This is a genomic window from Cupriavidus sp. 01L46, from assembly GCF_056399905.1.
Genome location: NZ_JBFTSF010000012.1, coordinates 1 through 53,301, shown reverse-complemented (window position 1 = coordinate 53,301; position 53,301 = coordinate 1). Strand labels below are relative to the sequence as shown.

Genomic DNA, 53,301 nt, shown 5'->3' with positions numbered 1-53,301 from the left:
TGCCGACCCCGCAACCCTTGCCCCGTCTGCTTTGCAGCGGTGTTTCGTGTTGCGAGGGGGCGAATCATATGCGCCTCCCCAGACCTTGGCAATCGTTTTGTCACATGAGTATGCGAGGCATGCCGAAGGCGCGGGAACAACCCATTGATCTATAAAGAAAATACAGCCCGCTTAACCCGCACCGGAAGGTGAATACCCGATGAAGTTGCTCGGGTATTCACCTATCAAGTTTTAGCGATGCTTGAAATCGGGCGCCCTCTTCTCCACAAAAGCAGCCATCCCTTCCTTCTGGTCTTCCGTCGCAAAGGTGGAGTGGAACAAACGGCGCTCCAGGTGCACGCCCTCGGAAAGGCTGGTTTCGTAAGCCGCATTGATCGACTCCTTGATCATCATCACCACCGGCAGCGAGAAACCGGCGATGGTCTCGGCAGCGGCCAGCGCATCGTCGAGCAGCTTGTCGGCGGCAACCACGCGCGACACGAGGCCGGCGCGTTCGGCTTCCGCCGCGTCCATCATGCGCGAAGTCAGGCACAGGTCCATGGCCTTGGCCTTGGAGACCGCGCGCGGCAGGCGTTGGGTGCCGCCGGCGCCTGGCATCGTGCCCAGCTTGACCTCGGGCTKGCCGAAACGGGCGGTATCGGCGGCGATGATGATGTCGCACATCATCGCCAGCTCGCAGCCGCCGCCGAGCGCGTAGCCGGCAACGGCCGCGATCACCGGCTTGCGGATGCGGCGGATCGTTTCCCAGTTGCGCGTGATGTAGTCGCCCTTGTACACATCCATGTAGGAGTACTTGGCCATCATGCCGATATCGGCGCCCGCGGCAAAAGCGCGTTCGCTGCCGGTGATCACGATGCTGCCGATGGCTTCATCGGCGTCGAATGCGAGCAGCGCCGCGCCCAGTTCATCCATCAGGGCGTCATTGAGCGCGTTCAGGGCCTTGGGGCGATTCAGCGTCACCAGGCCGACGCGCCCGCGCGTTTCCACCAGAATGTTCTCGTACGGCATGTGTTCTCCTCTTGGAATGGGAAGTCGGAAAGCGGCAAGTGGATCGATTCGTTACCCTGCGAGACGATACTCGCGTGCGCAAATTAGTGCTACCATTTGCCGACCGACTGGTCGGTTAATTTAAACGGCGATCCGGCCCCTCCTATATATAAGAGTGGCCGCGTGCCGCCAGACATTGCCTCCACTGACATGGCAGGAGACGAAAGATGCCAGATACGCCCCCACAGACCAGCCTGACTACCGGCCCGATACTGCTCGCCTGGCATGGCCAGGTTGCGGTCATCACGCTGAATCGCCCCGACAAGCTCAATAGTTTTACCCGCGAAATGCACGCCGTGCTGCAGCTGGCACTCGACCATGTGGAGGCCGGCGGCGCCCGCGCCCTGCTGTTGACGGGTGCCGGGCGCGGCTTCTGCGCGGGACAKGACCTGGCCGACCTGGATTTCACGCCCGGCGCCATGACCGACCTCGGCGAGTTGATCGACGTGTGGTTCAACCGGCTGGTCCGGCGCCTGCAAAAGCTGCCGCTGCCGGTGATTGCCGCCGTCAACGGCACGGCGGCCGGCGCGGGGGCCAACCTGGCGCTGGCTTGCGACATGGTGCTGGCGGCGCGCTCGGCCAGCTTTATCCAGGCCTTCGTCAAGATCGGGCTGGTGCCGGATTCGGGCGGCACCTGGCTGCTGCCCAAGCGCATCGGCATGGCCCGCGCCATGGGCCTGGCCATGACGGGCGACAAGCTCAGCGCCGACGAGGCCGAAAAGTGGGGGCTGATCTGGGAGGCGATGGACGATCCGCTGCTGCCCGTGCAGGCGTTGGCGCTGGCCACGCACCTGGCGGCCCAGCCGACGCGCGCCCTGGCCGCCATCAAGCAAGCCATGTACGCCGGCGCGAGCCAGGGGCTCGATGCCCAGCTTGACCTGGAACGCGACCTGCAGCGCGAGCTGGGCGCGTCGCCCGACTATGCCGAGGGCGTGAACGCCTTCCTGGAAAAACGCGCACCGCGCTTCACCGGGCGATAGGATCGCCAATGCCCCGGCACAGCCAACAGCCCGAACAGGAGACCAGCTTGACCCACGATCCCCAGGCCCTCGCGGAAGCGGCCGCCGCCAGCATGTACGAAGCCGACGCCTGCAGCCGCTGGCTGGGCATCATCGTCGAGGCCGTGCGGCCCGGCTACGCGCGCTTGTCCATGCCGGTGCGCCGGGAATTCCTCAACGGCCACGGCATCTGCCACGGCGGCCTGATGTTCACGCTGGCCGACTCGACCTTTGCCTTCGCCTGCAACAGCCACAATATCAACACGGTGGCGGCAGGCTGCAGCATCGAGTTCCTCAAACCCGTGCACGGCGGCGACGTGCTGACGGCAGAAGCCACGGAGCAGGTCCTGTCCGGCAAGTCCGCGCAGATCAAGGGGCATGTGGTCGCCCCGCCGGGCGCGGCGCAGTGATGCCTGGCCCAGACGAATATAAATACAAATACCAGCAAACATAAGCCCCGCGCAGGAGACACCATGACGCGCCTGACAGATCTGCCGCTCGAGCCGATCGAGACCGCCAGCCGCGACGCATTGCAGGCGTTGCAACTGGAACGCCTGCAATGGTCGCTCAACCACGCCTATCAGAACTCGCCGGTCTACCGCCACAAGTTCGATGCCGCCGGCGTCCACCCGAACCAGATCCGTACGCTGGCCGACCTCGCCCGCTTTCCGTTCACCACCAAGCAGGACTTGCGCGATAGCTACCCGTTCGGGATGTTCGCCGTGCCGCAGGACCGCGTGGCACGCATCCATGCATCGTCGGGCACAACCGGCAAGCCCACGGTGGTGGGCTACACCTTGAAGGACATCGACACCTGKGCCACGGTGGTGGCCCGCTCGATCCGCGCGGCCGGCGCGCGGCGCGGCGACAAGGTGCATATCAGCTACGGCTACGGGCTCTTTACCGGCGGACTCGGCGCGCACTATGGCGTGGAAAAGGCAGGGCTCACGGCGATCCCGTTCGGTGGCGGCCAGACCGAGCGGCAGGTGCAGCTGATCCAGGACTTCAAGCCGGAAGTGATCATGGTCACGCCCAGCTACATGCTGGCCATCGCCGACGAGTTCGAGCGCCAGGGCATCGACCCGACCTCCAGTTCCCTCAAAGTCGGTATCTTCGGCGCGGAGCCGTGGACGCCTGAGATGCGCCTGGTCATCGAGAAGCGCATGGGCATCTCGGCAGTGGATATCTACGGGCTGTCGGAAGTCATGGGGCCGGGCGTGGCCAGCGAGTGCGCAGAGACCAAGGATGGCCCGACCATCTGGGAGGACCATTTCTACCCGGAGGTGATCGATCCCATCACCGGCGAGGTGCTGCCCGACGGTGAATTCGGCGAGCTGGTCTTTACGTCGCTGTCCAAGGAGGCCCTGCCGATTGTCCGTTACCGGACCCGGGATCTCACCCGGCTGCTGCCCGGCAGCGCCCGCGGCGCCTTCCGCCGCATGGAGAAGGTGACCGGCCGCACAGACGACATGATGATCATCCGCGGCGTCAACGTGTTCCCCTCGCAGATCGAGGAACTGATCCTCAAGCACGCCGAACTGGCGCCGCACTACCAGTGCGTGCTGACCAAGGATGGCCATCTCGATGTGCTGACCGTGCGCGTGGAATGCGCGCATGGCGTCGACCCGGCGGCCACGCAGCAGGCCAGCGCCCAGCTGACCTACGACATCAAGGCGTTTATCGGCGTGACCGTTGGCATCGAGATCCTGCCTAGCGGCGGCGTGGAGCGCTCGGTGGGCAAGGCGAGGCGCATCGTCGACCAGCGCCCGCGCTGAAGCGCCGAAGCGCTGAAGGTGGAGAGGTAATAACAAGGGCCGGCCAGGAATGGCCGGCCCTTGCTTTCATGCCCTAGCTGCGCGGCATCAGCACCCACATGCGCCCGCCCTGCTTCATCCGTCCAGCGGTCTCGCCAGCTGCATCGCCAGCCCCCCAGAAGAAGTCAGCCCGCACCCCGCCCTTGATGGCGGAGCCCGTATCCTGCGCGAACATCAGGCGCTGGATTGGCTCGGACGACAGCGGCCGCGTGGTCGAGAGGAAGACCGGCACGCCTAGCGGGATGGTCGCGGGATCGACCGCGATGGAGCGCTCGGCAGYCAGCGGCACGCCCAGCGCGCCGACCGGGCCATCGTTATTAGGCGGCAGCTCGCGGAAGAACACGAAGCGCGGGTTCACGTTGAGCATCTCATCCACGCGCCCCGGGTTGGCCCGCGCCCAGGCCTTGATGCCTTGCATGGTGGCCTGCGCCGGCGTGATCTCGCCGCGGTCGAGCAGCCACTTGCCGAAGGAACGGAACGGCTGGTCGTTGGTGCCGCCGAAGCCCACCCGCATGACGCTGCCGTCCTGCAGGCGGATCCGGCCGGAGCCCTGGATCTGCAGGAACGCCGCTTCCACGGGATCATCCACCCAGACCAGTTCCTGGCCGCGCAGGGCCGGGTTCTGCAGCAATTCGCCGCGCGCCGGCAGCGGCCGGCTGCCCCATTGGGGCGGCTTGCGATACAGCGGGACCTGGTACTGTCCCTGGCGCGTGCGTGCGCCGTGCAGGATCGGCTCGTAGTAGCCGGTGATCAGCCCGCTGTCGGTGCCATCGCCGTTGACCACGCGGAAGGGCTGGAAGTTGGACTCGAAGTAGGCGCGCATCGCACCCAGGTCGCCTGCGTCGACCATCAGGCCGAGCGCGCAGACGCGGTTCCACTCGGCGCGCTTCTTCAGGGCCTGGCAACTGGCCTGCAGCGCCGGCCAGGCGGCGCGCATGTCGTCCTGGCTCCAGCCGCCGATCTCGCCCCAGCTGGCGGCTTGCAGCACGCCCTTCTGGGTGGAACCGGTGGGCGGCGTCACGGGCCGGGTGCCCGGGCCTTCAATGCGGGGCGGCGGGCCGCTCATGCAGCCGGCCAGCAGCGTGGTGGCGGCGGCAAGCCCGAGCCAGCCAAGCCGGCGGCCGCTGGCAGCGGTACTTGCCTGTCCCGACGAGGCGCGGGAAGACGAAAAAGGAAAGCGGAAAAGGGAATGCAGGTGTGCCATCTTGATTGGGTGAAAACTCAGCGTATCGCGGCCGGACGCATCTGCCGATGGCCTACAATGCCCACCGTCGCCTCCACGTAGCCCTGTCATGAGCAAGTTCTTTGAAGCCCATCCCATGCTGCTCTTCGCCCTCGAGGCCGGACTGGCGCTCTTCCTGCTGATCTTCATCGTGGTCTGGACCATGGGCACGGCCAAGAAGAACCCGCGCCCCAGCCGCGCTCCGGACGATCATCCGTCGCGTGCGGGACATGGAGGAAATGCGGGACAAGGCACGGCGCGTACCCAACAGGATCAGGACAGCGCTTCGGGCCAATAGGTTCCGCCGCGTTCAGTACAACGTCTCAGTGCAGCATGCGCGGCAGGACCAGCGCAAACTCGGGGATCGGCACCTCGAAGCGATGGCCATCCTCGGCCACGCAGAAATACTCGCCCTTCATCGAACCCACCGGGGTCGAGATGGTGGCCCAGCTGGTGTACTCGAAATGCTCGCCCGGCTTGAGCAGGGGCTGGTGCCCGACCACGCCAAGGCCAGCCACTTCCTGGGTACCGTTGTCGCTATCGGTGATGACCCAGTGCCGGGAGATCAGCTGCGCAGCCACCTCGCCGGTATTGTGGATCGTGATGGTGTAGGCGAAGGCATGGCGCCCGCGCTCAGGGTCGGACTGGTCGGCCAGGTACTGGGTACGTACGGCCACGGAAAACGCGTATTCGCTCATTGTCGACACATCAGGGCGGGATCAGGGTAGCCGCATTGTGCGGCATGGCTCCGGGGGCGGCAAGCTAAGCCGCCGCAAGCTGCCTGTCGGACGGCAGCGGCGCCCCGCGCGGGGAGGGTAAAATACCGGCTTCCCCCTTGAAGCACCCTCCTTTCGAGCCCCGCCATGAGCACGCCCACCTACCGCATCGCCCCGTCCATCCTGTCCGCCGACTTTGCCCGCCTGGGCGAGGAAGTGCGGCGCGTGACCGCGGACGGCGCCGACTGGATCCATTTCGACGTGATGGACAACCACTACGTGCCGAACCTGACGGTGGGCCCGCTGGTGTGCGAGGCGATCCGCCCCCACGTGACCGCCCCGATCGACGTGCACCTGATGGTGCGCCCGGTGGACCGCATCATTCCGGACTTCGCCAAGGCAGGCGCCAATATCATCACCTTCCACCCGGAAGCCAGCGAGCATATCGACCGCTCCCTGGCGCTGATCCGCGAACACGGCTGCCAGGCCGGCCTGGTGTTCAACCCGGCCACGCCGCTGCACCACCTGGACCACGTGATGGACCGGATCGACGTGATCCTGCTGATGTCGGTCAACCCCGGCTTTGGCGGCCAGTCCTTCATTCCCGAGACGCTCAACAAGCTGCGTGCGGCGCGCAAGCGCATCGACGCGTATGCCGAGCGCACCGGACGCCGCATCCTGCTGGAAGTGGACGGTGGCGTGAAGATCGACAACATCGCCGAGATCGCCGCGGCCGGGGCCGACACCTTTGTCGCCGGTTCCGCCGTGTTCAGCAAGCCGGACGCCGACGGCGGCTACAAGGGCGTGCTGTCGGCCATGCGCAGCGAGCTGGCCAAGGTCGGCAAGGCAGGCCAATGAGCTCGGCGCAGATGAAGCGCACCGACTGGCGCGGCATCCGCGGTGTCATCGTGGACCTGGACGGCACCATGGTGGACACCGCCGGCGACTTCCACGCGGCGGTCAATGCCATGTTGAAGGCGCTGGTCCACCTGCATCCGCAGCTTGGCAACGCCGCGCCGATGAGCAAGGAAGAGATCGTCAGCTTCGTCGGCAAGGGCTCGGAGAACCTGATCCGGCGCGTGCTGGATGCGCGCTTCTCGCCGGCCCACGCCAACGGCATGTTTGCCGATGCGCTGGCGCTGTACGACCGCGAATACCTGCGCATCAACGGTCAGTTCTCGCAGGTCTACCCCGGCGTCGCCGAGGGCCTGGCGGCCCTGAAGGCAGCTGGCCTCCGGATGGCCTGCGTGACCAACAAGCCGCATAGCTTCACCGAGCCGCTGCTGGCCAAGACCGGCCTGGGCCGGTTCTTCGAGCTGGTCTACGGCGGCGACGCCTTCGCCCTGCGCAAGCCGGATCCCCTTCCGCTGCTCAAGGTAGCGGAGGTGTTCCACCTGGAGCCGGCCGAAATGGCCGCGGTCGGCGACTCGGAAAACGATGCGCAGGCGGCCCGCGCGGCGGGCATGGGAGTGCTGCTTGTGCCCTACGGCTACAACCACGGCAATCCTGTACAAGGCGTTGACGCCGATGGTATAGTCGATTCCATTGTTCGCGTTGCCGAGCTGTTGGCGGCACACCGGGCATGATCCCGGCGGCCGCAAGGCCGCCGAAGCCAAGGCACCACCCAACATCCAAACCATAAATCGCTGAACACGATTTCATGTTTCTGAACCGCAAACGCATCTCTTCTGGCAGTGATCGGCAGGCCTGGCCCTGGCGTCGCTGGCGCGCCTCCCAACAGGCGTAAAGTGCGTTCGCGAGTCTCCTGACCGCCCCTTTCCCGCATCCCCGCGATGCATCCGCACCAGGAACGGGCCGGCCAGACCGGCAGGTTGCCGGACCTTCTCTGATTTTCCAGCCGCCCGACATCCAGCCCTTGCGCCGGTGTCTTCCGAACGCGCTGCACGCCCACCCCGGCCGTGCGTGGACACTCGTCCGCGCCATGGTCTCTCCGGGGCGGGTCTGACGACCTTCCAGCCCCAAGTTGCCGACACCGCGGCGTGCGCCATACTGATACGCAGGCGCCGCAGCACAAGAGGATCGACATGACCGAACTGGAATTCAAATCGCTGGCCGAGCAGGGCTACAACCGTATCCCCCTGATCACCGAAGCCTTCGCCGACCTGGAAACGCCGCTGTCGCTGTACCTGAAGCTGGCGCAATCGCAAACGCGCGGGGTCAACACCTTCTTGCTGGAATCCGTGGTGGGCGGCGAGCGCTTTGGACGCTACTCGTTCATCGGCCTGCACGCCMGCACCCTGCTGCGCGCCTCGGGCATGCGCACCGAAGTGGTCACGGATGGCCGCGTGGTGGAAACCCATGAAGGCAACCCGCTCGACTTCATCGCCGACTTCGAGAAGCGCTTCAAGGTGGCGCTGCGCCCCGGCCTGCCGCGCTTTTGCGGTGGCCTGGCCGGCTACTTCGGCTACGACGCGGTGCGTTATATCGAGAAGAAGCTCGCCAACACGCAAAAGCCGGACGACCTGAACCTGCCCGACATCCAGCTGCTGCTGTGCGAAGAGCTGGCCGTGATCGACAACCTGTCCGGCAAGCTTTACCTGATCGTCTACGCTGACCCGACCACGCCGGAAGCCTACGCCCGCGCCCGCCAGCGCCTGCGCGAGCTGCGCATGAAGCTGCGCCAGCCGGTGGATGTGCCTATCACCAGCCCCTCGGTGCAAACCGACGTCTACCGCGAATTCGAGAAGGCCGACTACCTCGCCGCCGTGCACAAGGCCAAGGAATACATCATGGCTGGCGACATGATGCAGGTGCAGATCGGCCAGCGCCTGGTCAAGCCGTACCGCGACTCCCCGCTGACGCTGTACCGCGCGCTGCGCTCGCTGAACCCGTCGCCTTACATGTACTTCTACAACTTCGGCGACTTCCAGATCGTGGGCGCCTCGCCCGAGATCCTGGTGCGCCAGGAAACCCGCCGTGTGGGCAGCAACGGCGACCAGCGCGAGGATCACATCGTCACTATCCGCCCGCTGGCCGGCACCCGTCCGCGCGGCAACACACCAGAGAAGGACGCGCAACTGGCCACCGAGCTGCTCAACGATCCCAAGGAAATCGCCGAGCACGTGATGCTGATCGACCTGGCGCGCAACGACATCGGCCGCATCGCCGAGATCGGCTCGGTCAAGGTCACCGACCAGATGGTGATCGAAAAATACTCCCACGTGCAGCACATCGTCAGCTCGGTGGAAGGCACGCTCAAGCCCGGCATGAGCAACCTCGACGTGCTGCGCGCCACCTTCCCGGCCGGCACGCTGTCGGGTGCGCCCAAGGTACACGCGATGGAGATCATCGACGAGCTGGAGCCGCGCAAGCGCGGCATCTACGGCGGCGCGGTGGGCTACCTGTCCTTCGGCGGCGAGATGGACCTGGCCATTGCGATCCGTACCGGCATCGTCAAGGACGGCAATCTCTATGTGCAGGCGGCCGCCGGCATCGTTGCCGACTCGGACCCCGAAGCCGAATGGAGGGAAACCGAAGCCAAGGCGCGCGCCGTGATCCGCGCCGCTGAGCAGGTCCAGGACGGTCTGGACTCGGATATCTAAGGTAAAGGGAACAGGGGAACCGCCATGCTGCTGATGATCGACAACTACGATTCGTTTACCTACAACATCGTCCAATACTTCGGCGAACTCGGCGCCGACGTGCGCACCTATCGCAACGACGAAATCACGCTGGAAGACATCGAGGCGCTCAAGCCCGACCATATCTGCGTTTCGCCCGGCCCGTGCAGCCCGCGTGAAGCCGGCATTTCCGTGGCAGTGCTGCAGCACTTTGCCGGCCGCATCCCGATGCTGGGCGTGTGCCTGGGCCACCAGGCCATCGGCGAAGCCTTCGGCGGCAAGGTGATCCGCGCCAAGCAGGTCATGCACGGCAAGGTCAGCCGCATCGAGACCACGCAGGAAGGCGTGTTCGCCGGCCTGCCCAAGCACTTCGACGTGACGCGCTATCATTCCCTGGMGATCGAGCGCGAGACCTTGCCGGATTGCCTGGAAGTGACGGCCTGGACACCGGATGGCGARATCATGGGCGTGCGCCACAAGACGCTCGCCRTCGARGGSGTGCAGTTCCACCCSGAGTCCATCCTGTCCGAGCACGGCCATGCGCTGCTGGCCAACTTCGTCAAGGCGCCCCGATGAGACTGCTCGATACGCCAAGCGCGCCCGTCCCCGGCGCGGCCCACACCAACGCAAAGACCGAGACCGCCATGTCCATCACGCCCCAGGAAGCCCTCACCCGCTGCATCGAACACCGCGAGATCTTCCATGACGAGATGCTGCACCTGATGCGGCAGATCATGCAGGGCCAGATGTCGCCGGTGATGGCCGCGGCCATCCTGACCGGCCTGCGGGTCAAGAAGGAGACCATCGGCGAGATCTCGGCGGCGGCGCAGGTGATGCGCGAGTTCGCCAACAAGGTGCCAGTCAAGGACCGCGAGAACTTCGTCGACATCGTCGGCACCGGCGGCGACGGCTCGCATACGTTCAATATTTCCACCGCGTCGATGTTCGTGGCGTCCGCCGCCGGCGCGCGCATTGCCAAGCACGGCAACCGTGGCGTGAGCTCCAAGTCGGGCAGCGCCGATGTGCTGGAGGCGCTGGGCGTGAACATCATGCTGACGCCGGAGCAGGTCGGGCACTGCATCGAGCAGACCGGCATCGGCTTCATGTTCGCCCCTACCCATCACCCGGCCATGAAGAATGTCGCCCCGATCCGCAAGGAAATGGGCGTGCGCACCATCTTCAATATCCTGGGCCCGCTGACCAACCCGGCCGACGCGCCCAATATCCTGATGGGCGTGTTCCACCCCGACCTGGTCGGCATCCAGGTACGCGTGATGCAGCGCCTGGGCGCGCGCCATGCGCTGGTGGTCTACGGCAAGGACGGCATGGATGAGGTCTCGCTGGGCGCCGCCACGCTGGTGGGCGAACTCAAGGACGGCGAAGTGCGCGAGTACGAAGTCCACCCCGAGGATTTCGGCCTGCAGATGATCTCCAACCGCGGCCTGAAGGTGGCCGATGCCGCCGAGTCGAAGGAAATGCTGCTGGAAGCGCTCACCGATGTGCCCGGCACCCCGCGCGAGATCGTCACGCTCAACGCCGGCACGGCGCTGTATGCGGCCAATGTGGCCAGCTCGATCGAGGACGGCATCCAGCGCGCGCGCGAGGCCATCGCCAGCGGCGCGGCGCGCGAGAAGCTCGACCAGTTCGTGCGCGCCACGCAGCAGTTCAAGTAAGCCCGAGCCATCCAGCCCCGCGAGAGAATTACCGCATGTCCGATATCCTGCAGAAAATCCTGGCCGTGAAGGCCGACGAAGTGAACGCGGCGCGCAAGAAGCGCGGCCTGCCCAGCCTGCGCGCCGAGGCCGAGAGCCTGCGCGCCGAGCCGGGCCTGGCGCCGCGCGGCTTCGAACGCGCGTTGCGCGAGAAAATCGCCGCCGGCAACGCCGGGGTGATMGCCGAGGTGAAGAAGGCCTCGCCCTCCAAGGGTGTGCTGCGCGCGAACTTCGTGCCGGAGGCCATCGCCGAGAGCTACGCCACGCATGGCGCGGCCTGCCTTTCCGTCCTGACGGACGTGAACTTCTTCCAGGGCCACGCCGACTTCCTCAAACGCGCCCGCGGCGCCTGCCCGTTGCCGGCCTTGCGCAAGGACTTCATGATCGACCTGTACCAGGTCTATGAAGCGCGCTGCTGGGGCGCCGACGCCATCCTTCTGATCGTGTCCGCGCTGGACCCGGGCCTGATGGCCGAACTGGAAGCCTGCGCGCATGAGCTCAGCATGGACGTGCTCGTGGAAGTGCACGGCGGCGAAGAGCTCGACGCCGCGCTGCGCCTGAAGACGCCGCTGCTGGGCGTGAACAACCGCAACCTGCGGACCTTCGAGGTATCGCTCGATAACACGCTGGACCTGCTTGCGCGCATCCCCGACGACCGCCTGGTGGTGACCGAATCCGGCATCATCGGCCCGGACGACGTGCACCGCATGCGTGACGCCAACGTGCACGCCTTCCTGGTGGGCGAGGCCTTCATGCGCGCGCCCGACCCGGGTGTCGAGCTGGCCCGCTTGTTCGCCTGAACGGAAACATAAAACACAATGGCCCAGGAAATCGAACTCAAGCTGGCGGTGCCGGACGGTGCCATGCCGGCGCTGGCGGCCTGGCTGGATGGACAAGGACAGGCGCGCGGCGAGCACACGCTGCTCAACGTCTACCTTGACACGCCCGCGCGCGACCTCGCCAGCGCACGCGCCGCCCTGCGGCTGCGCCGCCGCGGCGAGCAATGGCTGCAGACGCTGAAGACCGCGGGCAAGAGCGAAGCCGGGCTGGCCGCCCGCCACGAGTGGGAAACCAGGGTGGCGGCCGAAGCCATCGAGCTGGACGCCTTCCCGCCCGAGGCGCGCGCCCTGCTGGCGCCACTGGCCGCCACCCTGGCACCGGTATTCCGCACCGATTTCGCGCGGCGCACCTGGCTGATCGAGCAGGATGGCGTAAGCATCGAGGCCGCGCTCGACGTCGGCACCATTTCAGCGCCCGCCAGCGCCGCGCAAGAGACGATCCAGGAACTGGAGCTTGAGTGGCTGCCCGGCGACACCAGACAGGCGGCGCCCACCCAAGCACAGGCCGAAGCCGCGCTGCGCGCGCTGGCACTGCGCCTGCAGCACGTTGCGCCCCTCAAGCCGTCCGACCAGAGCAAGGCCGCGCGCGGCTATCGGCTCGCCGCCGGTGCCGGCCACGCCTGAGCTGGCGCGCCCGCGCCCTCTCGCCCCTCCCCCCAAAAAAAACAGGTACTCCTCCAGCATGACCAAGCACAACAGCGCACAGGCCGACCTGTTCGCAGCCCCGGCCGTTGCCGCGGCCGAAACCGAGAACGCCGCCGTGCCTGCCCCGGCCGCCGCCAGCCTGTCGGAGCAAGCCGCCGCGCTACCTGCGGCCTGGCGCGCGTTGCTGGCCCCCTGCATGAACACCGCCGGCTGGCAGGAACTGGCCGCCTTCGTCGACGGCGAGCGCGCGAGCGGCAAGCCGGTCTTTCCGCATGACGTGTTCCACGCCTTGCACCTGACGCCGCCCGAGACCGTCAAGGTGGTCATCCTTGGCCAGGACCCGTATCACGGCACCGGCGTGGTCAACGGCAGCGAGGTTCCGCAGGCGCATGGCCTGGCCTTCTCGGTGCCGGACGGCGTGCGCGTGCCGCCCAGCCTGCGCAACATCTTCAAGGAAATCGCCGCGGAGTATGAAGGCGGCGCTGCACCGGCCTCCGGCAATCTCGAAGGCTGGGCGCGCCAGGGCGTGCTGCTGCTCAACACCGTGCTGACGGTGGAGCAAGGCCAGGCCGCCAGCCACGCCAAGCGCGGCTGGGAAGCCGTGACCGATTGCCTGATCCAGGCCTTGTCGGCCGCGCGCCCGCACCTGGTCTTCCTGCTGTGGGGCAGCCATGCACAGGCCAAGAAGCCCTTGCTGGCCGGCACGCACTGCGTGCTGGAAGCGCCGCATCCGTCACCGCTGTCGGCACACCGGGGTTTCCTGGGCTGCGGACACTTCCGGCTGGCCAACGATTGGCTGCAACAGCACGGCGCCGCGCCGGTGGACTGGCGCGCCACCTGAGCCGCCGCGCAGCCAGCCGCCCCCTTGCCGGGCACGCCTCAAGCGGTCGGCAGGCAGTCGAAATCCTCGAACTCACCCGCGCCGGGCAACGCCACTAGCGCGTTGACCTGCGCGTCCGGCGGCCCACGCCGCATCCAGTTGCAAAGGGCCTCCAGCCGATCCGGCGGCCCATAGGCCATGACCTCGACCGAGCCGTCGTGCCGGTTGCGCACCCAGCCGTTGATGCCGAGCGCCCCGGCCTGCCCCGCGCAGGCCACGCGGTAGCCCACGCCCTGCACCCTCCCCTTGACCACGATGTGCCATGTTTCCATCTGGCTTCCCCTTGCCGCGCGCGAGCGCTGAAACATCCGTTGAAACGGTTACGACACGCATAACAGGTAAACTAGACCGCCATGCAAAGCGTTACCAGTAAGGGCAGGCCAATACTGGTAACGTCCGCGGCACAACGACGCGCAAGGTGCGCCCTGTCGACAACCCGACAACCCGAAAGCCCTGTTCCTAACCTGAGCCAGCGCAGCGCAAGGCGCCCACGCCCTGGCTGGCACCACCGATCCGATCCATCCCGGCCCCCGGACCGCCCGGCCCCACCCGGCCCATACGGCAACCGCAGCCAACGTTTCCACTGCCAAGATAATGCAGCAAGCCGAACACGACCAGGCCAGCTCGGTCACTTCCCGTGGCTACGCCAGCCAGTTGCTGACCGCGCCGCCGAACCGCTTCGACCTGGCGCTGCTGCCCATCATCCTGGCGGTGATCGTGCTGGTGGCCTTTGCCGCCCGCCAGATGAATGTGCCCTACCAGCCCGGCGAACCGCTGGACGTGCACCTGGACATCGCCTACCTGCCCTACTACCTCATGCGCACCAGCATCCGCATGATGATTGCGCTGGGCGCCTCGCTGCTGTTCTCCTTCGCCTTCGCGGCGCTCGCCTCCAAGAACCGCACCGCCGAGAAAGTGATGGTACCGGCGCTGGACATCCTGCAGTCGATCCCGGTGCTGGGCTTCTTGTCGATCACCGTGACCGGCTTTATCGCGCTGTTCCCCGGGAGCCTGGTCGGGGTGGAATGCGCCGCCATCTTCGCCATCTTCACCTCGCAAGCCTGGAACATGGCGTTCAGCCTGTACCAGTCGATCCGCACCATCCCGACCGACCTGGTGGAAGCGGCAGCCATGTTCCGGCTCTCGCCGTGGCAGAAGTTCTGGCGCCTCGAAGTACCTTTCGCCATGCCGGGCCTGCTGTGGAACATGATGATGTCGATGTCCGGCGGCTGGTTCTTCGTGGTGGCGTCGGAAGCCATCTCGGTATCGGGCAACGACATCCGGCTGCCGGGTATCGGCTCCTACATCTCGCTGGCGATCCAGCAGCAGAACCTGGCGGCGATCGGCTGGGCCATCCTGGCCATGCTGATCGGCATCATCCTCTATGACCAGTTCCTGTTCCGGCCGTTGATTGCCTKGGCCGACCGCTTCCGCTTCGAGATCATGGCGCAGGAGACCGAGCCGCAATCGTGGCTGCTCAACCTGCTGCGCCGCTCGGAATGGGTACGCGTGCTGCTGGGCCGCACGGCGGCGCTGGCCGAGCGCACGCTGGCCTGGGGATCCGGGCGCAAGGCGGTGGCGCCGAAGGCCAACGATGGCCGGCGCACAATATGGATCGAGCGCGCCAGCAACGTCATCATCATCCTGATTGCCGTGATGGCGCTGTATCGCGTGATGCACTTCGTGCGCACCGAGGTGGGCTGGGCTGAAGTGGGCCATGTGCTGTGGCTGGGTACGCTGACCATGGTGCGGGTGATCGTGCTGATCGCGCTAGCCGCGGTGATCTGGGTACCGATTGGCATCCGCATCGGCCTGAACCCCAAGGTAGCGCGCGTCGCCCAGCCGGTGGCGCAGTTCCTGGCCGCCTTCCCGGCCAACCTGATGTTCCCGCTGGTGGTGATGCTGATCGTGCGCTTCGGGCTGAACCCGGAGGTCTGGCTCAGCCCGCTGATGATTTTCGGCACGCAGTGGTACATCCTGTTCAACGTGATCGCCGGTGCTTCCGGCATCCCCACCGAACTCAAGCTGGCCGCGCGCAACTTTGGCCTGCGCGGCTGGCTGTTGTGGAAACGCTTCCTGATCCCCGCCGTGTTTCCCAGCCTGCTGACCGGCCTGGTGACCGCGGCCGGCGGCTCTTGGAATGCGAGTATCGTGTCCGAGTACGTCACCTGGGGCGACCGCACGCTGGTCGCCACGGGTCTTGGCAGCTATATCGCGGAGATGACCTCCAAGGGCGACTTCCCCCGCATCGCGCTAGGCATCGGCGTGATGGCGGTGTTTGTGGTGGGCTTCAACCGCTTGCTGTGGAACCGCCTCTACCTGCTGGCGCAGGAACGCACGCGCCTTTGAACCGCCATACGCAGCCAATACACTGCCAATACGCCGCCCATTTGAAGCCCTGAATCTGAACGGAATTCCATCATGGCAAGCCCCACCGCAGACGCAGCCGAATCCGTAGTCGAACTGCGCGGCGTCTCAAAAATCTTCCGCACCGCGGACCGCTCCGACCGTGCCGTGCTCGAAGGCGTGGACCTGACCCTCAAGCGCGGCGAGATCGTCGCCATGCTGGGCAAGTCCGGCTCTGGCAAGTCCACCCTGCTGCGCATCATGGCCGGTCTGGTCGGCGCCGATCGCGGCGAGGTGTGCTTTCGCGGCGAGCCGCTGCGCGGCACCGCCGAAGGCATCGCCATGGTGTTCCAGTCGTTCGCGCTGTTTCCCTGGCTCACCGTGCAGCAAAACGTGGAGCTGGGGCTGGAAGCCCAGGGCGTGCACAAGGAAGAGCGCGCGCGCCGGGCCGAGGCGGCGATCGACATGATCGGGCTGTCGGGCTTCAACAGCGCGCTGCCGCGCGAGCTCTCCGGCGGCATGCGCCAGCGCGTGGGCATTGCCCGTGCGCTGGTKACCGAGCCCGACCTGCTGCTGATGGACGAGGCCTTCTCCGCGCTCGACGTGCTGACCGGCGAGACCCTGCGCGACGAAATGCTCGACCTGTGGGAAGACGGCCGCACCAACATCAAGTGCATCCTGATCGTCTCGCACAATATCGAAGAGGCGGTGATGATGGCCGACCGCATCGTGATCCTGTCGAGCGATCCGGGCCGTATCCGCGCCGAGGTGAAGATCCCGTTCCCGCGCCCGCGCAACCGCGACTCTGCCCAGGTACGCGGGCTGATCGACGAGGTCTACACACTGATGACGTCGCCCGCCGCGATGGGCCCGCGCGTCACCGCGCTGGCGGCCGCGCGCGATATCGGCTACCGCCTGCCGGATGCCGACATCAGCCAGATGGAGGCTATTCTCGACCTGCTGTGCGAAGCACCCTTTTTCGGCAGGGCCGACCTGCCGCACCTGGCCGAGGAAGCCGGGCTCACCGACGATGACCTGCTCCCGGCCTGCGAAGCGCTGCACCTGCTGCAACTGGCCACCATCGAGCGCGGCGACATCAGCGCCACCGGCCTGGGCCGCGCGTACTACGAGACGGAGCCACCCGAGCGCAAGGTGCTGTTCGGCAAGCAATTGCTGCAACACGTGGCACTGGCCGCGCAAATCCGCCGCGAGCTGGAGCAGTCCGAGGACGGCGAGATCCGCGAGGAACACGTGCTGCGCGAGCTCGAAGCCTTCCTCAAGCCAGACGAAGCCGAGCGCGTGCTGACCCTGGCAATCGAATGGGGCCGCTATGGCGAGGTGTACGAATACAGCTACAACAGCGGCATGCTGACGCTGCCCCGCGAGGAGCAGCCGGCGCCGGGCGCGGGCACGCAGGCCTGACTGGGCGCAGCCTGGGATTCTGGTTCTTCAGGTTCCTAGCGCTCGCGCATGGCCCGGCCGATCGCGCCGGTACGCAGGGCGATCTTGGCGGTGTCCTCGCGCAGCGCGCGCAGGCGGCGCTCCAGGATGGCATTGGCGGTGCGCCCGGTGGAGCTCGCCGTGCTGGCGGTGCCGCCGGCCTCGCCGGCAGCCCGGGTCAGCTCGCCCGAGGCCGCGGCCTGTACCAGCACATCGGCGCGGCGGCGGTCGGCGGAATCGGCCAGGCGGGCGCGACGCTCGCTGGCGTCTTCGGCCGCGGGAGGCGCGGCGAGCGCTTCCGTGCCGATGGCAGCATCGGCGGCGCGCACGGCCTGGGTATCGGACACCGCCACAACATCGGCACCATCGGCACCGTCATCGGCAACACCAACCGCGGCCGCCACGTTGGCACCAACGCTAGCGTGCACCAGCCCTGCTGTCTCCGTGGCTTTCACCGGCGCCTTCGCCTTCGCCGGGTCCTTCACCGCGCGGATGAAACCCGCGCCCCGCCCACCGGCACGATCGTCCTCGGCCAGCCGTTCGCTGGCCAGCTGCAGGCTGTTGGCTGCGGCATCGGTGGCCTGGCGGATGGCGGCTTCGGCGGCCGGCAAGTCCAGCTCGCCGTAGTGCTCGCGCACCTGGATGCGCGCCGCGGCCACGTGCGCCGCCACCAGGTAGTTCTGCACGATGAAGCGGTTCAGGTTGTCCACCGCGCGATGCCGGCTCTTAGGCTCGTCGAGCATGCGCTGGAACGACCCGATCAGCGCGGACAGGCTGTCCATGAACTGCTTGCGCTGCACCCGGTAGGCAAAATCGTCCTTGGCCACGCGCAGCAGCAGGTCGCGCGTGGCGGCAATGTAGCGGCGGTTGGCCTGCAGCACGTTTTCYACCAGCGCGGGCAGCGCGCGGTATTCCCAGCTGGGCAGCACAAAGCTGAACACCGTGGCGATCACGCCGCCGATCACGGTATCGATCAGCCGCTCGCCCGCTACCGTGGAACTGCCCGGCACCAGCAGGTTGATCTGGATCAGCACCTGCACGCAGGCGGCAACAGCCGTGTAGCGGTACTTGATCGTGGAGAACGCCGTGCTGGCCACCAGCGCCAGGAACAGCACGCCCAGCAGGATCAGCGGCTGGTGCACGACCTTGAGCACGCCCACCGCGATCACGCAGCCGATCAGCGTGCCGATCAGGCGGTCGTTGTAGCGCTGCTTGGTCATGCTGAAATTGGGCTTCAGGATGACGATGATGGTCAGCAGGATCCAGTAGCTGTGCGACACATACGGCAGGTGCTCGGCAATCCACAGCCCCGCGCCCACCGCCATGGTGATGCGCAGCGCGAAGCGGAACGCCGGCGATTTCCAGTTCAGGTTGTCGCGCAGCACCTTGAGCTCGTAGCGCTGGCGCGTCAGGAACGGCGTCATGTCCGGCCCGGGCAGCACCTTGCTGGGCTCCACCGGCGTGCGCGATGCTTCGTGCAGCTGCTCCACCAGCACGATGGCGCCCTTGATCATGTCGAGCGTTTCCACCGCCGCCGTCATCGCCGCCGGGTTGATGTGGTGGTACCGCAATTGCGCGATCTCGTGCGCGACGGCGCGCAGCTCGTCCCGGTAATCCACGGAAGCGTAGGAAGGCCGGCCGCGGGTGATGTCGTAGGCGATCCCCTCCACGTCCTTGCACATCAACTGCACCAGGCGGCGCAAGTGATCGAGTACCGGCGTGCTGCCAAAGGTCTGGCGCAGCAGCGGGTAATCGGTATTGGTGGAGAGAATGTACTCGTACAGGTCCAGCATGCGCATGTGGACCTGCACCAGCAGCCCGTCATGCGTAGTGCGGTTGCCGCGCAGCACCAGGTCGCGCGCGGCCTGCTGGCGCTCCGCCACCACGATCTGCTGGCGCACCAGCTGGTTGAACAGCGCCTCGTAGTCGTTGCCGGCATCGTAGAAGCCTGCCTTGATCTCGAGGTACCCGGCCATCTCGTACAGCGACTCGGCCAGCACCTGCTGCTTGGTACGCCGCTGCGTGGCCCAGCTCACCGCCATCGCGTACGCCATATAGGCCACCGCGCCGATGCCGAACAGCAAGGAATGCTCGAGCGCGCGCCGCACCACGAAGTCCTCGTTGATGGTGAGCGTCATGACGAACAAGGCCGAGAACTGCAATGGCAAGGTCTTGTTGCCATACACCGTCATCATGCCAGCCATGAAGGTCACCAGCACCAGCACCAGCGGCATCACGCGCGGGAACGGCGTGGCCATGGCCACCAGCAAGGTCACCGCCGTGCACAGCAGCACGCTGGCCAGCATCTCGTTGAACTTGTGGTTGAACGGGCTGGGCAGATCCATCAGGCTGGTGCACAGCGCGCCCATCGACACCACCATGGCGGTGGGCAGGTCCGCGAACTGCAAGGCGATCAGCGTGGCGCCGATCACCCCGGTCGCGGAGCGCAGCCCGCGATACACGTAATGYGAATAAACGAAGGTGCGGGCGTCGTGCGCGTATTGCATGTGGTGGCGATCGGCGGCGTTGGGGCTAATCGGCCTACAGGCCCAGCCAGCGCGCACGCATGGCCTGGCGGCCGCCTTCGGCCGTCACGGTGTACTGCGCCGCCGGCTCGCGCGCGAAGGTCAGCGGCAGGACATGCAGCTCATCGCGGCGGAACACATGGCACTCGGCGCTATCGCCGTCGCGGTAGCGCGCCAGCAGCTTGTCGAGCTGGCCAGGGGCTACACGCAGGCCGTCCACCGCGGCCAGCAGGTCGCCCGCCGAGATCCCGGCCGCCTGGGCCGCGCCGCCGTCAAGCACCTGGGTCACGCGCACCCAGCCATCCTCGGTCTTGGTCTTGATGCCAAGCGCGGCGTTGCGCTCTGGCTTGGTCGGCACCGCCTTGATGCCGAAGGGCTTGAGGAGCGCGGCGAGTTGCAGCTCGCCGGTGCCTTCGGTGAGCGAGCGCAGCAGCGCACCCAGGCGCAAGCCGCTGACCTCATCGAACAAGGCGTGCACCTCGGCCTCGGTCACGCCGCGCTGCTGCGCGCCTGGCGCGTAGAAGCCGCTGCCGTAGCGCTGCCACAGCGCGCGCATGATGTCGTCGAGCGAGCGGCGGTTGCGGGTCTTGGTGCGGATGGTGAGATCCAGCGCCAGGGCAACGAGCGAGCCCTTGGTGTAGTAGCTGACGATGGCGTTGGGCGCGTTTTCGTCCTGGCGGTAGTACTTGGTCCAGGCATCGAACGAGCTATCGGCCACGCTCTGCTTGGTGCGGCCGTTGCCGCGCAGCACGCCGTTCCAGGTCTTGGCCAGCAGCTCCACATACTGCTTCTCGGTGATGCGGCCGCTGCGCACCAGCATCAGGTCATCGTAATAGCTGGTGAAACCCTCGAACAGCCACAGCAGGGGCGTGTAGGTTTCCTCGCGCAGCCGGTAGGGCACGAACGCCGCGGGCTTGATGCGCTTGACGTTCCAGGTATGGAAATACTCGTGGCTGCACAAGCCGAGGAAGGTGCGGTAGCCTTCGGTGGCTTCTGGCTTGCCGCGCGCCGGCAGGTCAGCGCGCGCGCACATCAGCGCGGTGCTGGCGCGATGCTCCAGGCCGCCGTAGCCATCCGTCGTGACCATGGTCATGAACACGTAGCGGCGGTTGCTGTCGAGGAACGGCGCGGCCTCGGTCTCGGGCTCGAACAGCCGGATCTGCGCTTCGCAGATCTGCTTCAGGTCGCGGCAGACGCGCTCCAGGTCGAGCTGCGGCACGCGGCCCGTGAACACCACGTCGTGCTGGGCGCCGCAGGCGCGGAAGCTGCCCATGGTGAAGTTGCCCATCTCGACCGGGTGATCGACCAGTTCGTCATAGTCGGCCACCTGGTACCGGCCGAAGCCGTAGCGCTTGGCGCCACCGCGCCCGGGCGCCTCGCGCATGGCCGTGGCGACCCGCCACCCGGCATAAGCCTCGCCGGCGGGTGCATGGATATCAACTGTGCAGGGCTGGTCTTCCTGCCCTTCGGCGCAGAGGAAGACTGAGCTGCCGTTGAAGAAGCCGTGCGTGGCGTCCAGGTGCGCGGCGCGCACCGACAAGTCCCAGGCGTAGACCTCATAGCTGAGCGCAAGCGGCCCGCCCACCGGGGCCGCCTGYCAGCTCTGCTTGTCCAGCTTGGTCAGCGCCACCGGCTTGCCGCCGGCCTGCGCGCGGATGCGCACGATATTGCGCGCGAAGTCACGGATCATGTAGCTGCCGGGAATCCACGCCGGCAGGTAGAACTGCTGGCCGGCGGGATGGGGGGCGTCTACCGTGACGGTGACGGCGAACAGGTGCGCTTCCGGTTGAAGCGGGGCAATGGCGTAATGGATCGGCTTCATGAGCGTGATTGTAGCGCCATGCCCGCTCCGGACTACGCGCCGGCTCAGGCGTTGACGTTCACCACCACGCGGCCGCGCATGCCACCGTCGACGATCTTGCGCCCAGCCTYGATCGCCTCCGACAAGCCGATCTCGCGGGTGATCGCGCGCAGGCGATCCGGCTCCAGGTCCTGCGACAGCCGCTGCCAGGCCTGCTCGCGCAAGGCCATCGGGGCCATCACGCTATCGATGCCGTAGAGCGTGATGCCACGCAAGATGAAGGGCGCCACCGAAGCCGGGAAGTCCAGCCCTTGCGCCAGCCCGCACGCGGTGACCGCGYCGCCGTAGCGCACCTGCRCGCAGGCATTGACCAGTGTGTGCGAGCCAACCGAGTCCACCACCGCGGCCCAGCGCTCCTTCTGCATCGGCTTATTGGGCTTGCCCAGTTCCGTTCGGTCAATCACCTCGGCCGCGCCCAGCGCCTTGAGGAAATCCGCCTCGGCCGTCTTGCCGGTGGAGGCCACCACGCGATAGCCCAGCTTCGACAGGATGGCGATGGCCACCGAGCCCACGCCGCCAGAGGCGCCGGTCACCAGCACCTCGCCATCGCCCGGCTTGATGCCAGCGCGCTCCAGCGCCAGCACTGACAGCATGGCGGTATAACCGGCAGTGCCGATGGCCATGGCCTGCTGCGTGGTGAAGGCAGGCGGCAGCGCCACCAGCCAATCGCCCTTGAGGCGGGCGCGCTGCGCCAGGCAGYCCCAATGCGTCTCGCCCACGCCATAGCCATTGAGCACGACCTTGTCGCCGGCCTTCCAGCGCGCATGGGTGGATTCCAGCACCGTGCCGGCACCGTCGATGCCCGCCACCATCGGCCACTTGCGCACCACCGGCGAGCGGCCGGTAATGGCCAGCCCGTCCTTGAAATTGATGGTGGAGTAGTCGATGGCCACCAGCACGTCGCCCTCGGCGGGCAGGCTGGATTCGTCGAGCGCGGTAACGGCGGCCTGGGTCGCGCCGTCGGCCTGGATCAGCAGCAATGCCTGGAACGTCATGGAGTCTCCATCCGGTTTTTGATTGTTAACCAAAGACGACCGGCCGGCTCCGGCACGGCAGCGCCGGGAAGGCCGCCGGCGCGACGTGCTTACTTCTTGAGGCTGGCGAGCTTGCGCTCGAGCGTGGCGGCATCGGCGGCGCCGGGAATGCGGGTGCCGTCCATGAAGAACACGGCCGGGGTGCCGGTGATGTTCAGGCTCTGGCCGAGCGCCAGGTTGTCATCCAYCGGCGTCTTGCAGCTGCCGTTGCCGGTCAGCGCCACGTGGCTGATCATCCAGTCGCGCCAGGCCTTGGTGCGGTCGGCCGCGCACCAGACCTGCTTGGCTTTTACTGACGAATCCGGCGACAGCACCGGGTACAGGAAGGTGTAGACGGTGATGTTGTCCATCTGCTGGAACGTCTGCTCGATGCGCTTGCAGTAACCGCAGTTGGGGTCGGAGAACACCGCCACCTGGCGGCTGCCATCGCCCTTGCTCCACTTGATCGCGCGCGCCAGCGGCAGGTCCGACCACTTGATGCGGTTGATGTCGGCCAGCCGCTCCTCGGTCAGGTTGGTGCCGGTCTTGGAGTCCACCATCTCGCCGTTGATGATGTAGCGGCCGGTGGCATCGGTGTAGACCACCTGGCCACCGATGTTGACCTCGAACAGGCCGGGCACGGGAGTCTTGGCCACGCTCTTCACTTCAGCGCGCCCGCCCAGCATCTTTTGCACCGATTCCTTGATGCGGTCGGTGCCGGGCTCGCCCGCCGCCATGGCGTGCAGCGCGAAGCCGGCAGCCGCAATGCCGCCAACGATGGTGGCGGACAGGGCGGGACGGCGGCGCAGGAAATGCAACATGATGACTCCAGTAATTCGATGATTCGGTTCGCGCGAGCGAGCTCGGGATTCAAGGTTCAAGGGTTGAGCGCTCAGCCAAGCGCGCGGCCGATAAGAAAACGCTTGAGCAGCGACTGGCCGCCCACGACCCGCATGCCGGCATTGCGCACCGTGCGCGCCACGCCGCCAGGCAGGGAAAACAGCCGATGCAGGCCATCGGTAGCCGCGGTCAGCGACAACAAATCGGTGGCGCGCGCGCGCTCGTAGCGGCGCAGCAAGCGCAAGTCACCTTCTGCGCGGAAAGACTCTTTGGCGGCCATCACGCGGCCAAGTTCCGCCACATCGCGCAAACCCAGGTTCATGCCCTGCCCCGCCAATGGGTGCACCACGTGGGCGGCGTCGCCCACCAGCGCCACATGCGGCTGCACAAACTGATCGGCGCGCTGCAGCACCAAGGGGAAGCCCTGCGCCGGCGTCACGCAACGCAGCGCGCCAAACTGGCGCCCCACGGCGCCGCTGGCGGCCTGCATCACGGTATCGGCCAGCGCCTCGGGCGACAGCGCCAGCAGTTCGCTCGCATGGGCATCGTCGGCCGACCACACCATCGACACACGCCGGCCCGGCAACGGCAGCAACGCCAGGATCTCGCCGTTGACCGGCTCCTCGTCCGCCATCAGCTTGGGCGGCGTGCCCAGGAACCACTGCCAGGCCGTGTCCTGGTGCGGCAGCTCGCATTCAAAATTCGCCACGACGCCAAGCTGGCGATAGTGCCGCTTGGTGACCGGAATGTGGCATTGCTCGCGCACCCACGAGCGCGCGCCGTCGGCGCCCACCACGCAAGCCGCGCGCACCTTGTCGCCGCCGGCCAGGGTCAGCGTCACGCCATCATGGTCGCGCGCGAACGCCGCAGCGGTATCGTCGAGCCAGTGCACCTGGTGCTGGAAGCGCAGCGCGGTATCGAGCACGCGCTCCACATGGCCGGATTCGATGATCCACGCCAGTTGCGCAACGGTGGCCGCGTAGGCCGAGAAATGGAGATCGCCGGCAGCCGAGGCATTGGCCTGCGCCGCACTCGCATCGCCGAACACGCGCATGTCGCACACCGGCTGCATCCGCGCCGGGTCCAGCGCCTCCCACACGCGCAACTGCTCCAGCAAGGCTTGCGAGCTCGCCGAGAAGGCGTAGATGCGGCTGTCCCACTGGCCAGGATCCGCCGTAGCGGCAGAAGCGGCAGAAGCGGCAGAAGCGGCAGAAGCGGCAGAAGCGGCAGAGCGCGGCGCAACCAGCGCCACCTGCATGCCCTGCTGGGCCAGCAGCAACGCACAAKCCTTGCCGACGATGCCGCCGCCAACCACGGCAACCTGGAAACGGGAGGGAGATGGACGAGTCATGCGTGGATTATAGCCACCCCGGCACGATGGCTTTGGTGCGCCGTCGCGCGCATGAAGCGGCGCCCAGGCGCCTGCGGCAAAGGGGCGCACGCCCTCGATGCGCACAAATTGAGCAGGCGGCAGGCGCGGCCAGCCGGTTCAGCGCAACGTCCGGCGAGGTTACAATAGCCATCTTTCTGATGGCACCCCAGCACAAAACCGGTGAGCAACGCCCCGCTTTGGCTGTGTTGTCTCGTGCTGAACCCTCCCMTCTGCGTCCCCATCGCTGCGCCATTCCAGTGCGCCGGACGCACCCAGGGTGAACCGCAACCCATTGATTTTTAAAGGTTTACCATGAGCCTCAAATGCGGCATCGTCGGCCTGCCCAACGTCGGCAAGTCCACGCTGTTCAACGCCCTGACCAAGGCCGGCATCGCCGCCGAGAACTATCCGTTCTGCACCATCGAGCCCAATGTGGGCGTGGTGGAAGTGCCGGATACGAGGCTCGCCAAGCTGGCCGAGATCGTCAAGCCCGAGCGCATCCTGCCGGCCGTGGTCGAATTCGTCGACATCGCCGGCCTGGTAGCGGGCGCGTCCAARGGTGAAGGCCTGGGCAACCAGTTCCTGGCCAACATCCGCGAAACCGACGCCATCACCCACGTGGTGCGCTGCTTCGAAGACGAGAACGTGATCCACGTCGCCGGCCGGGTCGACCCGCTGTCCGACATCGAGGTGATCAACACCGAACTGGCGCTGGCCGACCTCTCCACCGTCGAAAAAGCCCACGCCCGGTACATCAAGCCCGCCCGCGCCGGCGACAAGGAAGCGCTGCGCCTGGTGGCCGTGCTGGAAAAAGCCCAGGCCGTGCTCAACGAAGCCAAGGCCGTGCGCACGCTCGACCTGTCCGATGAAGAATGGGCCGCCATCAAGCCGCTGTGCCTGATCACCGCCAAGCCCACCATGTACGTAGCCAACGTGCGTGAAGACGGCTTCGAGAACAACCCCCACCTGGACGCCGTGCGCGCCCACGCCGCCAAGACCAAGTCGCCGGTCGTGGCCGTCTGCGCCGCCATCGAAGCCGAAATCGCCGACCTCGACGACGAAGACAAGGCCGTGTTCCTGGCCGACCTCGGCATGGAAGAACCCGGCCTGGACCGCGTGATCCGCGCCGGCTTCACCCTGCTCGGCCTGCAGACCTACTTCACCGCCGGCGTGAAGGAAGTCCGCGCCTGGACCATCCACGTGGGCGACACCGCCCCGCAGGCGGCCGGCGTGATCCACACCGACTTCGAACGCGGCTTCATCCGCGCCCAGACCATCGCCTATGAGGACTTCATTACCTTCAAGGGTGAGCAAGGCGCGAAGGAAGCCGGCAAGATGCGCGCGGAAGGGAAAGAGTATGTGGTGAAGGATGGCGACGTGATGAATTTCTTGTTTAACGTCTAAGCCGTAAGCAGGGGTTCACGAGCCCCAGCCGACTTCACGATTGCCCTGCAGCCCGCTTCCCAGCGGGCTTTTTTGTTTCTTGAGGCGTCAGCAGGATTTCCTTCAGAATTTATGACGGATACCGACGACCGCGCCAAACTGATTGTCCGACCCATTTACCGTGCCAAAGCCGGTGCTTTGGATCGCGCCGGTACCGCCTGAGGTCAGGCCCAGGTTCGAACCATCCTTGTTCTTGGTGTAACCAAGGTTCACGTAGGCATCGGTACGCTTGGATAGCGTGTAGTCAACCGATGCCACGAAACTCCACGGATCAGCCTTGGTACCGCGAAAATCTTGATAGTAGGCAGAGCCGGTCAGCGACAGCGCAGGTATCACCTGATAGGCAATGCCCAGCCAGTACAGGTTGGAGGCATTGTTAGCCCCGAGGTTGCCCGGCAGCGTGGCGCCGTCGAGCGCCATGGCCCAGCGATATCCAGCGTACATCTTGGCCGGGCCGAAGACGTAGGAGCCAGCCACGGTGGCGCGACGGATCTTGGCGCCAGTCAGGGCACCGGTCGAGGCCAGGCCAAGGTTGGTTTCGTCGTATACAGCCCCGGCGGCAAACGGACCGACGGCATAGGTCAGGCCAGCGCTGAACTCCTGGCCAATCTTGGGGCTACCCGGGACTTCACCAAAAGAGCCCCCACCGGTGTTTGCGCCGAAGCTATACAGGGCCCTGGCAGTCAGGCCGCCAAAGGTGCCGGCGTACTTGACCGAGTTGTCGGCACGGCTGGTAAACCCCGCATCCTGGCCGATGATCGAGTAGTTCGTGGCAATTGCCATTGGGTCGAACTGCAGACCGAAATCATAGAGCGGGGTCTGTTGACGGCCCAGGGTCATGTTGCCCCACTGGCTTTGCAGGCCGACGTAAGCGTTCCGACCGAACAGACGGCCACCTTGGGCCGAGGTGCCCGTGTCAAGGTTGAAACCGCTTTCCAGCACGAAGACGCCCTTCAGCCCCCCGCCCAGATCTTCCGCGCCACGCAGGCCCCAACGGCTGCCGGACAGGTTGCCCGAGGTCAGGCGGGTCACGCTGTGGCCGCCCCCGGGCTGGTTATTTTGATACTCGATGCCAGCGTCGAGGAGCCCGTACAGCGTCACGCTCGACTGCGCGTACGCGCCGCCAGCGGCCAATGCAGCGACGGCAGCAATCCATTTCATCTTCATAACACTCTCCCTGTTAGCTGATGATTGGAAACGCTGGACTATCCCGATGGCTTGCCGACGCGACCCGTCCATGTCGATCTTGTACTATGTACCAGCTGTCGGTTAACGATACTCACGAACAGTGGGCTAGCGAACCATCGAAAGCGCCTTGTTGTGATGCGGCAACAACGAGCGAACGCAGAGCAATCAAGATCGCTCCGCTTGGAGTAACGAGCACTGGGATTTTTGGGTGGCCCTCGCCCGCGGCCTCCAATTCATAGAACGGGTTAGGCACTCGCGGGATTTTGGGGTCCATCGGAGATGGACAGATCACAGGCTAGGGCCAGGCGATGCGAAGCGCCAGATACGCCACTCTACCTGTGTTGAACGAGGAAGATACAAAAGGGCGCGGGCTTGCAACCAGCGCGCGCATTGCGTCGGGCCTCCGGCATCTGCGAGCGCCATCAAGCAGGCCGTCACACAACACAGCAATGTGAATCGGCTCTGATGTTCCAGCCAATCCAATCATGGTTGGCGCACAGCGGCATGCCGACGGCAACCGCCCCCACTCACAACGCCCCCAAATCCTCCCCCCGCAGCCCCACCAGCAGCGCCTGCCCATCCGGCCCGACGCGGAACTCGCCATAGCGCGCCTTCTCGAACCGCGCCCCCTGCCCTTCCTGGAAGAAGTACGCATCGGTGGACACCTGCGCCTGCACGCCGCCCCAGCGGGCCGGCACGTTCTGGAAGCGCAGCAGYTGCTCGCCGCCGGCCAGTGCCTCGCCCGTGTACAGGCGCACGAAGGCGGCTTCGCCGCGTGCGTCGCGGCGGATCACGGCAACTTGCTCGCGGGCGGGCTCGATGCCTTGCAGCTTGCCTGCCTGGCGGATGGACTCGGCGATGGCGAAGTTCAGCGCCATGTAATCGCCTTGCATGAGCGAGCGCGGATCGACTGGCGCCAGGCGCAGGTAGATGGTGTCGCCATGCGCCAGCAGCCGTTCCTTGCCGGTGATGGCGAAGGCAGCCAGCCCGAGCGTGAGCACCCATGCCAACAGTATCCAGCGTTTCATGCTTATCTCCTTGCGCCGTCACGACGCAGCGCCATGCGCAGCAGCAGCACGGCGATGCCGGCACCGGCGAGCGTGGCGGACTTGATCAGCAGCGTCCAATGCAGCGCGCTGTAGTACCAGATGAAGCCGCTGCCGAGCGCGGCGACGGCCAGGCCCAGCCAGGGCAGCGAGCCGCGGCGCAGCGCCAGGCCGAGCGCGAGGGCGGCGGCGGCGACCGCCGGCGCACCGGCGAGCAAGGCGCTGAACAGCACCGCGCCGACAAGCGCGGTGCCCCGCACCGCCGGGCTTAGCCGCAGCCGGCCTGCTTCGGCAAGGACAAACGCGGCGAGCACCACGCCAAACAGCGCGCCGGCCATCCAGTAGTTGCCGGCGTGGCGCCCGGTGTCGGCGTCGAACAGCAGTGCCTGAGGCTGGCTGAGGCCGGTCACCACCAGGGCCGCGCCCAGTGCGAACAGCAGCGTGGCATCCGCGGCCGGCTCGATCCAGCTGTGCAGCCCGGCGGCGCAGAGCCGCCCTTCCGCCAGCACGAAGCCGGYGAGCAGTGTCATGGCGAACGGCGCGAGCCAGCCTAGCGAGAAGCTCATGGCTTGCCAGACGTGGCGCAGGCCAGGCGTCATGGCCAGGTGGAGCGCCAGTGCCACGCAGGTCCATAGGCCCAGCGCGGCCAGGAAGCGATGGAGCCGGTTGCTGACCAGCACATAGAGCACGGCCTCCAGCAGCGCGAGCGCGCCCCAGAAGGCGGCCGATTCGAGCAGGCGGCTGCCGCCGTAGGCCTGGCTCGCGCCGTACACGAGCAGACCCTGGCCGCTAAGGCTGACAGCCAGCGCGAATTGCTCGAGCGCGGTGGCACCCGCGCGGCGCCGGTACAGCACCGCCGCCAGCGCGATCATGGCGGCGCCGCAGAGCGCCATTGCCGTGGCGTTGTCGCGCGCGGCCACAAAGACCGAGCCGAGCAGGAAGGCGAGGAAGAACACGGCGCCGAGCCAGCCCGCGAGGCCCATCAGCAGCCTGACGGCCCATGGCGTGCGCCCTTGTGCGGCTAGCGGCTGCCCTTGCACCAAGCCGCGCGCGGCCAGGTCCTGCCACAACCTTTGTACTATGTGAACGTGACGGTCGCTGGTCATGCCGGCTCTCCGTTGGGCGCGCCGCTTTGGGCTTGCCCGTGGTGTCGATAGGCGCGCAGCAGCCAAGCCGCCGCCGCCGCGGACAGGCCGATGGTCAGCAGCCCGAGGATGAGGAAGGCGCCGAACGCGTCCCGGTTGCCCTCCAGCAGTAGCCGGGCAACCCCGGTCACCAGCAGCACGATGACCGAGAAGCTGGCCAGGCTGAGCGCCACCACATCGAACGCCCGCAGCCGGAACCACGCAAGCAGCCCGCCCAGCGTGAGCATGGCCACGCCGAACATGGCGAGATCGAAGTGGTTGTGCAGGAGGCTGGCAAGGCCGAGCCAGCCGGCGTAGGCGCACGCMAGCGTGGCAAGGATGCGTGCGCCGGCCAGCCCGCGAAAGCCGTAGGCCGGCGCCGCAGCGCGCAGCGCGAACCACAGCACCAGTTGCAACAGCGTGGCCGCCAGCAGCGAGAGCGTGGTGGCCCGCTCGCCAGCCGCGCCAAACAGCAGGTCGAACATGCCGCCCACGCCAAGGCGCACGCTGAAATACCGCAGCAGCGCTACATTGGCCAGCACGATTACCACCCACCAGTGCGGCGCCGCGCGCGCGGCCAGCGCCCATGGGATCGCCAGCAGTGCCCACAGGGCGAACAGCTGCCACGCGTCGGCGCCGGTCTGGTAGACCTGCCCGATCACGGCCAGCAGCACGCCGGCCACCACCTGGGCGCCGCAGAGCGCCGCCAGCCCCGCCATGTCGGTGGCCGGGCGCAGCCAGGCGAATCCCGCCAGCAGGGTCAGCGCCCCGGCCAGCAGGCCAAACTTGGCGAACTTGTGCAGGTCCTGCCAGTTGAAGGCGAAGAACACGATCACGCCGGCGCACAGCAGCGCGGCGCCCAGCATGAGCAATGTGCGATCGAGCCAGGTCCGCCACTGCGCCGCGTCGGGCTCGGTCCCTGGCCAGCTGGCGGCCACGCCGTCGGCGCCGAGCACGCCCTGCTCGCGCCAGTCTGCCAGCGCCTGGCGCGCTGCCCGYCGGTCTTGAAAGCCCTGCGTTGTGGTTGCCTGCATCTATGCTCCATGTGATGGATACGCCAGCGCACTGTAGCAAAGGCGCCGCCATCTGCGCAGCTTTCCTTGCGTGAGCGGGAGCATGCAACAGCGCTGCTTTGCCGCCTTGCCCCGGCCCGGTATGCTGTGCGTTTCTCCCATCCAGCCACACCCCGCCATGACCCTTGGTATCCTCGCCGCCATCCACGATGAAGTCGACGGCCTGATCGCCGCCATGCGCCACGATGATGCCCGCGCCACCGTGCAGACAATCGGCATGCGCGACTATCACGTTGGCCATCTCTACGGCCAGCGCTGCGTGCTGGTGCTAGCGCGCATGGGCAAGGTGGCGGCGGCGGCTACCACGGTCACCCTGGTGCGCGAGTTCGGCGTGGATGAGATCGTCTTCACCGGCCTGGCCGGCGGCATCGGGGCCGAGACGCGGGTCGGGGATGTGGTGGTGGCAGACCGCACTCTGCAGCACGACCTGGACGCGCGGCCGTTTTTTGCCCGGCACGAGGTGCCGCTGCTGGAGCGCGCTGAATTCCCCACCGATCCGACGCTTACCGCCGCGCTGCGCGAGGCCGTGGCAGGCTACCTGCGTGATGACCTKCCGACCTCCGTCCCGGCCAGCGTGCTTGCGCGCTTCGGGGTCAGCGCGCCCAGGCTGCATATGGGGATGATCGCCAGCGGCGACCAGTTCATCGGCTCCCCCGCCGCCGCGGCCGATTTGCGCGAGCGCTTGCCTGGCGTGCTGGCGGTGGAAATGGAAGGCGCCGCGGTAGCACAGGTTTGCCATGAGTATGGCGTGCGGCATGCGGTGATGCGCACGCTATCGGATCGGGCCGACGATACCGCGCACGTGGATTTTGCGGCGTTTCTGACCGACGTGGCCAGCCATTATTCGAGCGGCGTTTTGAGACGGTTCCTGGAGCAGCGCGGGTAACCAGACCAAAGCGGCGTTGGCGTTAATTCGGGTTCGAGATTGTGAGGCATGCATTCAATCTCACCGCCCCCTGGCCACGCCCCCGACCCCAACCAGCACGGCCGCGCCCAGGATGGCCGCGAACCAGCCCGCCATCTGCCCGTCGACAAACCAGTGCAGCCCACGGCCGCCGTAAAACGCGGCTAGCGCGCCCAGTGCACCGAACACCACTGCGGCCAGCAGGCTAACCCGGCCCACGGGATGCAGCCACCGCGCCGCCAGTCCAACCAGCACCCCTACCACCAGCATACCCAACATCACATTCTCCCGATTATCTGAATCTGGCGCGCTGCCTGGGAAGGCCCGCCAGGCACCGCGCGTGGCTGTAGCAATATGGTAAACCCGACCGCGCTCCGGCAAGATCCGCGCCGGGCGGTATAATGTAGCCCGGTTCGGCGGCGCTTTGCGCCGGAATCCGCGCTTGAATTCATGCCCGGATTGCACCTGACTCCCGCGCTGCGGCCAGCAAAGCCGCCGCCCGGAGCCCGGCCAGAGAGACATGCTCCCCACCATGCAACTGCTCGCGATCGGTATCAATCACACCACGGCGCCCGTCTCGCTGCGCGAGCGAGTGGCGTTTCCGCTTGAGCAGATCAAACCCGCCCTGGGCGCCTTGCGCACCCACCTGGCCGGCAAGAATGGCACCGAAGCCGCCATCCTTTCCACTTGCAACCGCACCGAGATCTATTGCGCCACCGATGTGCTGTTGTCGGGTTCGGACGGCTTCGAGCACACGCTGCGCTGGCTGGCGCAGCACCATAACGTGCCGGCCGGCGAACTCGCTCCCCACCTGTACTCGTTGCCGCAGTCCGAAGCCGTGCGCCATGCCTTCCGCGTGGCCAGCGGGCTGGACTCGATGGTGCTGGGCGAAACCCAGATCCTGGGCCAGTTGAAGGATGCAGTGCGCACCGCCGGTGAAGCCGGCGCGCTGGGCACCTACCTGAACCAATTGTTCCAGCGCACGTTCGCGGTGGCCAAGGAAGTCCGCGGCCAGACCGAGATCGGCGCGCATTCGGTATCCATGGCTGCCGCCGCGGTGCGSCTSGCCCAGCGGATTTTTGAAAGCGTCTCGACCCAGCGCGTGCTGTTCATCGGCGCGGGCGAGATGATCGAGCTGTGCGCCACGCACTTCGCGGCGCAAACGCCGCGCCAGATCGTGGTGGCCAACCGCACCGTGGAGCGTGGCGAGCGGCTGGCCGAGCAGCTCGCCGGCCAGGGCCTGACCACCGAGGCCATCCGCCTGTCGGACCTGGGCGCGCGCCTGCATGAGTTCGACATCGTGGTGTCATGCACCGCCAGCTCCCTGCCCATCATCGGGCTGGGCGCGGTGGAACGCGCCGTCAAGCTGCGCCGCCACCGCCCCATCATGATGGTGGACCTGGCCGTGCCGCGCGACGTGGAGCCCGAAGTCGCGCGTCTGGACGACGTCTTCCTGTACACCGTGGACGACCTCGGCGCCATCGTGCGCGAGGGCAATGCCATGCGCCAGGCCGCCGTGGCCCAGGCGGAAGCCATCATCKAAAGCCGCGTGCAGAATTTCATGCATTGGCTGGAAACCCGCAGCGTGGTGCCTGTCATCCGCGAACTGCAGGTGCAGGGCGAGGCCATGCGCCAGGCTGAGCTGGAGCGCGCGCGCCGCATGCTGGCGCGCGGCGACGACCCGCAAGCCGTGCTCGAAGCCCTGTCCGGCGCGCTCACCCGCAAATTCCTGCACGGCCCGACCCACGCCCTGAACCACACCCAGGGCGACGACCGCGAGACCTTGCTGCGGCTGGTGCCGGGCTTGTTCCGCCACAGCAGCCACTCCGAGCGCTAGCCGCGCTCGCCTCGGCCGTGCGTGTCCTGCGCGCGGCCAGCTTTGCGTTGCCAGCGGCCATTGCCCCGCACGCATCCCAGCAGCAACATCCGCCTCCACCCGTTTCACCGCGCCCCTTCGGACCCCCATGAAAGCCAGCATGCTTGCCAAGCTCGACCAATTGTCCGAGCGACTCGACGAAGTCAACGCCCTGCTTGCGCGCGRAGATGCCACCGCCAAGATCGACCAGTACCGCAAGCTCACGCGCGAACACGCCGAGCTGACGCCGGTGGCCGAACAATATGCGCAGTACTGCCAGGCACAGGAAGACCTGTCCACCGCGCAAGCGCTGCTGGACGATCCCGAGATGAAGGAGTTCGCGGCCGATGAGATCACCGCGGCCCGCGAGCGGCTGGAAACGCTGGAAGGCAGCCTGCAGACATTGCTGCTGCCCAAGGATCCCAACGACGACCGCAACCTGCTGCTGGAAATCCGCGCGGGTGCCGGCGGCGAGGAGAGCGCCCTGTTCGCCGCCAATTTGATGCGGATGTACACACGCTATGCCGAGCGCCAGCGCTGGCAGGTGGAGGTGATGAGCGAATCGGCGTCCGACCTGGGCGGCTACAAGGAAGTGATCATCCGGATCGCCGGGGATGCGGCCTTTTCCCGGCTGAAGTTCGAATCCGGCGGCCATCGCGTGCAGCGCGTGCCAGCCACCGAGGCCCAGGGGCGCATCCACACTTCGGCCTGCACGGTGGCAGTCATGCCCGAGGCCGACGAGGTGACCGAGGTGGAAATCAATCCGTCGGACCTGCGTGTGGATACCTTCCGCGCCTCCGGCGCCGGCGGCCAGCACGTCAACAAGACCGACTCGGCCGTGCGCCTGACCCACCTGCCCACCGGCATCGTGGTGGAGTGCCAGGACGACCGCAGCCAGCACCGCAACAAGGACAAGGCCATGAAGGTCCTGGCGGCCCGGCTGATGGACGCGAAGCTGCGCGCCGCCCAGGCGAAAGAAGCCAGCACCCGGCGCAACCTGATCGGCACCGGCGACAGAAGTGATCGTATCCGCACCTATAATTTCCCGCAGGGGCGCGTGACGGATCACCGTATCAACCTGACGCTCTACAAGATCGACATGATCATGGACGGCGATCTCGACGAGCTCCTGTCCGCCTTGTCCGCGGAACACCAGGCGGATCAACTGGCGGCACTGGGCGAAGGGCATTAATCGCTTGGCATTAGCAGGTTATTGCGACGAATTACCGGTCATTAAGGCAGATTTTTGGATCGCACTGCATAAATCGCGATTTCTGAACGAAAACCTTTGTATCTGTTGTAAATGCTTGCAACAGCACTGGCGTGCCATTTTCCGCTGTCTATAATCGATTCCGACCGAGCCACCATACAGAGGTCGGCGTGTCGCCACTCGAAAACGGACAAAAGGACGAAATCATGAAGAAATTGCTCGCGCTGTTGATGATCACCGCCGCCATGGCTGCCTGCAGCAAGAAGGAAGAAGCCCCCGCCACGCCGAGCGCCGAGAGCGCCATGCAAAGCGCYGCTGAATCCGCCAAGGCCGCCGCCAGCGACGCCGCATCCGCCGCCAGCAATGCCGCCGATGCCGCCAAGTCCGCTGCCAGCAGCGCGGCTGCCGACGTTTCCGCTGCCGCCGAAAAGGCCAAGGTCGATGCCGGCAATGCCATGGAAAAGGCGAAGGACGCCGCCAAGGATGCTGTCAACGCCAGCGCGGACAAAGCCAAGGACGCCGTCAACAAGTAATTCGCACGCCACGGCGGCAAGAAACTGGCGCATCGCGGCCAGGCACCGCCGCCCAGGCAAGCGCGTTACACTGCAAACCCCGTCAGGGCACCTCCCGGCGGGGTTTTGTTTTTTTGCCCGATCCATGCCCAGCACCACGTCCATCGCCACCTGCCCCAGCCCCAATGCCACCGCGCCGGTCTCACTGCCTGAGACGGCCACGGTACGCGACGCCCTGGCCGTGGCTGCGGCAGCCGGCTTGCCAGCGCTGGAGGCGCGCCTGCTGGTCAGCCACGTCACCGGGCTCACCCGCACCCAGCTGATCACGCGCGACGACGAAACGCTTGCCCCGGCCCAGCGCGACAGCGTGGCCGCCTTGCTCGGGCGCCGCCTGGGCGGCGAACCGGTAGCCTACTTGCTGGGGGAGCGGGAATTCTTCGGGCGCGCCTTCCGCGTGACCCCGGATGTGCTGATTCCGCGCCCGGACACCGAAATCGCCGTGGAAGCGGCCCTGAAGCTGCTGGCGCCGCTGGCTGCCCCCCGGGTGCTCGACATGGGCACCGGCTCAGGCGCGCTGGCCGTCACGCTGGCCTGCGAACGGCCCGACGCCGAGGTCTGGGCGACCGATATCTCGCCCGGCGCGCTGCAGGTGGCGCAAGACAACGCGCGCGCCCTGGGCGCCGGCAATGTGCGCTTTCTTGCCTCCGACTGGTACGCCGCGCTGCCCGCTGGCCTGCGCTTCGACCTGATCGTGAGCAATCCGCCCTATATTGCCGCCGCGGACCCGCACCTGGGCCAGGGCGACCTGCGCTTCGAGCCGATCGATGCGCTGACCGATCATGGCGATGGCTTGTCGGACCTGGGTGCGATCGTGGCCGGGGCCGCCGCGCGCCTGCATGCGGGCGGCTGGCTGCTGATGGAGCACGGCTACGACCAAGGCCAGGCTGCCCGCGACCTGCTGGCCGCCGCCGGCATGGCCGAGATCTTTACCGCGCGCGACCTGGCCGGCCACGAACGCTGCAGCGCGGCTCGCCTGCCAGCGCAGTCCGGGGCGGCCGCCTGAAGCCGGCAGCCGATTCCGGTAAAATCAAATACTTGATTGCAACAAGGCGCGCGCATCACGCTCGCCCTTTCCGATTTCCCGATAGCGGCGCCGGCCAGTGCCTGCACCGCGAGCAACTGAAAAGAGACATCATGAGTGACGTGCAGCAAAAGATCGACCAGATCGTCAAGGGCAGCCCGGTGGTCCTGTTCATGAAGGGCACCGCCCAGTTCCCGATGTGCGGCTTCTCCGGCCGTGCGATCCAGATCCTGAAGGCCTGCGGCGTCGACGCACCGACCACGGTCAATGTGCTGGAAGACGACGGCATCCGCCAAGGCATCAAGACTTACGCCAACTGGCCGACCATTCCGCAGCTTTACGTGAATGGCGAGTTCGTCGGCGGCTCGGACATCATGATGGAGATGTACCAGAACGGCGAGCTGCAATCGCTGCTCAAGGCCTGAGCGCGACATGACCGCAGCGGGTGCAGCGGATGCAGCGGGTGAAGGCAAGCCGCGGCGCATCGTCGTTGCGATCACCGGCGCCACCGGCGCGGTCTATGGGGTCCGCCTGGTACAGATACTGGGCGCCGCGCCTGGCGTGGAGGCCCATCTGCTGATCTCGGCGGCGGGCGTGATGAACCTGCAGCACGAACTCGACATCAGCAAGGCCGAGGTGGAAGCCTTTGCCCAGGTGGTCCACAACGTGCGCGATATCGGCGCCACCATTGCCAGCGGCTCCTTTGCCGCCCATGCGATGGTGGTGGCGCCCTGCTCCATGCGCACGCTCGCGGCCGTGGCGCATGGCCTGTCCGACAATCTCATCACCCGCGCCGCGGATGTCACGCTCAAGGAGCGCCGCAAGCTGGTGCTGATGGTGCGCGAAACGCCGTTGAACCTGGCGCACCTGCGCAACATGACCGCCGTCACCGAGATGGGCGGCATCATCTTTCCCCCGGTGCCCGGCTTCTACCAGAAGCCGCAAAGCGTGGCGGAACTGGTCGACCACACGGTTGGCCGCGTACTGGACCTGATCGACGTGCCGCAAACGCTGGCGCCGAGCTGGGCTGGACTCAACGGCCAGGCCTGACAAACGCGGTTAACCTCGCTCTGTCCCGTGTCAGCCCGTGTCAGCCCGTGTCAGCCCGTGTCAGCCCGTGTCAGCCCGTGCAACCGCTCTCGCTTCAACGCCAGTAGCGATAGCGGCGGCCGCCGCCATAGTAGCCGCCGCGATAGCCATAGTAGCCACCGTAGAAGCCAGGGGCTACCACCACCGGCGGCGCAGCATAGACCGGCGCCGGTGCCACTGCGACCTCTGCGCCCCCATAGCCGTAGCCGGGATAAGCCGGGTAGACCGCACATCCGCCAAGCATGGCGGCGCCAACCATCGCGAGTCCCAACATCAACGTCTTCATCTCATCGTCCTTGTGGCTTGTTTAGCCTTGGTTTAGCCATAAGAACGTTATACGGGGCGGTTTAGTAATACAGGGTCAACCTGCTGTAACCCTTGTTACGAATCGCAACGTTTGGATGAACGTAAAGGACTCGGGCCTCAAACCTCAAACCGCACCCCCTGCGCCAACGGCAGCGTATCCCCATAGTTCACGGTATTGGTAGCGCGCCGCATATACCCCTTCCAGGCGTCCGAGCCGGATTCACGCCCGCCGCCAGTCGCCTTCTCACCACCGAACGCACCGCCAATCTCCGCCCCGCTGGTGCCGATATTCACATTGGCAATGCCGCAATCGCTGCCGCTTGCCGACATGAAGCGTTCCGCCTCGCGCAGCGACTCGGTGAAGATGCAGGACGACAAGCCATGCTCCGACGCATTGTTCAGCGCGATGGCTTCGTCCAGCTTGGTGTACGGCATCACGTAGAGAATCGGCGCGAAGGTCTCGCTCAGCATCGTCTCGTGCTGGCGATCGGTCAGCACCAGCGCGGGCCGCACGTACTCGGCATTGGGGTACTTTTCTGCCAGCACGCGCTCGCCGCCGTGCACGATGTTGCCATGCCCGCGGCAGCGCAGCAGCGCGGCGGCCATGGCGGCACCCGCGGCGCCATCGATCAGCGGACCGACCAGCGTTGTCTCGGCCAGCGGATCGCCCACCGGCAGGCGGCCGAACACCTGGATCAGGCGCGTGGTGACGGCCTCCAGCACATCGACATGCACGAAGGCGCGGCGCAGCGACGTGCAGCGCTGCCCGGCCGTGCCCGCCGCCGCGAAGGTCATGGCGCGCACGGCGAGTTCGAGATCGGCCGAGGGCGCGACGATCGCGGCGTTGTTGCCACCGAGTTCCAGGATGGCGCGCTTGAACCGCTCGGCGCAAGCGATGCCCACGGCGCGGCCCATGCGGGTGGAGCCGGTGGCGCTCACCAGCCGCACAGCGGCGTGTTCCACCAGATGCTGGCCCAGCGCCGGGCCGCCCGCGAGCACGGTGGCGATACCAACGTGCTGTGGCGCGGCAATCTCCAGCACGCCGTCAAGCAAGCTCTGCATGGCCAGCGCGGTGAGGGGCGTTTTCTCCGACGGTTTCCAGATCACGCCATTGCCGCACACCAGCGCCAGCGCCGCATTCCAGGCCCAGACCGCCACGGGAAAGTTGAAGGCCGAGATCACGCCGCACAGGCCATAGGGATGCCAGGTCTCGCGCATTGCATGCTGTGGCCGCTCGGAGGCGATGGTAAGGCCATGCAACTGGCGCGACAGGCCGACGGCGAAGTCGCAGATGTCGATCATCTCCTGCACCTCGCCTAGCCCTTCCTGCAGGATCTTGCCGGCCTCCAGCGAAACCAGCTCACCAAGATGCTTCTTGTGTTCGCGCAGCACTTCGCCAAAGCGCCGCACCACCTCGCCACGCACTGGCGCGGGCACCAGCGCCCAGCTGGCTTGCGCTACGCGGGCGCGCTCGATGCGCGCATCGGCCTCGGCAAGGCTGCAGGCGGGCAGGTGCCCGAATGCCTCGCCGTCGATCGGCGAGCGCACCGGCAAGGCGCCGGTGGGGCCTTCGCCGCCGCGCCACGGCGGCGTCAGCCCGATGGCCTGCCAGCAGGCCGCGAATTCCTTTGCTTTCATACCGTTGCCTCTTGAAGCGGATGACGGGTGTAGTGTCGGCCAAAACGGTTGGCCAGGAAAACGTCCAGGGGCATCGCCTCTTGCGCAATGAAGCCGGCCTGTGGCAGCTCGCCATTGGCAACCAGGTCCAGCGCGGTGCAGATGCCGGCCGCCGTGGTGAGCTGGATCGCATTGACGTGGCCGTCAGCCGTTTGCGCGCCACCGATGCGCACCGAGAACGACGCCTGGGTCAGCGGGCCGCGCCCGCMCTTGCCAACGCCGGCGGCATAGCCGGTGGCGTTGGCGAACACGATCACCACGTCCTGCTGCGTGGCGGGAATCGCGCTCTCGAAGATCTCCCGCATCCAGTCGCGGCGCTCGCGCAGGCGCAGATCGTTGAGCAGGAGCTTCATCACCGCGCAGTGGCCGGGATAGCGTATCGACTTGTAGTCCACGTCGCGCGCCCGGCCCGCCAGCGTCTCGGGCAAGGTGCCAAGCCCTCCTGACGTATTAAAGGCCTCGTACTCGATGCCGTCCAGCGCGAAGCTCTCCAGCCCTTCCAGCGCCGGCACTTCCACGCGGCGGCCGTTGACGATGGCCTCGCAAGGGTTGCAGTATTCGTTGATCAGGCCTTCGGTGCTCCAGGTCAGGTTGTACTTGAGCGCATTGCTCGGGTAGCGCGGCAGCGCGCCAACGCGCATCTTCAGGTCCAGCAGTTCGCCGCCGCCGCGCAGAAAGCGCTGGGCGAGGTCATTGCCGACCACGCCGATAAAGCCGGGCGCCAGCCCGCATTGCGGCATCAGCACAGAGCGCGCGCCCTCGGCCACGCGGCGAATGGCGTGGGTGGCGGCAACGTCTTCGGTCAGGTCGAAGTAATGCACGCCGAGCCTGGCCGCTACCGTGGCCACGCCGACCGCGGCATGGAATGGCAGTGCGTTGAGCACGGCCTGCGCGCCGCCGAGCAGCCCGGCGCAATCCTCGGTCTGGTCCGGGTCGCCGACGCGCACGGCGATGCCCTCCGGCACGCCCTCGAGATGGGTGGGCTCACGGTCGATCAGGGTCACGCGGTAGTCGCCGCTCTGATGCAGCATGACGGCGATGGTGCGGCCGATCTTGCCCGCGCCCAGCACGACCACGTGCATCGGCGTCTGCCTGCCTTGACGAACCGGGGCGGCGGGCGGCCCGGCTTGGGTGTTCCGTCCAGTTTGGTCGAGATGGCCGGTTGGCGTGATGCAGGTCATGATGTCCCTCGTGGAAGTGGTTCAGCGGAGTGCGGCCATGGCTGAAGTATGGTTGCGGGCACAGTCAGAATGAAGGAACAAGATTGACGAAAAGGCCTCACAATCAAACGATTCGGCAAGATAAACGTTCGAATCGACGAACCACATGCTTTTGACCTGTCCGCCGCCCCTAGCCCCCTCTAGCCGCCCCTAGCCCGCCCATGACCGAACTCGACCAGACCGACCGCCACCTGCTCTCCCTGCTGCAGGCCAACGCGCGAGAGAATGCCGCCAATCTCGCGCGCAAGCTCGGCATAGCCCGCACCACCGTGGTGGCGCGCATTGCGCGGCTGGAGCGCGATGGCGTGATCGCCGGCTACGGCGTGCGGCTGGGCAAGGAAATGGAAGACAACGCTATCCTGGCGTTCTGCGGCATGTCGGTGATGCCCAAGAGCGCGCCCGCGGTGGTACGGGCGCTGCAGCGCTTTCCCGAAATCGAGGAGCTGAACTCGGTCAGCGGCCCGGTGGACTACATGGCGGTGATCCGCTGCGACACCCATGCCCGGCTGGACAAGCTGCTGGACGAAATCGGCGCGCTGGATGGCGTCAACCACACCACCACCTCGATCGTGCTGGCGCGCAAGATCGACCGGCGCCGCGCCGCGGGCTGAGCCAGCGGCGCGCGCGCAATAGGCTTATGCTGCACAACCTGGCAGCCAGCCCGGCGCAGTTGGGCACCCCGAAATCCATCCAGATCAGGAGAGCAAGACGATGAGCAATCGCATTCGAGTCGCCGTAGGCGGCGTGACCGGCTGGGCCGGCGGCGAACTGGCGCGCGGCGTGGCGCACGCGGACGACATGACGCTGGTGGCCGGGCTGTCGCGCGGCGCGGCCGGCCAGGCCCTGGCGGCGCTGACCGCGCACAAGGGCACGCCTGGCGTGGCGGTGGCCAGCATCGATGAGCTGGCGCAAGGCGCCTTCGACGTTTATGTGGAATACACCAAGCCGGACATTGCCAAGCGCAACATCCTGCAGGCGCTGGCCAAGGGCGCGCACGTGGTGGTGGGCACCTCCGGGCTATCCGACGAGGACTATGCCGAGATCGATGCCGCCGCGCGCCAGGCCGGGCGCGGCGTGCTGGCCTGTGGCAACTTTGCCATTACCGTGGTACTGCTGCAGAAGTTCGCAGAGATGGCCGCACGCCACCTGGAACACTGGGAAATCATCGACTACGCCAAGGCCGGCAAGATCGACGTGCCCTCCGGCACCGTGCGCGAGCTGGCTTATCGGTTGGGACAGGTCCGCGAGGCCAAGCAGGTGGTGCCCATCGACCAGGTCAAGGGCCCGAAGGAGACGCGTGGCACGACGATGTCCGGCAGCCAGGTGCACGCCGTGCGCCTGCCGGGCTATCAGTTGGGCGTGGAGGTGATCTTCGGCGCCGACGGGCAGCGCCTGCACCTGAAGCATGAGTCCGGCGACGGCTCCAAGCCCTATGTCTCGGGCGCCCTGCTGGCGATCCGCAAGGTGCATACCTTGACCGGGCTGGTGCGCGGGCTGGACAAGGTGATGGAAGGGCTTTGAGGGCTTTGAGGGCCTTTGCGGCGCGCGGCGCACCGCATCGCCACAAACGCTACCAGCCGCCTTCCTTGCCCTTCTTTTCCGCGGCCTTGCCGCCGGGCGCCGCTTGCGGGGCGGACGCCGCCTTGGGGTTGAGCTGTTGCGCCATCGCGTTGTCCTGGTTGGCCATCAGGACGCGGGCCTGGGGCAGCAGCAGTTCGATGGTGCCGGTATTGGGATCCTCCGGAATGGCGTAGAGCTCCACGGTCAGGGGCTTTTTCATCCAGCCGGCGTGGACACTGGTGATGGGCTGGCCGGCCTTGTCTTTCATTTTCACCTGCTCGGAACGAAAGGGCTTGCCGTAGCGCGCGGTCAGGCTGTCCACCACGGCTTTCTCGGAGCGGATGCCGTCGGTCGGCACGATCAGCCCGACCAGGGCACTGCGGTCGACAAAGGCCACCACGTGGGGACCGTCCATGAAGGCAGGCCGCTTGTCGCGCGGCACGCCAACCTGGCGCATCACGCCGTCGCCACGCACTTCGACGCACAGGCCGGTCACGTCGCGGCCGTCAGGGGTGCGCTTGTCGGCGCAATCAGGCAGCGTGGGCAGCGGGCTGCCGATCTCCAGGCTATCCATCATCGGCGCCAGTTTGTCGGCGGCACCATCGTTGGGGGCAGCGCCAGCCCAAGGCGAAATCAGCAGCAGGCTGGCAACAGCCAGCCCGGCGAGGGGGTATTTCATCCAGACTCCTGAGATAAGCTCCAAATTGGAGCGCCCCCTACGCGCGTGGTTCCTGCCACCCGCCACAAGATGGCATGCAAGCACACTGCCGGGGGTTAATGCGTCATATTCATCACCGCGCTGGCCATCACCGCCAGCACCATCAGCAGCAAGCCCCACAGCAGCAGGCGCGGCACCCGGCTGGGCGGCAACGGCCGCCGTGGCGATCGTGCCGACGACGGTAACGGCGCGCGCTGGCGGGTATGGCCATGCAKGCCACGCGTGTGCCAGACGGTGTCCGGCCCGAGGTCGCGCAAGGCAGTGCCTTCCTTGCCCTGCGGCTTGCGCGGACTCTGCGACTGCGGCTGCGGGCGTGGTGCGCCGTCACTGCCTGGCGGTCGTTTTGTGGCCATCTGTGCTCCCCGGTTCGTCGTGCCGGCGCGGATCCTCATGTGCCGCCGGTACACAGCGCCGGGTGCATGGCCCGGGCGCCGCCCATGGTAAGACAAAGYGGCACCGGGCACCATGGCCACGGCTTCTCCTTATGTAGCGGGAGCCACTTTCCGTGTGGCTGCAAGCGCCTCGCGCCGGAAAGCATGGCCCACTTGGTGATAGAACGGGTGCGGGCAGAACTGGCGAGCCAGGAACGAGGCTAGCAGCGACGACGCCAGCAGGAACAAGGTGAGGTCCTGCGAGCGCGTCATCTCCATCACGATCACGCTGGCGGTGATGGGCGCCTGGGTGGCGGCGGCCAGGAAGGCGGCCATCGACACCAGCGCCAGCACGCGTGGCTCGGCCATGCCGCCGAAGAGGTGGCCGACCCAGTCCGCCACATTGGCGCCGATGCCGGCACCGATGGCCAGCGACGGCGTAAAGATGCCACCGGGAATGCCAGCGAAATACGAGACCACGGTCGCCGCCAGCTTGGCCAGGCCGAACCACAACGTGGCGTGCGGCTCACCGTTGATCAGGCCGGCGGCCTGCCCGTAGCCGGTGCCGAAGGTGGCGCCCCCGGTGGACCAGCCGATCGCCGCGGCCACCAGGCCGCACAGGAACGCCACCTGCACGGGATGCTGCATTGGCCAGGCACGCAGCCGTGCCGGCATCAGCGCGGGCACGCCGCCGGTCAGCAGCTTGGCAAACAGCCCGCCCAGCGTGCCGTTGACCAGGGCGCACAGCAGTACCGGCCCCCAGGCATCGTGCAGCGCGAGGATCGGCGTCTTGACGCTGAAATAGGGATTGTTGCCAAGGATCGCCAGCGAGAGGAAGCCGGCGGTCAGCACCCCTGACAGCACCAGCCGGTCCCAGCGCACGGCAGTGCCGCGGCCGAGTTCCTCGATGGCGAACACCACGCCCGCCAGCGGCGTATTGAAGGCGGCGGCAAGGCCCCCGGCAGCGCCGGCGGCGATCAGCGCGTTAGGATGAAAGCCGATGCGAAAGCGCAGCTTCTCCTGGCACCAGCGCCCCCAGGCGAGCATGGCCGCGGCGCCTACCTGCACAGATGGCCCTTCGCGCCCGATGGAGGCGCCCGCCAGCAGCCCGCCGGTGGTCAGCAGCACTTTCCACATGGACTGGCGGAACGACACCAGCAGGGTCTGCGCCGGCCCCGCCGGGGGCAGGCCGAATGAGGCAATTACCTGCGGGATGCCGCTGCCGCGCGCCTGCGGCGCCAGGCGGATGGTGAGCCAGCGCAGCGCGGCCAGCCCGAACGGCAGCAGCACGAAGGCCAGCCAGGGCGTGGCCGCTGTCAGGTGCGCGTTCCAGCGCAGGGCCACCTCGGCAATCCAGGCGAAGATCAGGGAAAACAGCGCTACGCAGCCGGCGCCGCACATGAAGACGGCGTAGCGTAGCGTGGTGCGGGAGATACGCCACATCTGGCGCGATTTGCGGCCCGCGGCCATGTGAGCGCGGCGGCGCAGCGCGCGCAGCCGGTTGCGCTCGGAGCCCCGCCCGGGAACGTTGTCAGGATCGGACGGCTCGGGATCTTGGCTGCGATTTGGCGTGACTTCGTTCATGGAGCGGCAGGCGTGGGCGAAGAAACGCCGTGACAAGCCCGAGGGCCGGATTCATCACGGCGTGATGGAACTATACGCCGATCGCCGCCAGGCATGCCGCGCGCAAGGTGCGCGCCAGAGGCTCCTGGCTCAGTCCAGGCTGATGTTGTTGGCGCGAATGACCTTGCCCCAATGCTCGCGATCCGCCTCGATGTAGCGGTCGATCTCGGCCTGGGTGCGCGGCGGCTGGATCACCAGTCCCAGTGCGCTGAAGGTCGCCCGGAAATGCGGATCCTTGAGGACCTGCGCCGCCGCGGCCTGCAGCTTTTCCACCACGTCCGGCGGTGTCTGCGCCGGCACGGCGAGCCCGAACCAGGTTGCGGCCTGGAAGTTGGGATAGCCGCTCTCGGCCACGGTCGGCACATTGGGCAGCACTTCCAGCCGGGTGCGGCCGGTGACCGCCAGCGCGCGCAGCTTGCCGCCCTTGATGTGGGGCAGCGACGTGCTGACCACGTCCACCATCAGTTGCACATCGTTGGCGAGCAGCGCCGAGAGCGCCGGCGCGCTGCCGTTGTACGGCACATGGGTGACCGAAATCCCGAGCTCGGTCTTGAGCATTTCGGTAGCGAGCTGCAGCGCGTTGCCCAGGCCGACCGAGGCGTAGTTGAGCTTGCCGCCGCTGGCCTTGGCGTAGGCAGCGAACTCGCGGATATTTGCAGCCGGCACCTGGCTGTTGGTCACCACCACCAGCGGCGCCTCGGCGCCAACGGTGAAGATCCGGAAGTCGCGCGGCGGATCGTAGGCGATCTTCTTGTAGAGCATGGGATTGAGCACCATGCTGCCGTTGGTGGCAAGCACCATGGTGTAGCCATCGGCGGGTGCGCGCGCCACGCTTTGCGTGCCGATCATGGTGGCGGCGCCGGGGCGGTTCWCCACCACCACCGTCTGCTTGAGCACGCGGCTCATGCCATCGGCCAGCCCGCGCCCGAACTGGTCGGTGGAGCCGCCCGGCGTGTAGGGCACCACCAGCTTGATGGGGCGGTCGGGATAGGCGGCAGCGGCCAGTTGCGAGCAGGCGAAGACGGCGGCGCCGGCCCAGGCGCGCCATCCGGTTTTCCAGCTATGCATTGCGTAGTCTCCTTGGTTTTCTTGACGTCTGGTGTTCGGTACTCGGTACTCAGCACTCGATGCTCGGTACTCGGTGCGGCTCAAACCCGCCGCGTGCGCCCTTCCCAGTACTTGTCGCGCAGGCGGCGCTTGGCCAGCTTGCCGGTATCGTCGCGCGGCAGCAGCGCCTCCACCACGATGGTGCGCGGCACCTTGAAGCCKGACAGGCGCTGGCGCAGCCAGTCGATGATGGCGCCCTCTTCCAGCGTGGCACCCGCCACCGGTTGCACCATGGCCAGCAGCCGCTCGCCGTATTCGTCGTCCGGTACGCCGAACACCACGCAGTCGGCCACGCCGGGATAGCGCACCAGTTCGTGCTCGATCTCGGCCGGGTAGATGTTCACGCCGCCGGAGATCACCATGTCGGAGGCGCGGTCGCAGATGAAGAGGTAGCCGTCGGCGTCCAGGTAGCCCATGTCGCCCAGGCTGACCAGGCCGTCGCGGTCGATGGCACGGCGGGCAGCCTCGTTGTTGCGATAGGTGAAGTCCGGGTAGGCGGGCTGGCGCACATAGACCAGGCCGATCTCGCCGGGGGCGCAGGCAACGCCCTGCTCATCCAGGATGCGCACCTCGCCCTGGTCGACCGGGCGCCCCGCCGTGCCGGGCTTGGCCACGGCGTCGGCCGGCGTGGCCACAGTAATCATGCCCGCCTCGCTTGAAGCATAGGTTTCGTGGATCACCGGGCCGAACCAGTCCAGCATGGCGCGCTTGACCTCGGGCGCGCACGGCGCCCCGGTCGAGGCGACAAAGCGCAGCGAGGACAAGTCATAACGGGCGCGCACTTCGGGCAGCACCTTGAGCATGCGCACATACATGATCGGCACCAGGTACAGCACGTCGATGCGGTRCTTCTCCACCAGCGCCAGCACCTGCTCCGGATCGAAACGCGCGCACAGCACCAGGCGCTCCCCGAGCTGCAGCGCATTCTGGATGAACACGCCCGGCGCGCTGTGGTACAGCGGCGCGGCCATCAACGCGCGCGTGCCCTGCACGATGCCCATGGTCTGCGCCACCACCGAGCGCATGCGCGCAAGCTGCTCGTCCAGCATGGCCAGCGGCGGCGCGGCGCGCAGCACGCCCTTGGGGCGGCCGGTGGTACCGGAGGTGTAGGCCATGTGGCCGCGCGGCGCGACCCGCGGGCCGTCGTAGGGCTGCTGCTCGGCAAGCCAGCGCTCATAGCCGGTCGCGCCCGCGGGGCTGTCCTGGCCCGGCGCCGTCACCGCCAGCACCTGTACGCCTGCGGGCACCACCGCGCGCACGCCGTCCAGCAGGTCGGCGCTGACGATCAAGGCCCGGGCGCCGCTGTCGGTCAGCAGGAAGCGGATTTCTTCCGCGGTGAARTGCCAGTTGATCGGGCAGTAATAAGTGCCGGCCGTGCGGCAGGCATGCACGATATCGGCAAACACCGGGTCATTGCGCAGCAGCACCGCGACCACGTCGCCTTCGCCCAGGCCAAGCGCGCGCAAGCCGCCGGCCAGGCGCGCGCCACGCTCGCTCAGTTCGGCCCCGGTACGGTGGATGTCTTCAAACAAGAGGTCAGCGGCCATCAGTTGTCTCCAGCCTGGCTAGGCTTGGTGGTAGAGCTGGTCGGGACCGGTGCGTTGACGGTGCGCCCGGCACGATCGGCGGCGTTCCTGGCCGCGATGCGCTCGCGCGCGGCTTGCCATTCGGCATCGCCCCAATCCAGGTACTGCTTGAAATAAGCGCCGTTGGCAAGGTAGTCGCCGCCATCCAGCGCAATGGTCTGTCCGTTGATCCACGAGTTGTCGCGAGCCAGCAGGAAGGCGGCCAGGTTGCCGATGTCCTGCGGCCGGCCGATGCGGCCCGTGGGGTTCTGGCCGCTCATCGCGTCTTGCTGCGCGTCCTGCGGACGCAGGCGCGAGCCCGCGCCTTCGGTGGGGATCACGCCCGGCGCGATGGCGTTGCAGCGGATGCCGTGGCGGCCCCACTCCACGGCCAAAGACTTGGTCATGGCATCCACGCCCGCCTTGGACATGGCGGACGGCACCACGAAGGGCGAGCCGGTCCAGACCCAGGTCACGACGATGGACAGGACCGAGCCGGGATGGCCGTCGCGGATCCAGCGCTTGCCCACGGCCTGCGTGGTGTAGAAAGTACCGCGGAAGACGATGTCGGAGATGGCGTGAAAGCCGTTGGGCGACAGGTCCTCGGTGCGGCTGATGAAGTTGCCTGCGGCGTTGTTGACCAGGCAATCGAGCGGGCCGTGCCGGGTCCAGATGGTCTCGATCATGGCGTCGACGGCAGCCGCGTCGCGGATGTCCACCGCGTGGGTCACGACCTTGGTGCCGTGCTGGTGGCGCAGCATCTCGGCGGCCTCGTCAAGCACCGCCAGCCGGCGCCCGCACAGGTGCAGCTCCGCCCCCAGCCCCGCCAGGCGCTCGGCCATGATCAGGCCCAGCCCGGTGCCGCCACCGGTGATCAACACGCGCTGGCCGGCGAAAAGATCGTTCTTGAACATGGTGTCTCCTGCTTGTTTTAGGGCGGCGTCACGCCTGCCTGGCCCCGCCTTGGCTATCCGGCAGGACATGGCCACTGTAGCCCCGGTTCCCGGCATCGACAATTCCCTTGCAGCGACTCACAATGTTGCGCCATACGCGACAATTCTCCATGGATTCCCGGATGGACCTCAACCTGATCCAGGCCTTCGTCGACATCGTCGAAGCCGGCAATTTGTCCGAGGCGGGGCGGCGGCGCGGTGTCACGCGCTCGCAGGTCAGCCGCCAGCTGCGCGAATTGGAGCACCAGGCTGGCGCGCAGTTGCTGCGCCGTACCACGCGCCGGCTGGAGCTGACCGAGGCGGGCCGCTCGCTGTACCAGCACGGCCTGCGCATCCTGCAGGAAGTGGCGTCCGCCCAGGCGGAGATCGACAGCCTGGGCACCACCCTGCGCGGCCACGTGCGCGTGAGCGTGCCGACCGGGCTGGGCGACACCTTCCTCGCGCCGCTGCTGCTGGAATTCACTGGGCAGCATCCCGGCATCTCGCTACGGGTGTTCTTTGCCAACCGCGTGGTGGACCTGATCGCCGCGGAGATCGACGTGGCGCTCAAGGTGACTTCGCAGCCTCCGCTGGACCACGTGGCGCGCGATATCTGCGCCATCGACTGGCAGCTCTGCGCCTCGCCCGGCTACCTGGCCCGCCACGGCCCGCTGCAAACCCMGGCCGACCTGGCGCGCTGCCAGTTCCTGTGCCCGCCCTACCCCGCCCGGCGCTTCGTGCTCACGCTCGACCGCGGCGAGCAGCGCGAGGAGGTGGAGCTAAGCCCGCACCTGCAGTCCGAGCACTTCCCCTTCCTGATGCGCGCGGTACGCGACGGCCACGGCGTGGGCCTGCTGCCCGTCTACGCCGGCTGGGACGATGTGCGCGAAGGCCGCCTGGTGCCGGTGCTGACCGAATGGAAACCGGAGGGATTGGGCAGCCGGCTCTACATCATCACCACGCCCAACCTGCATCCGTCGATGGCCACGCGCACCTTGATCGACTTCCTGCGCGAGCGGATTCCGGCGCTCGATGTCTTCAGCGCCCCGGGCGGCGCCGCTTTGTGCGCACCGTAGTCCCCGCATGCCGCTTGCAGCGCGCCAGCAAACTTTCAAATTGCAAGTTAAGATGCGCCGAACTGGCTTGCAAAACGAAAGTAAAAATCCAAGCCAACCCTGCAAGCCGCGCGAGAGGAGACCATGGGACATACCGACTTTGCCAGCATGCCTTGCCCGATTGCCCGCTCGATGGCGGTGCTGGGCGAGCGCTGGGCCATTCTTTTGCTGCGCGAGGCGTTCTACGGCAGCACCCGCTTTGACGAGTTCCAGCGCCACCTGGGCATCGCGCCCAACATCCTCAGCGCGCGCCTGAAGACGCTGGTGGAACACGGCATGCTGGAGCGCGTGCCGGCGCCCGACGGTGCGCGGCATGTCTACCACCTCACCGGGAAAGGCCGCGACTTCTTCCCCGCCTTTGTGGCGCTGAAGGCCTGGGCCGACCGCTGGATGACCGACGAGCGCGGCCCGCTCACCTTGCTGCAAGACAAGCACACCGGCGCGGAGATCGCCGCGCCGGCGCTGGCCCGCCCGGACGGCAGCCCGCTGACGCTGGACGACCTGCGCGTGGCTCCGGGCCCCGGCGCGGGCAGCTATTTGCGGCGGCGCTTTGGCGCCGCTGGCGCTCAGCAAGCCGCGGACGAGCAACTGACAGGCAAGACGGAGTCCAGCCATGAATGAGCCGCAAGCCAATCCCATGGCCGGCGCCGCGATGGCGTCAGCCGCAGCAGCAGCCGCACCCATTGCCACCCCCGCGCACCCGCTGATGCGCGAACTGATGCGCCGCATCCTGCTGCTGGCCGCGCCCACCAGCCTGATCGCCTTCCTGCAGGCAGGCGCGCAACTGATCGAGACCTGGCTGGCGGCGCGCCAGGGCACGGCGGCGCTGGCGGGCTGGGCGGTAGTGCTGCCCTTTGCCTTGCTGCTGCAGCAGATGTCGACCGGCGCCATGGGCGGTGGCGTGGTGGCGGCCATCGCCCGCGCGCTGGGCGCCAACAAGCGCGAGGAGGCCTCGTCGCTGGTGCTGCACGCGCTCATCATCGCGGTCACGGCGGGGCTGGCGTTTGCCGTGGCGATGGCCGGCTTCCCGCGTGGCATCCTGGGCGCGGTCGCGGGGCAGACCGCGGCGGACGCGGCCGCCGCGTATGCCGTCTGGCTGTTCGGCGCCGGCGCGGTGCCGGCCTGGCTGGCCAACACGCTGGCTTCGGTGCTGCGCGGCGGTGGCCGCCATGCGCTGGCGGCGCGGGTGCTCTCGCTGATGTGGATCGCCTTCCCGGTGCTGGCCTGGGCGCTGGCCGAGCCGGTGGGCATGGGCCTGGCCGGCATTGGCGCGTCGCTGGCAGCGGTGTCGTGGGCGGCGGCGCTGGCCATGGCCTGGGTGGTGCTGCGGGGCGGCGCGGGGTTCGTGCCGATGCTGCGTATCCGTCCGTCACGCGCGCTGTTCACACGTATCCTGTCGGTGGGGCTGGTGGCCTGCGCGCTGGCCTCGGTGGCCAACCTGTCCACGATCCTTGTGACCACCCAGCTGCGCCACTATGGCACCGCCGCGGTGGCCGCGTACGGCATCTCGGCGCGGCTGGAGTTCCTGATGATCCCGCTGGCGTTCGGCGTGGGCTCCGCGCTCACCGCGCTGGTGGGGCGAGCAGTCGGCGCCGGCGACTGGGCTACCGCACGCCGCACGGCTTGGGCCGGCGCGCTGATGGCGCTGGCGGTGGCCGGCGCGGTGGGTGCGGTGGTGGGACTGGCGCCGGATGCCTTTGCCGGGTTCTTCACCAAGGATGCCGAAGTGGCAAGCATCGCCGCGCGCGCGCTGTCCTGGGTCGCACCGGCCTTCGGCGGCTTCGGGCTGGGCATGGCGCTGTATTTCGCGTCGATGGGCGCGGGCCGCATGGGCTGGCCKATTGCGGCCGGCATCTCGCGCATCGCACTGGCCGCCGGCGGCGGCTGGCTGCTGGCGAACGTCGCGGGCATGGGCCTGGACGGGCACTTCCTGGGCGTGGCGCTGGGCATCACCGCTTACGGCGTGGTGACGGCGTTCGGCGTGCGCGGCGCTAACTGGTCGGCGCGCTGAGCCTGCGTGGGCGGCGCACGCGGCCCGCTCAGCGCATCACGGCGCGCGCGTTGCTGCCCAGCCCGGCATCCCTGACCTCGGCCGGCACCGCCTGCCATCCATCGCCCAGCGACTTGTACAGGACTGCCGTGCCGTTCAACACATCGACCTGCCCCTGGATCGCGGCGAGCTGCGCATCGAACACGGTCTTGCCCCTTGAATCTGCGGGCCGGGGGCCTCACGTACGCCTCCGATGCGCAAAACGGAAAAGAGGCTCGGAGCCGACAATTCCAGGATGCCCGCCACACTGTCACAGCGTCGCGGCATCGCGGCATCGCGGCATCGCGGCGTCGCCGGAATGCTCTAAAACAATATCAATGCTGGAAGCATYCGGCCCCGACTCTCACACCCTGGAGGTGGCATGCCCCCTCGCACCACCGTATTCGTCGCCGCCCTCGTGGTTGGCCTGCTGCACGGCTATATCGGGCTGCGCCTGTTGCCCGACATGCCTGTGCCTTTCGCCATCAAGGCGCTGGCCGTAGCGTGGCTGACGCTGTCGTGGCCGCTGATCCCCGCAGGCCTGCTGGCGCGGCGCCTGGACCAACCGTGGTCCGATGCGCTGACCTGGATGGGCATGCTGGCCATGGGGTTCTTCTCTTCCTTGCTAATACTGACGCTGGCGCGCGACGTCGTGCTGCTGGTGAGCGCGATGGCCGGCTGGCACCCGGCATGGCTGCTGCCCCGCACCGCCGCCGCGGTGCCTGTGCTGGCGCTGCTGGTCACCGTGATGGGATTTTTCAATGCGCGGCGGCTGGCGCAGGTGGTCGAGGTGGAAGTCCCCATCGCCGGCCTGCCTGACTCGCTGCACGACTTCACCATCGTGCAGATCAGCGACATCCACGTTGGCCCCACCATCAAGCGCGCCTACCTGGAGCGCATCGTCGCCCGCGTCAACGGGCTGGCCCCGGACGCCATCGCCATCACCGGCGACCTGGTCGACGGCACCGTGCGCGAACTGTCCCGGCACACCGCCCCGCTAGGCGACCTGAAGGCGCGCCATGGCACCTACTTTGTCACCGGCAACCATGAGTACTACGCTGGCGCCGAGCCGTGGATCGCGGAGCTGAACAGACTGGGCCTGCGCGTGCTGATGAACGAGCATGTGGTGATCGGKGAAGAGGAGGAAGCGCTGGTGCTGGCAGGCGTGACCGATTTTTCTGCCCACCGTTTCGACGAAAGCCACCGCAGCGACCCGGCGCGCGCGCTGCATGGCGCCCCGGCGGTGGTAGCCGCGCGGGTGCTGCTGGCGCACCAGCCGCGCACGGCGCCGGCGGCATCCACCGCGGGCTTCGACCTGCAGCTTTCCGGACATACGCATGGCGGCCAATTCTGGCCCTGGAACCTGTTCGTGCCGATGCAGCAGCCTTATACCGCCGGTTTGAACCGGCATGAAGCGATGTGGGTGTATGTGAGCAGGGGGACCGGGTATTGGGGGCCGCCCAAGCGGTTTGGGGCGCCGTCGGAGATTACTAAGTTGAGGTTGGTTAGGAAGTGAATGAGGGGTTGTGCAACATCAGCTGCAACTGCAGAATCAAATTCAAATTCAAGGGCTTAACTGCAAATTCAACTGCAGTTTCACCTCCCCTGCGGGGCGGCGACCTACTTTTTTGTCTTGCCAAAAAAGTAGGCAAAAAAGGCGCGCCGGATGGGGCGACACCCCCTCGGGATTTCACGAAAAGAG

Annotated in this window: 53 protein-coding genes; 28 read left to right on the top strand and 25 right to left on the bottom strand. The window is 67.1% G+C overall.

The features are described from left to right. Nucleotides 1-231: 231 nt before the first annotated feature. Nucleotides 232-1,008, bottom strand: a complete 777-nt coding sequence (locus AC1DS3_RS03980) for an enoyl-CoA hydratase (protein WP_477126733.1) — start codon at nt 1,006-1,008, stop codon at nt 232-234. Nucleotides 1,009-1,214: 206 nt separating this feature from the next. On the opposite strand from AC1DS3_RS03980, the gene paaG reads away from it, so the two are divergent. The 3 genes from paaG (at nt 1,215) to paaK (ending at nt 3,820) form a co-directional block, all read left to right on the top strand. Beyond that, nucleotides 1,215-2,027, top strand: coding sequence for a 2-(1,2-epoxy-1,2-dihydrophenyl)acetyl-CoA isomerase PaaG (gene paaG / locus AC1DS3_RS03975; RefSeq protein ID WP_477126732.1), 813 nt, complete (start codon nt 1,215-1,217; stop codon nt 2,025-2,027). A 47-nt stretch (nt 2,028-2,074) separates the two neighbouring features. Continuing rightward, entirely contained in the window at nt 2,075-2,455 is a 381-nt protein-coding gene (locus tag AC1DS3_RS03970) for a hotdog fold thioesterase (RefSeq protein ID WP_477126731.1), read from the top strand. A gap of 63 nt (nt 2,456-2,518) precedes the next feature. Next, the gene (gene paaK, locus AC1DS3_RS03965; protein ID WP_477126730.1) at nt 2,519-3,820 is read left to right on the top strand and encodes a phenylacetate--CoA ligase PaaK; all 1,302 of its coding nucleotides are present in this window, start codon (nt 2,519-2,521) and stop codon (nt 3,818-3,820) included. A gap of 73 nt (nt 3,821-3,893) precedes the next feature. On the opposite strand, the gene mltA is transcribed toward paaK, so the two are convergent. Then, nucleotides 3,894-5,063 carry a murein transglycosylase A gene (gene mltA, locus AC1DS3_RS03960; RefSeq protein ID WP_477126729.1) on the bottom strand — a complete coding sequence of 390 codons (1,170 nt, stop codon included), beginning with the start codon at nt 5,061-5,063 and terminating at the stop codon, nt 3,894-3,896. Between the two features lie 88 nt (nt 5,064-5,151). Between mltA and AC1DS3_RS03955 the strand changes: the two genes are divergently transcribed. Beyond that, nucleotides 5,152-5,379 (top strand): hypothetical protein, encoded by a 228-nt coding sequence (locus tag AC1DS3_RS03955; protein ID WP_043349921.1) that lies wholly within the window; start codon nt 5,152-5,154, stop codon nt 5,377-5,379. A gap of 25 nt (nt 5,380-5,404) precedes the next feature. On the opposite strand, the gene apaG is transcribed toward AC1DS3_RS03955, so the two are convergent. Further along, entirely contained in the window at nt 5,405-5,779 is a 375-nt protein-coding gene (apaG, locus tag AC1DS3_RS03950) for a Co2+/Mg2+ efflux protein ApaG (protein WP_006162582.1), read from the bottom strand. Nucleotides 5,780-5,944: 165 nt separating this feature from the next. Between apaG and rpe the strand changes: the two genes are divergently transcribed. The 8 genes from rpe to AC1DS3_RS03910 all read left to right on the top strand — a co-directional run bounded on the left by rpe (nt 5,945) and on the right by AC1DS3_RS03910 (nt 13,415). After that, on the top strand, nt 5,945-6,655 hold the full coding sequence (rpe, locus tag AC1DS3_RS03945) for a ribulose-phosphate 3-epimerase (protein WP_006162583.1): 711 nt from the start codon (nt 5,945-5,947) through the stop codon (nt 6,653-6,655). Beyond that, the gene (gene gph, locus AC1DS3_RS03940; protein WP_441640274.1) at nt 6,652-7,383 is read left to right on the top strand and encodes a phosphoglycolate phosphatase; all 732 of its coding nucleotides are present in this window, start codon (nt 6,652-6,654) and stop codon (nt 7,381-7,383) included. Before rpe ends, gph begins: the two co-directional genes overlap by 4 nt. A gap of 459 nt (nt 7,384-7,842) precedes the next feature. After that, entirely contained in the window at nt 7,843-9,360 is a 1,518-nt protein-coding gene (gene trpE, locus AC1DS3_RS03935) for an anthranilate synthase component I (RefSeq protein WP_477126728.1), read from the top strand. Nucleotides 9,361-9,384: 24 nt separating this feature from the next. Continuing rightward, entirely contained in the window at nt 9,385-9,954 is a 570-nt protein-coding gene (locus AC1DS3_RS03930) for an aminodeoxychorismate/anthranilate synthase component II (RefSeq protein WP_477126727.1), read from the top strand. A 68-nt stretch (nt 9,955-10,022) separates the two neighbouring features. Then, nucleotides 10,023-11,051 carry an anthranilate phosphoribosyltransferase gene (gene trpD, locus AC1DS3_RS03925; protein ID WP_441640283.1) on the top strand — a complete coding sequence of 343 codons (1,029 nt, stop codon included), beginning with the start codon at nt 10,023-10,025 and terminating at the stop codon, nt 11,049-11,051. Nucleotides 11,052-11,086: 35 nt separating this feature from the next. Further along, nucleotides 11,087-11,890 (top strand): indole-3-glycerol phosphate synthase TrpC, encoded by an 804-nt coding sequence (gene trpC / locus AC1DS3_RS03920; protein WP_441640272.1) that lies wholly within the window; start codon nt 11,087-11,089, stop codon nt 11,888-11,890. Between the two features lie 18 nt (nt 11,891-11,908). Further along, the gene (locus AC1DS3_RS03915) at nt 11,909-12,553 is read left to right on the top strand and encodes a CYTH domain-containing protein (protein WP_441640271.1); all 645 of its coding nucleotides are present in this window, start codon (nt 11,909-11,911) and stop codon (nt 12,551-12,553) included. 58 nt (nt 12,554-12,611) lie between these two features. Beyond that, on the top strand, nt 12,612-13,415 hold the full coding sequence (locus AC1DS3_RS03910; protein ID WP_477109590.1) for a uracil-DNA glycosylase: 804 nt from the start codon (nt 12,612-12,614) through the stop codon (nt 13,413-13,415). 38 nt (nt 13,416-13,453) lie between these two features. Here AC1DS3_RS03910 and AC1DS3_RS03905 read toward each other — a convergent pair whose 3' ends face one another. Then, nucleotides 13,454-13,726, bottom strand: coding sequence for an acylphosphatase (locus AC1DS3_RS03905; RefSeq protein ID WP_174428369.1), 273 nt, complete (start codon nt 13,724-13,726; stop codon nt 13,454-13,456). 322 nt (nt 13,727-14,048) lie between these two features. On the opposite strand from AC1DS3_RS03905, the gene AC1DS3_RS03900 reads away from it, so the two are divergent. Then, nucleotides 14,049-15,803, top strand: a complete 1,755-nt coding sequence (locus tag AC1DS3_RS03900; RefSeq protein ID WP_477126726.1) for an ABC transporter permease — start codon at nt 14,049-14,051, stop codon at nt 15,801-15,803. Nucleotides 15,804-15,875: 72 nt separating this feature from the next. Continuing rightward, nucleotides 15,876-17,222, top strand: a complete 1,347-nt coding sequence (locus tag AC1DS3_RS03895; protein ID WP_441640268.1) for an ABC transporter ATP-binding protein — start codon at nt 15,876-15,878, stop codon at nt 17,220-17,222. Nucleotides 17,223-17,257: 35 nt separating this feature from the next. Here the strand turns inward: AC1DS3_RS03895 and AC1DS3_RS03890 are convergent, their stop codons facing one another. The 5 genes from AC1DS3_RS03890 to AC1DS3_RS03870 form a co-directional block, all read right to left on the bottom strand. Further along, a complete protein-coding gene (locus tag AC1DS3_RS03890) occupies nt 17,258-19,747 on the bottom strand; it encodes an FUSC family protein (RefSeq protein WP_477126725.1) in 2,490 nt (829 codons plus the stop codon). Nucleotides 19,748-19,781: 34 nt separating this feature from the next. Beyond that, entirely contained in the window at nt 19,782-21,587 is a 1,806-nt protein-coding gene (locus AC1DS3_RS03885) for a M61 family metallopeptidase (RefSeq protein WP_477126724.1), read from the bottom strand. A gap of 44 nt (nt 21,588-21,631) precedes the next feature. After that, nucleotides 21,632-22,621, bottom strand: coding sequence for an acrylyl-CoA reductase (NADPH) (gene acuI / locus AC1DS3_RS03880; protein WP_477126723.1), 990 nt, complete (start codon nt 22,619-22,621; stop codon nt 21,632-21,634). Nucleotides 22,622-22,710: 89 nt separating this feature from the next. Further along, nucleotides 22,711-23,460 (bottom strand): DsbC family protein, encoded by a 750-nt coding sequence (locus tag AC1DS3_RS03875; RefSeq protein ID WP_477126722.1) that lies wholly within the window; start codon nt 23,458-23,460, stop codon nt 22,711-22,713. A 71-nt stretch (nt 23,461-23,531) separates the two neighbouring features. After that, entirely contained in the window at nt 23,532-24,830 is a 1,299-nt protein-coding gene (locus tag AC1DS3_RS03870; protein WP_477126721.1) for a UbiH/UbiF family hydroxylase, read from the bottom strand. 333 nt (nt 24,831-25,163) lie between these two features. On the opposite strand from AC1DS3_RS03870, the gene ychF reads away from it, so the two are divergent. Then, nucleotides 25,164-26,255, top strand: coding sequence for a redox-regulated ATPase YchF (ychF, locus tag AC1DS3_RS03865; protein ID WP_441640263.1), 1,092 nt, complete (start codon nt 25,164-25,166; stop codon nt 26,253-26,255). Nucleotides 26,256-26,357: 102 nt separating this feature from the next. Here ychF and AC1DS3_RS03860 read toward each other — a convergent pair whose 3' ends face one another. The 4 genes from AC1DS3_RS03860 to AC1DS3_RS03845 form a co-directional block, all read right to left on the bottom strand. Beyond that, complete coding sequence (locus AC1DS3_RS03860; protein ID WP_441640262.1) at nt 26,358-27,461, bottom strand: porin; 1,104 nt, start codon at nt 27,459-27,461, stop codon at nt 26,358-26,360. 548 nt (nt 27,462-28,009) lie between these two features. Further along, a complete protein-coding gene (locus AC1DS3_RS03855; RefSeq protein ID WP_441640261.1) occupies nt 28,010-28,510 on the bottom strand; it encodes a GDYXXLXY domain-containing protein in 501 nt (166 codons plus the stop codon). Nucleotides 28,511-28,512: 2 nt separating this feature from the next. Further along, nucleotides 28,513-29,634, bottom strand: a complete 1,122-nt coding sequence (locus AC1DS3_RS03850; RefSeq protein WP_477126720.1) for a DUF4401 domain-containing protein — start codon at nt 29,632-29,634, stop codon at nt 28,513-28,515. After that, nucleotides 29,631-30,686, bottom strand: a complete 1,056-nt coding sequence (locus tag AC1DS3_RS03845) for a DUF2157 domain-containing protein (protein ID WP_441640259.1) — start codon at nt 30,684-30,686, stop codon at nt 29,631-29,633. Before AC1DS3_RS03845 ends, AC1DS3_RS03850 begins: the two co-directional genes overlap by 4 nt. A 157-nt stretch (nt 30,687-30,843) precedes the next feature. Between AC1DS3_RS03845 and AC1DS3_RS03840 the strand changes: the two genes are divergently transcribed. After that, entirely contained in the window at nt 30,844-31,611 is a 768-nt protein-coding gene (locus AC1DS3_RS03840; RefSeq protein WP_441640258.1) for a 5'-methylthioadenosine/adenosylhomocysteine nucleosidase, read from the top strand. A gap of 60 nt (nt 31,612-31,671) precedes the next feature. Here the strand turns inward: AC1DS3_RS03840 and AC1DS3_RS03835 are convergent, their stop codons facing one another. Next, nucleotides 31,672-31,908 carry a hypothetical protein gene (locus AC1DS3_RS03835; RefSeq protein WP_441640257.1) on the bottom strand — a complete coding sequence of 79 codons (237 nt, stop codon included), beginning with the start codon at nt 31,906-31,908 and terminating at the stop codon, nt 31,672-31,674. 253 nt (nt 31,909-32,161) lie between these two features. Here AC1DS3_RS03835 and hemA point away from each other — a divergent pair, with 253 nt between their 5' ends. The 6 genes from hemA to AC1DS3_RS03805 all read left to right on the top strand — a co-directional run bounded on the left by hemA (nt 32,162) and on the right by AC1DS3_RS03805 (nt 37,337). After that, a complete protein-coding gene (gene hemA / locus AC1DS3_RS03830) occupies nt 32,162-33,466 on the top strand; it encodes a glutamyl-tRNA reductase (RefSeq protein WP_477126735.1) in 1,305 nt (434 codons plus the stop codon). A gap of 127 nt (nt 33,467-33,593) precedes the next feature. Further along, nucleotides 33,594-34,676, top strand: a complete 1,083-nt coding sequence (gene prfA / locus AC1DS3_RS03825; RefSeq protein ID WP_477126719.1) for a peptide chain release factor 1 — start codon at nt 33,594-33,596, stop codon at nt 34,674-34,676. Nucleotides 34,677-34,900: 224 nt separating this feature from the next. Further along, the gene (locus tag AC1DS3_RS03820) at nt 34,901-35,227 is read left to right on the top strand and encodes a hypothetical protein (protein WP_477109587.1); all 327 of its coding nucleotides are present in this window, start codon (nt 34,901-34,903) and stop codon (nt 35,225-35,227) included. A 124-nt stretch (nt 35,228-35,351) separates the two neighbouring features. Next, entirely contained in the window at nt 35,352-36,269 is a 918-nt protein-coding gene (prmC, locus tag AC1DS3_RS03815) for a peptide chain release factor N(5)-glutamine methyltransferase (protein ID WP_441640254.1), read from the top strand. A gap of 131 nt (nt 36,270-36,400) precedes the next feature. Next, a complete protein-coding gene (gene grxD, locus AC1DS3_RS03810) occupies nt 36,401-36,712 on the top strand; it encodes a Grx4 family monothiol glutaredoxin (RefSeq protein WP_150985669.1) in 312 nt (103 codons plus the stop codon). Between the two features lie 7 nt (nt 36,713-36,719). Then, nucleotides 36,720-37,337 carry a UbiX family flavin prenyltransferase gene (locus AC1DS3_RS03805; RefSeq protein ID WP_459372122.1) on the top strand — a complete coding sequence of 206 codons (618 nt, stop codon included), beginning with the start codon at nt 36,720-36,722 and terminating at the stop codon, nt 37,335-37,337. A gap of 94 nt (nt 37,338-37,431) precedes the next feature. On the opposite strand, the gene AC1DS3_RS03800 is transcribed toward AC1DS3_RS03805, so the two are convergent. From AC1DS3_RS03800 to AC1DS3_RS03790, 3 genes are all read right to left on the bottom strand, one after another. Continuing rightward, the gene (locus AC1DS3_RS03800) at nt 37,432-37,662 is read right to left on the bottom strand and encodes a hypothetical protein (protein WP_441640251.1); all 231 of its coding nucleotides are present in this window, start codon (nt 37,660-37,662) and stop codon (nt 37,432-37,434) included. Nucleotides 37,663-37,799: 137 nt separating this feature from the next. Further along, nucleotides 37,800-39,320, bottom strand: a complete 1,521-nt coding sequence (gene amaB, locus AC1DS3_RS03795; protein ID WP_441640250.1) for an L-piperidine-6-carboxylate dehydrogenase — start codon at nt 39,318-39,320, stop codon at nt 37,800-37,802. Next, nucleotides 39,317-40,441, bottom strand: coding sequence for a saccharopine dehydrogenase family protein (locus tag AC1DS3_RS03790; RefSeq protein ID WP_477126734.1), 1,125 nt, complete (start codon nt 40,439-40,441; stop codon nt 39,317-39,319). The genes amaB and AC1DS3_RS03790 overlap by 4 nt, the downstream gene beginning before the upstream one ends. A 299-nt stretch (nt 40,442-40,740) precedes the next feature. On the opposite strand from AC1DS3_RS03790, the gene AC1DS3_RS03785 reads away from it, so the two are divergent. Together AC1DS3_RS03785 and dapB are read left to right on the top strand one after the other, a co-directional pair. Beyond that, nucleotides 40,741-41,190: an Lrp/AsnC family transcriptional regulator gene (locus tag AC1DS3_RS03785; RefSeq protein WP_174427647.1), complete on the top strand. Its 450-nt coding sequence runs from the start codon at nt 40,741-40,743 to the stop codon at nt 41,188-41,190. Between the two features lie 100 nt (nt 41,191-41,290). Next, nucleotides 41,291-42,100 carry a 4-hydroxy-tetrahydrodipicolinate reductase gene (gene dapB, locus AC1DS3_RS03780; protein WP_441640248.1) on the top strand — a complete coding sequence of 270 codons (810 nt, stop codon included), beginning with the start codon at nt 41,291-41,293 and terminating at the stop codon, nt 42,098-42,100. Nucleotides 42,101-42,149: 49 nt separating this feature from the next. Here the strand turns inward: dapB and AC1DS3_RS03775 are convergent, their stop codons facing one another. From AC1DS3_RS03775 to AC1DS3_RS03750, 6 genes are all read right to left on the bottom strand, one after another. After that, complete coding sequence (locus AC1DS3_RS03775; protein WP_441640247.1) at nt 42,150-42,818, bottom strand: hypothetical protein; 669 nt, start codon at nt 42,816-42,818, stop codon at nt 42,150-42,152. Nucleotides 42,819-42,913: 95 nt separating this feature from the next. After that, nucleotides 42,914-43,210, bottom strand: coding sequence for a hypothetical protein (locus tag AC1DS3_RS03770; protein WP_477126718.1), 297 nt, complete (start codon nt 43,208-43,210; stop codon nt 42,914-42,916). 129 nt (nt 43,211-43,339) lie between these two features. Next, nucleotides 43,340-44,812: a chloride channel protein gene (locus AC1DS3_RS03765; protein WP_441640245.1), complete on the bottom strand. Its 1,473-nt coding sequence runs from the start codon at nt 44,810-44,812 to the stop codon at nt 43,340-43,342. A gap of 129 nt (nt 44,813-44,941) precedes the next feature. Then, a complete protein-coding gene (locus tag AC1DS3_RS03760) occupies nt 44,942-45,919 on the bottom strand; it encodes a Bug family tripartite tricarboxylate transporter substrate binding protein (RefSeq protein ID WP_477126717.1) in 978 nt (325 codons plus the stop codon). Between the two features lie 80 nt (nt 45,920-45,999). Next, on the bottom strand, nt 46,000-47,505 hold the full coding sequence (locus AC1DS3_RS03755) for an acyl-CoA synthetase (protein ID WP_477126716.1): 1,506 nt from the start codon (nt 47,503-47,505) through the stop codon (nt 46,000-46,002). Continuing rightward, nucleotides 47,505-48,437 carry an SDR family oxidoreductase gene (locus AC1DS3_RS03750; protein ID WP_441640242.1) on the bottom strand — a complete coding sequence of 311 codons (933 nt, stop codon included), beginning with the start codon at nt 48,435-48,437 and terminating at the stop codon, nt 47,505-47,507. The genes AC1DS3_RS03755 and AC1DS3_RS03750 overlap by 1 nt, the downstream gene beginning before the upstream one ends. Nucleotides 48,438-48,598: 161 nt before the next feature. Between AC1DS3_RS03750 and AC1DS3_RS03745 the strand changes: the two genes are divergently transcribed. The 3 genes from AC1DS3_RS03745 to AC1DS3_RS03735 all read left to right on the top strand — a co-directional run bounded on the left by AC1DS3_RS03745 (nt 48,599) and on the right by AC1DS3_RS03735 (nt 51,581). Beyond that, on the top strand, nt 48,599-49,531 hold the full coding sequence (locus AC1DS3_RS03745; RefSeq protein ID WP_477126715.1) for a LysR family transcriptional regulator: 933 nt from the start codon (nt 48,599-48,601) through the stop codon (nt 49,529-49,531). Nucleotides 49,532-49,654: 123 nt separating this feature from the next. Continuing rightward, nucleotides 49,655-50,191, top strand: a complete 537-nt coding sequence (locus tag AC1DS3_RS03740) for a winged helix-turn-helix transcriptional regulator (RefSeq protein WP_441640240.1) — start codon at nt 49,655-49,657, stop codon at nt 50,189-50,191. A 31-nt stretch (nt 50,192-50,222) separates the two neighbouring features. Next, the gene (locus tag AC1DS3_RS03735) at nt 50,223-51,581 is read left to right on the top strand and encodes an MATE family efflux transporter (RefSeq protein ID WP_441640280.1); all 1,359 of its coding nucleotides are present in this window, start codon (nt 50,223-50,225) and stop codon (nt 51,579-51,581) included. Nucleotides 51,582-51,609: 28 nt separating this feature from the next. Here the strand turns inward: AC1DS3_RS03735 and AC1DS3_RS03730 are convergent, their stop codons facing one another. Then, nucleotides 51,610-51,765 (bottom strand): hypothetical protein, encoded by a 156-nt coding sequence (locus AC1DS3_RS03730; protein ID WP_441640239.1) that lies wholly within the window; start codon nt 51,763-51,765, stop codon nt 51,610-51,612. 216 nt (nt 51,766-51,981) lie between these two features. Between AC1DS3_RS03730 and AC1DS3_RS03725 the strand changes: the two genes are divergently transcribed. Next, complete coding sequence (locus AC1DS3_RS03725) at nt 51,982-53,115, top strand: metallophosphoesterase (protein WP_441640238.1); 1,134 nt, start codon at nt 51,982-51,984, stop codon at nt 53,113-53,115. Here the strand turns inward: AC1DS3_RS03725 and AC1DS3_RS03720 are convergent. After that, nucleotides 53,105-53,301: hypothetical protein (locus AC1DS3_RS03720; RefSeq protein ID WP_477126714.1), on the bottom strand; the 197-nt coding region annotated here is incomplete at its 5' end. The genes AC1DS3_RS03725 and AC1DS3_RS03720 overlap by 11 nt on opposite strands.

Excerpts from the sequence above, each read along its gene's own strand:
- AC1DS3_RS03800 (WP_441640251.1), bottom strand. The coding sequence starts at position 37,662 with ATGAAGACGTTGATGTTGGGACTCGCGATGGTTGGCGCCGCCATGCTT.
- AC1DS3_RS03915 (WP_441640271.1), top strand. The coding sequence starts at position 11,909 with ATGGCCCAGGAAATCGAACTCAAGCTGGCGGTGCCGGACGGTGCCATG.
- dapB (WP_441640248.1), top strand. The coding sequence starts at position 41,291 with ATGAGCAATCGCATTCGAGTCGCCGTAGGCGGCGTGACCGGCTGGGCC.
- AC1DS3_RS03740 (WP_441640240.1), top strand. The coding sequence starts at position 49,655 with ATGGGACATACCGACTTTGCCAGCATGCCTTGCCCGATTGCCCGCTCG.
- AC1DS3_RS03775 (WP_441640247.1), bottom strand. The coding sequence starts at position 42,818 with ATGAAATACCCCCTCGCCGGGCTGGCTGTTGCCAGCCTGCTGCTGATT.
- AC1DS3_RS03860 (WP_441640262.1), bottom strand. The coding sequence starts at position 27,461 with ATGAAGATGAAATGGATTGCTGCCGTCGCTGCATTGGCCGCTGGCGGC.
- amaB (WP_441640250.1), bottom strand. The coding sequence starts at position 39,320 with ATGAAAGCAAAGGAATTCGCGGCCTGCTGGCAGGCCATCGGGCTGACG.
- AC1DS3_RS03765 (WP_441640245.1), bottom strand. The coding sequence starts at position 44,812 with ATGAACGAAGTCACGCCAAATCGCAGCCAAGATCCCGAGCCGTCCGAT.
- grxD (WP_150985669.1), top strand. The coding sequence starts at position 36,401 with ATGAGTGACGTGCAGCAAAAGATCGACCAGATCGTCAAGGGCAGCCCG.
- AC1DS3_RS03835 (WP_441640257.1), bottom strand. The coding sequence starts at position 31,908 with ATGTTGGGTATGCTGGTGGTAGGGGTGCTGGTTGGACTGGCGGCGCGG.
- AC1DS3_RS03750 (WP_441640242.1), bottom strand. The coding sequence starts at position 48,437 with ATGTTCAAGAACGATCTTTTCGCCGGCCAGCGCGTGTTGATCACCGGT.
- trpD (WP_441640283.1), top strand. The coding sequence starts at position 10,023 with ATGTCCATCACGCCCCAGGAAGCCCTCACCCGCTGCATCGAACACCGC.
- AC1DS3_RS03905 (WP_174428369.1), bottom strand. The coding sequence starts at position 13,726 with ATGGAAACATGGCACATCGTGGTCAAGGGGAGGGTGCAGGGCGTGGGC.
- AC1DS3_RS03805 (WP_459372122.1), top strand. The coding sequence starts at position 36,720 with ATGACCGCAGCGGGTGCAGCGGATGCAGCGGGTGAAGGCAAGCCGCGG.
- gph (WP_441640274.1), top strand. The coding sequence starts at position 6,652 with ATGAGCTCGGCGCAGATGAAGCGCACCGACTGGCGCGGCATCCGCGGT.
- apaG (WP_006162582.1), bottom strand. The coding sequence starts at position 5,779 with ATGAGCGAATACGCGTTTTCCGTGGCCGTACGTACCCAGTACCTGGCC.
- AC1DS3_RS03910 (WP_477109590.1), top strand. The coding sequence starts at position 12,612 with ATGACCAAGCACAACAGCGCACAGGCCGACCTGTTCGCAGCCCCGGCC.
- AC1DS3_RS03785 (WP_174427647.1), top strand. The coding sequence starts at position 40,741 with ATGACCGAACTCGACCAGACCGACCGCCACCTGCTCTCCCTGCTGCAG.
- AC1DS3_RS03955 (WP_043349921.1), top strand. The coding sequence starts at position 5,152 with ATGAGCAAGTTCTTTGAAGCCCATCCCATGCTGCTCTTCGCCCTCGAG.
- prmC (WP_441640254.1), top strand. The coding sequence starts at position 35,352 with ATGCCCAGCACCACGTCCATCGCCACCTGCCCCAGCCCCAATGCCACC.
- rpe (WP_006162583.1), top strand. The coding sequence starts at position 5,945 with ATGAGCACGCCCACCTACCGCATCGCCCCGTCCATCCTGTCCGCCGAC.